Source organism: Pseudoalteromonas sp. MMG022, assembly GCF_021654245.1.
GTDB classification, from domain to species: domain Bacteria; phylum Pseudomonadota; class Gammaproteobacteria; order Enterobacterales; family Alteromonadaceae; genus Pseudoalteromonas; species Pseudoalteromonas amylolytica.
Genome location: NZ_JAKFZQ010000003.1, coordinates 115,344 through 173,014, shown reverse-complemented (window position 1 = coordinate 173,014; position 57,671 = coordinate 115,344). Strand labels below are relative to the sequence as shown.

Below are 57,671 nucleotides of genomic sequence, written 5' to 3'. Positions count from 1 at the left end.
TAGCATCGGCACCTACTTGGAAGTTAGCTGAGTAAGAGCCATCCAATAAGTTTTGACCACCAAAGGTTGTATCAGAAGCAACACGGTTTACCTCGGCTGCTAATTGGCGAATTTCTTCTTGAATTGCCAGTCTATCTTCATCCGTATTCGAACCGTTCGCAGCTTGTTGCGATAAGGTACGTATACGCTGAAACATGTTTGTGATTTCATCCATCGCACCCTCAGCGGTCTGCGCTAATGAAATACCATCGTTGGCGTTTCGGTTACCTTGGTTTAGACCATTGATCTGTGACATTAGACGGTCAGAAATTTGTAGACCCGCAGCATCATCAGCGGCGCTGTTGATACGTAAACCTGAAGATAAACGTTTGAATGACGTATCCAATTCATTGCTTGAATTAGATAGTTGTCTTTGTGCATTCAATGCACTGACATTAGTGTTAACAAATAAAGCCATAACTCATTCTCTCTTTACTAACTCGAACCAACAAATGGGTCCATAAGTTCAAATCGAATACAAGGCGGCATTTTTGTCTATCGCGTTTACTTTAGACGGGGCCAAAAATTGCCGCTTTGCGCATAGAAAAACTTCTTATGTGAGTTAAAGCAAAACATGGGCCAACTTGTTTAAGTGGCAAAATAGTTTATTCAAGGCGAGAAAAAAGGGGCTGTATAGCCCCTTTTAAAAGTTTGAGAGTGAGTGTCAATAAATTAGCATAAACATTGGCATAGCTTATGCTTATAAATACTTGTTCATTGAATTTGTGAACAAACTTGGATTTAAAGTACTCCGCTTTTTTGTCCAAACACGGTGTCCGCGTTAATACCCCATTAAGCGCGGACACCCCTTCTAATCTTTTCCCTATTATCCTAGTAGACTTAAAGCAGCCTGTGGACGTTGGTTAGCTTGGCTCAAGATTGTTTGGCTAGCTTGTTGTAAGATTTGCATCTTAGTTAGGTTTGCCGTTTCTTGTGCGAAGTCTGTATCTTTGATACGAGATTTAGCAGCCGATAAGTTCTCAGAGATATTTGACTGGTTACGAATCGTTGATTGGAAACGGTTTTGTACAGCACCTAGCTCAGCACGTTTCTTATCTACTACAGCGATTAACTGGTCCATACCTGCAAGTACTGCTTGAGCATTTGCTTGTGAAGATACAGAGATACCACCTGCTGTAAACACGTTAGAGAACTCTGCCGCATCAGCTGATTGACCAACTACATTACTGATAGTACCCGCTGTTGCACTTAATGATGCACCTGTCACAGCACTGGCAATACCTGCAATACCTGATAATGTGAAACCGTTGTTGGCAACTAGCGAGTTAGCTGTACCACCTACGTTCTGCATACTAAAACCAATGGTTTGAATCGCGTCAGCACCAACTTGGAAGTTTGCTGCATAAGAACCATCTAAAAGGTTTTGACCACCAAAGGTTGTATCAGCAGCAACACGGTTAACCTCTGAAGATAGAGAACGAATCTCTTCTTGGATTGCTAAACGGTCTTCATCAGTGTTTGAACCATTCGCCGCTTGTTGTGAAAGTGTACGAATACGTTGGAACATTGATGTAACTTCGTCCATCGCACCTTCAGCAGTTTGTGCTAGTGAGATACCGTCGTTTGCGTTACGGTTACCTTGGTTAAGACCATTTATCTGTGAAGTCAAACGGTCAGCGATTTGTAGACCTGCTGCATCATCAGCTGCGCTGTTGATACGAAAGCCTGAAGATAGACGCTTAAATGATGTATCTAAAGCGTTACCTGAATTGTTTAATTGTCTTTGTGCGTTCAACGAACTTACGTTAGTATTTACATAAAGTGCCATGATAGTTCTCCCAATGTAAACTTTCGGTTTACTCTCAAACTTATAACTTTAAGCCTTCAATTTAATTTTTAATCTCTGGCTCGGTTACTTAAGTTATCGGAAGCCAAAAAAAATCCTTTAGTATTTTTTTAAAAAAAATAATAACCAACTGAATTTAAATAGAAAATAACCAGTAGTGTGAATTAATTGGTAGAAATGGAATTTGTAGCTTAACTGTGAGATACAGAATTATTAATAAATAAAAAACAAACAGTTATAGGTTTAAAGCGGGGAAAACAACGTGAAAGAATAAGAAGCTGCCAAAGTTTTGGCAGCCTCAATTTAACGAATATAGTCTAATAAGGATAGATTGGATAAGCGGCCAAATGTTGCCTGTGATGCTTGAAGTGCGGTTTCGTGTTTAGTTAACTCAGTGATTGCTTCGGCCATATCTAGTTCAACCAAGTTTGCTTTAGACAATTTATTGTTAATGTCTAGATCCGAATTTGCAGCTTCAATTCGCTTCGTTGTGTTTAAACGCCCCCCCAATACGGATTGTGTTTGCGACACTAAATTTTTAGCGTTATCCAAGCCCACCGTCGCATCAGCCAAAGCTTGCTTATATTGCTCTTGGTCCAAGCTGGTATCCGTTAAGGTGTTGACCAAATCATCAAGCGTATTTAACACATTTTGTTTTTGCGGTGCTTCTAGATCAAAGTCAATACTCGCAGGTGCCCCCGTAAATGTGACTTCAAAGCCATTAATGGAGACTTTATTGCCAGAGAAAGTACCTGAATCAATCGTTGTTCCACCAACTTGTAAATCAAACGTCGTGGCCGATGTAAAGTTGATGGTTACCGTGTTGGCATTCGCTGGTGCAGTTGGATCCGCGTTATAGTTAGTTCGGTGAAAAGTATCAAACGCCCCTTGCTCCTGAACATAAACGGTGCTTGTTGCTGGCACAATCGTTGTTTGGTCCACATCAAGGCGCTTGCTTGCCTTTTCAAACACATCAAAACCATTGTCACTGGATTTAATGCTAACTCCTTCTGCTACTTTAATACTGTGTTGACCTTGATCGCCTTGATACTCGTAACGTCCGGTACCACTGTTGTAAACATATGCCTGCTTGCTATCTTGATAACCGGCAAATATAAACCCACCATCTTCGGATTTCGCATTCATCAACTCAAAAATTGACTCTTTTAGAGAGCTAATCTCCGCAGCGACCCCTTCTCTATCAGCATCAGACAGCGCACCGTTACCTGCTTGCACAGTCAACGTTTGCGCTTTCGCAATCGCGCCTTTGATATTTTCTAAGACACTTTCTTCCATTTCTAGACGACTACTTAGCATGGAAGAGCTTTTTGCAAATTGCTCATTAGACTGGATCTTATCTGTGTATAACATTGAGCTGGCAATCGCTGAGGGGTCATCCGAAGCTGTGAGTACCCGCTTTTGTGTATTAACTTGCTGCTGCGCTCTGTTCACTTCCTGCTGATTGTTCAAAATCGTGTTCAGGTTATTTCTGAACATTAAATTGTTAGATAAACGCATGATTAATTACCTCGCCGCACTGAGTAGCGTATCAAATATGGTACGCGCCGCAGATATTATCTGCGCTGATGCTGAATAAGATTGTTGGAAGCGCAGTAAATTGGCAGCTTCCTCATCTAGGTTTACACCCGATATGGACTCAAACCAGGTCTCGGATTGCGTTGCTAGCGCATCAAATGCAGCACCATTGGTTTTAGCTTGATTAGCAATCACTCCGATTTCCGTCACCAAACCTGCGTATGACTCATTAAATGTTTTCAAATTATCTGCACTGGCTATCACGCCTTGGCGAACTAGCTCTGTATCTTTCAACTGACTCAAAGCCAAGCCATTTCGGTTATCATCAAAGCCATCGGTATTTACATCAATGATAAATTCATCACCTGTATCTGGCTGCCCTGAAATATCAAAGTCAAAGCCATAACTATCATAGGGTGCGCCAGCTTGGTTGAGGACACCATTGCCCGGTGGCGTAATGGTAATTAAGTTCGTACCATTACCGTCGTTTATTTGATACTGGTTTGCCACTGCCGTTTTGGTAATGGTGATCTGGCCTTGTGTCAATGATATAGGCGGGCTCGAAAAGTTACTCGTCGCGCCAGTGTCTGTTACCGTGCCAGCAGAAATACTTGCTGTACTAATATTACTCGCGCTCACTTGTGTTCTGATTGGCGAAGCTAGCGCCAAATGCTCTGGTCGCTGTGTCGCCATATCAAGCGAACCCGCAGCAATTGAGTTGAGTTTAACCACATAACTGTCGCCCGCTGCTGGCGCGCCGGTGACTGTCATATCTAAGCCGAAAGATTCACCAGAAGTAATAGTACCCGAGTTAATTGCCCCTGCTGTTACATTCGCAGTTGAAGGCGTCCCAATGACGTTACCCTTACTATCTATCGCTGCAATTTCAACGGTCGTTGCCGTTAAAAACGTTACTTGAAAGTCAGTTGCAGGTAGAGAGCTACCCAACCCAGACTCTAACGTCGCATTCACTACACCTGTACCGGTATTATCAGAAAACGCGTAACCTTGGACTGTCGGGATATTAAAAATATCACCGCCAAAGTTACCATCTAAGTCCATACCTAGGGCATTTTGCTGATTAAACGCATCTGCTATTGAAATACCAATTTGACCCAACTGGTTTTGTGCCGGTTGTAGGATTTCATCACGAAATGCCAATAAGCCGCCAATTTTTCCTTTCAACGAGCTAAGGTCTACATCCAGCGCTACAGCTGTACCGCCATTGACGTCTAATTTCAAATCTTTCACGTTTGGATCTGGATCACCGTCAAGTGCAAACGCATTAAATGTGCCGTTTTCCATTACAAGAGACTGGCCGGAACCCAAAAAGATAAGTTTTTCACCATTTGGACCATCCAAAGTTTCAATATCAACTAACCCAGATAAATCGCGAATCGCCTGATCTCGCTCATTTAAGACAGAAAGAGCGACAGTGCGGTCATCACTGGTATGCGTTGAGGCTACTTTATTATTTAGCTCACTGATTTTTTCGATCAAACTGTTCGCTTCATCTGTGTACAAACTAAGTTGCTCATTGACGACGCTCTTTTGGTCAAACACGATGTTCGATAAGCGATGCATTTGCTGAACGAGTCCCTCTGCCGAGTTCATGAATAAAGAACGAGACACAGTCGATGCAGGCTGGTTCATAGATTCTTGCAAGCTATTAAACATATTATTTATGCTTGTACTGAGGCTGTTTGACTCCTCAGCGAACAAGGTGTCTATGCGAGAAGACTCAGTTACAAATTGATCATAATAAGCTTTGTTTGAGGTATCACGGTTAAGTTGTTTAACCGCAAACTCATTGATCAACCTTACGGTTTCACCACGCCCAACCAAATTACCCACGGTTGTCGCATGCTCTGTGCGTTCGCGAATATAACCTTTCGTATTAAGGTTTGAGATGTTTCTACTGGTGGTTTGCAGTAACTCCGTGCTGGCACGAACGCCGCTGGTACCAATATGCATTAGATCGAATGACATCTTAGTTTACTCCTTGACGAATAAGCGATGTCAGCATTTGCTTAAACTCGCCACGCTGTAACACACTTTTAATTTTTTGCGCATAATTCGGATCTGTCGCGTACCCTGCTTGCTGCAACGCATCCAAGTACTGAGCTGGTTGTTTCACTTTCTTCAGTGCCTCTTCATAACGAGGGTTACTTTGTAAAAACTCGATGTAATCATTAATACTCTCTTTAACAGAATCATACGCTCTGAAGTTTGCTTGTTTTTGCACTGGCAAACCTTGTTCAAATTCCAAAGTCAACTTTCTGGCGCTTTCGCCCTGCCAGGACTTATCGGACTTGATGTTGAATAAATTAAAACTGCTAGAGCCATCTTGTTTGGCTATCACGTGCTTGCCCCAACCAGTTTCAAGCGCAGCTTGAGCGATCATAACCGCTGGATTTAGACCTATTTTTTGTGCAGCTTCTTTTGCATGGTCCCACATTGCGGTAATAAACGATGCGGGATCATCAAAGCTATCTTGTGGCGTGTCTTGCCCGGTTTTATTACTCTTTTCAACAGCATCTGTAGTCACACTCAATGGAGCTTGACCACTTGCGATTTTGTCACTTTGCAACTCAGCATTTGTACGTAATACAGAAGCAGGGGTATAGCCTTCACTATTTGGCGATAGTTGTTGCACTATCAAGTCTGCCAAACCAAGGCTGCCATTGCCTGAGAGCTCAATTGATAGTTGCTGGTCATGCATTTCTTCAAAGAACTTCACGCTGCTTGAATTAAATGGACTGTCTTTGTCTTCTAATACTTCGTTGGCTTTACGCATACTCTTTAGCAGCATCTGCGTAAAAATGGATTCAAACTGTTGGGCAGCCTTTTTTAACGCTTCATTCGATGCCTTTTGATCTGAAGCACTTTTTAAAGCATCCTGACGTAGAGAATCTAGGTTCCCCAAATCAAAAAAGTTCTGCTTGTCTAACTGATTGGTATTCATCTGCTCAACGACACAAAATAAAAATTCATAGTTAAACAAATGCAAAAAGCGAGCCAAAAAAAAGCCTCGATATTTCGAGGCTAACTGTTTGATTAAAAATAAAACTTTATATGACGACTAATTGACCATTAATTGCACCGGCTTCTTTAAGTGCTTCTAAAATCGCCATTAAGTCGCCAGGTGCAGCTCCAACCTGATTTATTGCCCGCACCAAATCATCGAGGCTCACACCTGGGTCAAAAACAAATGCTCTAGAATCGTCAGAATCGATATCGATGATGCTCTGCTGAGTAACAGCGGTTTCACCTTCAGACAACGCTTGGGGTTGAGACACATTTTGCTGCTCAGCAATGGTTACTGTTAATCCACCATGAGTGATCGCCGCTGGTTGTAGCTTGACATTTTTGCCTATCACTATGGTACCTGTGCGCGAGTTAACAATGATTTTGGCATTGGTGTCAGCAGGTTTGAACTCTAAGTTTTCCAAGGTCGATAAATAGGCTACACGCTGTGAAGGATCACGAGGTGCGATTACTCTTACAGATGCTGCATCCATAGGTTTAGCACTATTAGGGCCTACTAATTCATTAATCGTATCCGCTAAACGCTTGGCGGTTGTGAAATCTGGGCTATTTAGATTAAAAGTAATATGGTCACCTTGTGTAAAGGGACTCTTTACTGCGCGCTCTACCGTTGCGCCATTTGGTACTCTGCCAACCGTTGGGGTATTGATTACAACACGACTACCATCTAGACCTTCAGCGCCAAGGCCTCCGACTATCAAGCTACCTTGAGCAATGGCATATACATTACCATCAACACCTTTTAAGAAGGTTTGTAACAGTGTGCCACCGCGTAGGCTTCCTGCACTACCTATTGATGAAACTGTCACGTCAATTTGCTGGCCCGGTTTTACAAACGCTGGTAAGTCTGCGTGCACCGCCACCGCTGCGACATTCTTAATTTTCGGTTTTAGACTCGCAGGCATGGTGATACCAAAGCTGCTCAACATGGCTTTAAAACTTTGTTCTGTAAAACGGCTTTGTTCACCCGTACCAGGCAGACCAACAACCAAACCATAACCGACCAATTGGTTGGCCCTAACACCTTCGACCATGCTGACATCTTTTATACGCTCAGCATATGTGTCCTGAGCGAACAAACTGCCAAACAAAACGCATATTACAAGAAACAATCTCATCGTCTTTACCCCTAAAATGGCATTAATGTGCTCATGAAGAAGCGCGCCAACCACCCGGGACTTTGCGTTTCTTGCTGTTGACCTTTGCCTGAATACTGGATTCTGGCATTGGCGATACGATTCGACTCGACAGTGTTATCCGCTTTAACATCTGCGGCTCTAACTAAGCCTTCAAGGCGAATAAACTCTTCTCCAGTGTTAAGTGTTAACCACTTCTCACCACGGATCACTAAATTCCCGTTTGGCAATACGCGCATCACATTCACTGATATATTACCGAATAAGCTGTTAGATTGATTGGCTTGACTGTCACCCTGAAATGAAGACTCTGACTCCATTCCAAACTGAATGCTTTCTCTGCCAATATTCACTGCAGCCCCACCTAGCCCAATAATAGGGTCCAGCTCTATCTCTGATTCTTTATCCATTTGGCTGTTTGCCGCTTTTGACGCTTGCGTAGACTCTCGCAGCACAACCGTAATAATGTCACCGGTTCTCAATGCTTTTTTGTCAGAGTACAGATCATTGGCACGATGCTGATTAAACAAAGAGCCCGTTGCAACGATAGGCTCCGCATCCTGCTCAGGATACATAGGTGCATAATATGGGTCATCTCTTACCACATCACTATTTTGTGTTGATACACACCCTGAAAGTAAAGCAGTCGCTATAATAAATAAGCTAAGATCACGCATACAGCCCCCTAATGCTTATAACTGTTGATTGATGTAACTAAGCATTTCATCAACTGACTTAATTACTTTCGAGTTCATTTCATATACCCGTTGAGTTTCGATAAGGTTTACTAGCTCTTCGGTAACGTTTACGTTGGATGTCTCTAACGCACCTTGTACTATCGTACCTAACCCATCAACACCTGGATTGCCTTGTACAGGAGCACCACTTACCGCAGTCTCTGTATACAGGTTTTGCCCCATAGGCTCTAAACCAGACGGATTGATAAAATCACTTATCACTAATTGACCAATCACCACGTTCTCGGCTTGTCCGGAAATGGCTACCGAAACCTCTCCATCTTGAGACACCGTTATTGATTGCGCATCGTCGGGTACGTTCATTTCTGGCTGCACAGGAAAACCTGCCCCCGATGTTACAACACGACCTTCTTCATCCGTCGTAAACTGACCATTACGTGAATAGGCGGTTGTACCATCTGGCAATTGAATTTCGAAAAAGCCTGGGCCCTGTATCATCCAATCCAATGAATTTTCAGTGCTCAGTAGATTACCCTGAGAGAAATTCTTTTGGTTCGCGACAACCTTCGAACCGGCACCTAACATCAAACCTGAGGGTAACTCAGTATCTTGTGACGAGCGACCACCTGGTTGATTGATATTTTGATAAAGTAAATCTTCAAAAATAGCGCGGCTTTTTTTGTATCCAACCGTACTGGCGTTTGCAAGGTTGTTGGAAATAACGGCGATGTCTGTCTGCTGTGCATCTAAGCCTGTTTTACTGATCCATAATGCTGGGTTCATAATATCTACCTCACTTGGTTAGACTATACGCAACAGAGAAACATGGCGTTCATCCATCTCTTCTGCGGTTTTCATTAGTTTCATTTGCATTTCGAATTGGCGCTGATGGTTAATCAAATCAATCATTTCATGAACTGGATTAACATTAGAGCGCTCCAATGTGCCACTCATAACGCGTGCTGTGGGTGAAATATCACAAAACCCACATAACCCATTTACGAGGGCATCTTCTTTGGGGCGAAATAGACCATCATTGCCCTTTTCAAGCTGACTGTTGTCTGCATCAATGATTTTGAGTCGATCGACCACTTCCATAAAGTTGGCAGGAGCACCTTGCGGGCGCACTTGCACAGAGCCATCGTCGCTAAAAATCACCTTATCAATAGGGATAGGCAAAATAATTGGACCGCCCTCGCCAATAACTTGACGTCCGTGACTTGTGATTAATGCACCATCGGCACGAATGTTAAGGCTGCCCACTTTGGTATAAGCCTCATTACCCGCCTCATCAACCACACTAAGCCAAGACTCCTGCGTTACAGATATGTCTAGGTCACGTGCTGTTTCAACAATAGGCCCAGACACTAAGTTTGTGCCAGGCCTTTCCTGCATCGCGAAAACTCGCGTAGGTAACCCTTCACCAAACGCTTGCATAGAACGAGCTTGCGCAAAGTCGGCCTTGAAACCTATGGTATTGGCATTGGCAAGGTTGTTTGCTTTTACAGCGACACCACGTAAGTTTTGCTTAGCGCCTGACATAGCGATATAAAGCACTTTATCCATATCACTAACCCTATTGTTAAATTCATCTGGTTAGATAAAGCAATAATGGTGCCAACAAATAAATGACAGTTATTTTGAGAAATGAGCAGTAATAAAAAAGCCGCATGTAGCGGCCTTTTCAGTAGGTTTGATATTATCGGATCTGTAGGATGGCTTGTTGTAGTGTTGAATTCACTTCTAGCGCACGCGAGTTCGCCTGAAAATTACGCTGAGCGCTGATCAAATCCACCAGCTCATTTGTTAAGTTAACGTTTGACTGCTCAAGTGACGATGAACTGATACTGCCCAAGGTTCCTGACGCAGGCTCACCCGCAATAGGCTCACCTGATGTTAAACTTTTCTTCCAAGCAGTGTTACCAACAGGTGATAAGCCTTGTGAGTTGGAAAAACGTACCATTGCCACTTGGCCTAAGTAAGTTGAATCACCGTTACTATAGGCCGCGATGATCTTACCATCAGACCCAATGTCGATACTTGATAAACGACCAACTGTTGCACCATCCTGCTCAAGTGCCTTCACTTCAAAGCGGCTTGCATATTGTGTTGGCAGCTTGTTTGTCGTGTTCGCCTCGTCTCGCCAGTTCATCGTAACGTCATTTGGGAATGTCGCACCATTTGAAAGCATACCAGAGAGGTTAGCACCTGTTAGGGTTAACGGGTCAAACGTAGAGCCTGTATTGGCAGTACCGTCTGTTGTTGATGGTAAACCACTGGCATCAAAACCAAATGTTGTGATTGGTGTGCCTGCACCCGCTGTACCCGTATTATCAAATTGCGTACCATCCAATGTCCCAAACACCTCCCACGTATTGGCAGCGGACTTTCTGAAGAACAGCTGCATGACATGTGGTTCACCCAAAGAATCATATACCGTGGTCGACGTTGACGAGTTAAACGAAGCGCCTTCCGTTGGGTCAAATGGAATCGTTGGCACTTGTTCACGAGAGTCAACATTAAATGATGAGTAAATCGTTGACGTTGCGCGTGGAGAGCCCGAAGCATCCGGGATCTGTAACGCGGTAGAGGTACTTAGACTTACTGAGGTTGTGTCACCTGTTGATGCATCAACCGGGAAACCTTGTAAAAAGTTACCCTGCGCATCAACAATGAAATTATCACGGTTTAACTTAAACGCACCTGCGCGAGTAAAAGTGTAATCCTGAGAGCCAAATTCTTCACTCATTGCAAAGTAGCCTTCACCTGTAATGGCCAAATCCAATGAATTATTGGTGAACTTCAGCGAACCTTGGTGAAACTGCTGGGCAACCATGGTTGTTTGTGCACCATCACCAGCTTTAGTCTTCGCAGAACTGAATACTGATGCGGCATATACGTCAGCAAACTCGGCTCGTGACTCTTTAAAACCTGTGGTGTTTACGTTTGCAATGTTATTTGCGGTCACATCTAAATCTTTTTGCGCGGCCGCTAAACCTGTTAATGCAATATTGAAACTCATACTCTCACCTCTTGTACTGTAAGGTTAATTCTGTGACTAACGATAGTTATGCGATTTCTGCGACATCAGTGAGTTTCACCGCGCCAGAAGACGTGTTGATTATGATGCCATTAGCACCATTCACATTTACACTATCTATGTTTTTAAATGTTGCTATCGGCAAGCTGGTAAATTGACCATTCGCTCTGCCTTCTGCTTTAACTGTGTACTCACCATCTGGCATCATAGTGCCATCTTGGTTTTTACCATCCCACTCGAACCTTAATGCTCCAGCGGTACGACTACCCATATCCATGGTTCTAACCAATTGGTTTTTCTCGTCGTAGATGCTAATGCTCAGATTTTCAACAGGTTCTGTTGTAATAACCGAGCCCTTAGCAAGTTGATCTGCGCCAATATTAATCGTATCTGATTCGAGTAATGCTTTTTTGCCAACTAGCGTCGATGCCTGTAATGCGGAGTTGGACGTCATTGACGCCGAAAGCATTTCAAACTTTGAGTTAAGATTTGAGATACCTTCTGCCATGGTAAAGTTCGTCATTTGTGCGATCATCTGATCGTTATCCGCAGGCTTACTAGGATCTTGATATGACAATTGCTGTGTTAACAAGGAGAAGAAATCTTCCTGCGTCAACGTGTCATCCTTTTCTTCTGGTCTATTTTTTTCAGACCAACGAAGCGAATCCAAATAAGAAGACGATGCGGCATTAATATCATTACTCATCAGCTATACTCCCGTTAACGCTGACCAAGTAGTAAAGTTTTGCTAAGCATTTGTTTAGCGGCGTCTGCTACTTGTACATTTGTCTGGTACGAGCGTGAAGCGGAAATCATATTGGTCATTTCTTCCACGACATTCACATTCGGTTTATAGATATAGCCATCCTTATCTGCACTTGGGTGGTTAGGGTTATACTCCACTTGTAGTGGTTTATTGCTTTCCACAATACCTAACACCTTTACACCAACTGATGCACCTAACTTAGTGGGATCTTGCACCGATGATGCTTTCGTTAACTCAGCAGCAAAAACAGGGTGTCTCGCACGATATACTTTATCTTGGCTCGAACTAATACTGTTTGCGTTTGAGATGTTACTGGCAGTGGTATTGAGGCGAATATTCTGAGCACTCATACCTGAACCTGCGATATCAAATACGTTATATAAACTCATAATAATTACCCTTGACTACCGAGGGCTTTATTTAGCCCTTTAAACTTACCAGAAAGAAACTGCAAACTTGCTTGGTACTCTAATGAGTTTTGTACATACAAGTTTCGTTCCACTTGTACATCTACCGAGTTCCCATCACCTGTATCTGCTTGATTTGGATTACGAAATAGTTCAACACCGCCGGTCATTTTAGTGCCACCATTGAGGTGATTTTCATTGGTACGGACCATAGTGTTGCCGCGCTGCTGGCTCGATTTTGCCGCCTTAAATGCCTGTGCAAAATCGATATCTTTGGCTTTATAGCCTGGGGTGTCGGCATTGGCGATATTACTTGCTAGAATTTCCGCTCGTTGAGACCGAATGAGCATTGCATGTGGATGTACGCCCAACGCCTTATCAAAACTAATTGCCATAACACAACTCCAAAAATTTGACTCTTAGGAGTTAAAGCAAAAGGTGGGCCAAAAATAATGCCGGCGGTAAAACCGCCGTATACTATTGTTTTTTCTGGTAAATAATTCCTGGGTTACAGCGGATCATATCAAATGAATCGCTTAACCCTGCCATTGATTCGGAAGCGCCAAGAAACAAATATCCCTTAGGATTTAATGCTTGGGCAAACTGTGAAATGATCTTAGCTTTGACTTGCGGAGAAAAGTATATCAGTACATTTCGGCAAAATATAACATCAAACTTTCCCATTAACGCATAGGAATCGAGCAAATTAAGGTGCCTAAAATTAACCATTTTGCGAATAGGGTCGACCACCTGAGCCATACCATTACCACTATCTTTAAAAAACTTCTTTCTACGCTCAGCCGACAACCCTCTGGCAAGAGCAAGCGCATCATATTCTGCATTTTTGCACATATCCAACATGGTATTAGAAATATCGGTGCCCGTTATTTGGACACCCATCTTTAGACCACCTGGGCTTTTGCTTTGAAATTCGCTCGCAGACATGGCAATAGAATATGGCTCTTGTCCTGATGAACTGGCCGCTGACCATATCTTAACTGGCCTTCTTAAATCGCTAAATTCAGGAAAGATCTTAGTTTTTAGTAACTCAAATGGATAGGCATCCCTAAACCATAAAGTCTCATTGGTGGTCATAGCATCGACCACCGCGGCACGTAATTGCCGCTCATGAGGGCTTAAAGTCTTACTGACCAATGCAGATAACGTATCAACACCAAATCGAGCCATCAATGGTGCCAAACGACTTTTCACTAAATAAAGTTTGTTATCGCCAAGTACGATACCACACTGCTGCTCTAGAAAAGTTCTGAATTGATCGTATTCGCTTTGTTGAAGGTGTTTATTTTCCAAAGTATTACCGCCATTCATTAGTCACAGTGAACCCACTTTTTAACGGCAGCTGCCAATTCATCCGGGTTAAACTTTGCGATAAAATCATCTGCACCGACCTTTTCGATCATGGCCTGATTAAATACCCCGCTCAAGGAAGTATGTAAGATAACGTGTAAGGGTGCCAATTTTGGATCCGCTTTTATTTCTGCTGTTAATGTATAACCATCCATTTCAGGCATTTCAACGTCAGAAATAAGTAAACCTACTCGCTCGGTAATATTATTTTGACAATCCACTTCAGCGATTTCCCGAAGCCTCAATAGCGCTTCTTTACCGTTTTTAGCAAGCTCAGTTTGTACACCTAACGGCTCAAGTGCTCGTTTTACCTGATTTCGCGCTACCGCTGAGTCATCAGCAATAAAAACAATTCGCTCACCTAAATCTTTTTGCATTTCGCCATCTGATACTATGTCTTGACTAACCTCGGTATCCACAGGACATATCTCATTGAGAATTTTCTCGACATCTAATATTTCAACTAGTTCATTTTCAATCTCAGTGACCGCGGTAAGGTATGAATAACGGCCTGCACCCGAAGGCGGTGGCATGATCTTTTCCCAGTTCATATTTACGATGCGCTCTACAGCACCAACCAAAAACCCTTGAACAGAGCGATTGTATTCGGCAATGATGATAAAGCAGTTATGGATGTCTTCAATAGGCGGGCCACCTACAGCCAAAGACATGTCTATCACCGATATGGTTTGCCCTCTAATATGTGCTACTCCCCTAACGAAAGGGTTTGACTTAGGCATGTTTGTCAATGGTGGACATTGGAGCACTTCACGTACTTTAAATACGTTAATGCCGAAACGTTGTCGACCCTTAAGCCTGAAAAGCAACAACTCTAGGCGGTTTTGCCCAACCAACTGTGTCCGTTGGTTTACTGAGTCTAAAATACCTGCCATCTCAATCTCCTACCTATAACATTGCTTAACGGAACGATACTTGCAGACGCTAATAAAGGAACTTTAACTCTTGAAGAGGTGCCACAATTAACGCAAAATCTTTATACCCTTTTTCACATGATAAGCATAGTCGAAACATCATGAGTTTGTTAAAAAAAACCAAAACCTTCGGGTTTTTTTCCACAATGGTATATATTCTACTCAGTTGTGAAGTTTATGCTCAAAATTACAACAATCAAGCACTTGAAGAAGCTGCTAGGACCTATATTGCAGACTTAATTGCAATGAAGCCTGATAGTAAACTTCAAATCAGTGCAATTCCTTTGGATGCAAGACTTCCAACCCGTTACTGCGAGCAACCAATCGATATATCTACAAATGCGTCGCCACCGTTTAATCGGCAGGTAACCGTACAACTTAAATGTGACGATTTATCTGGTTGGACACAGTACGTTCATATTCGTGTTGAGGAACTATTCCCTGTCATCGTCAGTAATGCCCTTATTTCCAAAGGCGAACTGTTGACTGAAGAGCACCTAAAATTGGAGTATAGAGCCAAGCACTTCGTCAGAGCTTCATACATAGACGATAAAAATTTACTAATCGGCAGCCGAAGTAAGCGAACTTTGCGAGAAGGTATGCCTATTGGGATGCATCAAATCTGCATGGTATGTAAAGGCGATATCGTCAGCATTTATGCCAAAACAGCAACTTTGACTATTAAAACAACGGGAATAGCTTTGCAAGATGGAAACATCGGTGAGCAAATTCAAGTTAAAAATCAAAAGTCTGGAAAAATACTTTCGGCAAGGGTAAAAGATGTTGATTCTGTTGAGGTCAATATCTAAAATTTTTGCTAAAGTTATACAAGTAGCAGCCGATATTCTAAACAAGAAAGTAATTTTTGGGTCACAATCATGGTAAATAACGTTAAAGGTCAAACGCAATCTAGCAGCGTGCTTAATAATATTAAGCAACAAAAAGCTGAGTTGCAAAAAAATGAAGCAAATGCGAGTAGCAATGCGCAAACTAAAGCGCCTGAAAAAGCCGCATCTGATTCTGTTAGCCTAACACCTCAAGCTAAGCAGTTGAAAAGCCTGCAGGACAAAGCGCAAGATGCGCCAGCATTTGACAATGAAAAGGTAGCTGAACTTAAAAAAGCTATCAGCGAAGGCAAGTATCAAATAGACGCTCAAAAGTTGGCGAAGAATATTGCTGCATTCGAGTTTGACATGTATGGATGATCAACTCTCACTTTGCATACATAAGCTAGAGAAGCAGCTCACTCATTTAACAACTCTGACCCTGTTGTTAGATAGTGAGCTTGATGCGTTGGCGGCCAAGAAAGGTGATGGACTGAAGGGTCTCGCTAAGGAAAAGTTACAGCTACTCAACACAATTCAAAAAGTTGACAAAGAACTGTCAGGCTTTGATAAGAGTTTATTTCAACAACAAGAAGCCAAAGATTACGCTTCAAAAATTGATGCACTACTGCGAGAGTGTAAGCACAAAAACGAAGTAAATGCGCATGCAGCACACTTAGCACATCTAAGTGTAAGAGAGTTAAAAGATATTTTGATAGGTGTGCCCTCTTCCGTTACCTACAGCCAAGATGGTGCTGTCGTTTCACGAAATAACGAACTCGTTAAAAATCTAAAAGCATGATCGTCAGGCTCTGTGATTAACAGAGCCTCAAGCCACATCAGTAATAAGTAACCCGCTTGATTTTTCTAGGTTTCACTTGAGTAATGTACAAATCATGTACACGCTTCATATCAAGCTCAAGTTCTGTCACATATGTGTCGCCTGCTGAATAGCTCTTCACTACTTTTGCGCCTCGAATGACACCATTCACTTGACTCTGCAATCCATCGTTTTGTGCTATCGCACCTTTTACCGTCATCGTTGACGAGATATTTTGGCCATAAACCTGCTCAGTCAGTTCACGATATGCTTCTAGTTTTGAAACCTTAACAGCCATAAGCATTTTTTGCGTGTCATTTTCTCCAGGCTGAGCACTCAATGGCGCATACCCAATTGCTTTTAACACGGGGTAATGATCTGGTTCAATGTACTCGTATTCAATATGCTTGTCGAAAACACTACTACAACCAGTTAGAATAAACAGTAAACTTGCCGTCACTATAAAATTAGCTAGATTTATCGTTCTACTGATGTCCATCTTTGCTCACCTCATAAAAATAATGCATTTCACGATGCACAATCCTTGCCAAAAATTATGGTACATGAATTGCTTTAGTTAACTATCAATCTTTCGAGGTTCTATATTATGATGAAGGCAATCACATTATTCGCACTATGTGTGATGAGCTTAGGCGTTAAGGCTGAGTGGTATGAGGTAGTTGGCTATGCTAGCACCCAAGGGCGTGATGTATCTCAAGCTCGTCAAGCAGCCGTAAAAGATGCTATCACACAAGCACTTATATTCTCAGGAGCAACCGTGACTAGCGTGCAAAGCGTTGCTGATGGGGTCTTGGCTCAAGATGATTTGAAAATAAAATCTCATGGTGAAATTCAACAAATTAACCTCGTCAGTGAAAGTAAAGAGCAAGATCAATATACCGTCACACTACATTTAGATATTTATGCGACAAAGGGACAATGTTTAGCACAACAATTTAATAAGCAAATAGCCATCACGCAAAGTCAGCTAACTCAGCCGCACCAAGCAAGACTGGGTCAAATATTTGACATATCTAAATCGGTGTCACAAAGACTGTTTAATACTCTGAACGAGCGCACCAATGCGGTTAAGCCTATCCCTTACTTGAATACCGCAATAAACGTGCAAGAGTATTTTACGCAACAGTTTGACTACAATCACTTGCTTGTTGAAACGATTGCCATGAATAGTAACAGCCAATATGTACTACTAAGTCAAATCACAGATGTAGCTGGGTTGGATAAACTCAATAACGACTACGCGTTCTGGCAAGATGATGAATACCTGAGAAGTTTTAAGATAGATTTTGCGCTTTATGATGCCATGACCTTTGAAAAAGTATGGTACCAACACTATACAACTCAAGGGATTTGGCCTTTCGAAAAGACTGAATTAATTGATGTATACAGCGAAAAATTTTGGCGCTCTCATTATGGGCAGCGCATTCAGGAAGTTTTTAATAAAGTGAGTCAAGACCTCAATACAGCTGTGTCATGCATTCCCACTAAAGGTAAAATTCTATATTTAGACAGTGAGCAGGTTGTCATCAACTTAGGTAAAGATCATGGCCTGGAACCTGGCAAGGTATTAACTATCATGCATCGCAGCGATATCATGATGGGTAATGGCAATATCATTAACTCAACGACAAAAACAATAAACCAGCTCAAAGTAGTCAATGTAAATATGCAAAGTGCAACAGCGGTAAACTTAAATACTCGCCCGCTTAGCAATGTACAACTCAATGATATTGTACAAGTACAAGTCAAAAGCGAAGAGAGTTTTGCTCTGGATAACTAGTAACTTTAATTCACTAGGTAGCGCGGTTTCTTCGCGCCACCTAGATCAACCGACTATCAATAGCTCTCAGCTCGATAAGCTACACAGCTATAACACCCAGGGCTCGCATTGTGAATGTGCACGTAATCAATTTCTGGATTAGCGAATATCTGATGTATCACTCCCTTTACCTGTTCCCCTTGTACAATAACGGCTTCCAACATGTCATGATGTGCGCTATACCCTCGCAATGACAGTAATCGCTGGCTCAGTACTTCGGGGATCTCATTCACCGATAGGTTAGCTGTTTTTGCCTGCTCTCTTACAAAGATTGGGCCAGATGAACGATAAGGAGAAGTACTATCATGATGAAAAAAGTGCACAAGCATAACTCGCTCCCCAACCTGTGCATCAACTAAAGAAACACGACATGGGAAGCCTGGCATAGAGTCCACATAAACCCACCTAGCATCGACCGCAGCTAACGCGCTCTGATCCAAAGACATCAGTGGTGTGAAAAGCTCTAAATCTAGCGCTTTAATAATAAAATCAGTGTTCATATGCCCACCCTAGTTAGAATAAAAGGCGAGTATAAGATCGATGACTTTATGGGGCTGGCTATAAATGGAACTGTCGCTATGTAAAATCTGATCTGAGATGGGTATTAAGAGCTGGCGGCCCCTGCAGGAATCGAACCTGCAACTATCCCTTAGGAGGGGACTGTTATATCCATTTAACTAAGGGGCCAAAGTGACTAAAAGTATAGCCCTTTGGCTTCTTTAATTTCAATACTTTTTTATAAAAGTCAGCAACTTAATTATGCTTTAATTGACGCTGGACAAGACGATATTTGCGCTTTGTAGCACATAATGAGGCAGCAACTTCGTACTTGTCGCAATCACTTGCTTTGAATCTATATCTATCACACGCGCATTTACCTCCACCCCCATACTGCGATATATCATCGTGCCTGAAAGTATATGACTAGCAATACGTTGATTCGTTAGTGCCTTCACCTCTCTTGAGAATGAAAAGTCGCCACTGGAGGTTACAGAAACCGAATTAGCAGTTTTAAAATCTACGACCCCATAGCCAAACTTTTGTAGTTGGTGAATAAAGGTTTCCGCTAGCTGATTTCCTAATTGATTTGTAGTACGCAAATTGTTGTCAAAATCTACAAATGATGCTACTGCAATACTAATATCTTGCTCAGAATTCATGGTATCTACCAAATCAAGCGCCATTTGTTCGACATAATTTGCTAAACGTAAGTGATGTTGAGATGGGTTAAAGCGACGTGTATTTTGTAGCGCCGAAAACTCGTCCGCTAGTTCGTCCTCAATTAACTGTTGCTTGGTTTGAGCATTGCTGGACTGGTTGTGTGCGGTACGCTCTTCTTCTACATAGATCTTAGTTGGGATCAGAAGTTGGCACCCACTAAGCGCAAGTACCAGTGTGCTCAGAAGGTAAATTCGCTGTTTCATACTATACCTCAGTTACTGGCTTTTTTTAGTAAAATACCATCCGTTCTGTAGCTATTACCTAATGCATCAACTACAGATTGGGGGATAAATCCTTGCGCAGAACCAACCACAGCTTTACTGTTTATGCCTACTATACGTGCGTTAACCAACACCCCGCCTTGGTGATTAACTAAAGTACCAGCAAGTACATATTGAAAGCTCTGTGTTTCATTCAATTCCAAATAATCTCGACTAAACACAAAATCGCCATCTGGGGTCACTCGCATATAATCTGTCGTTTTAAAATCCACTACCGCAACACCAAACTTATGTAACTCATGCATAAAGCTTTCTGACAATTGATTGCCAAGTAGTGTCGCTTGATCATAGTTATCATCTAAATAAACAAAACTAGAGACCGCCAAAGGCGTTTTTGAATTAACATATTGCAGGTTCTCGACCATATCTTGCATTATTCCACGTACATAGTGGTTAATGTTTTTGCGGCTCATACTAGCCATCTGGCTCGCCGTGTTGGGTATTGCATTACGAGACTGAAAAGCTTCTTTTGGTGCACTTGGAGCCTTTACACTGCGCTGCCCACTTTCGACAGTCTCTTGTTGCTGCGTAGGCTTCTCCCAACTGCTCATCATGTTCGCACAGCCAACACTCAACGGTAGTAGTAAAATATATAAAAAATTCTTCATCGTATGTTCCTCATCAATATTCACTACGATAGATCAAGCCATCGCGTTGCTGTACTTTTTCATCTGACCACATCACATTGATGGGGATCTCTGCTGTCGCCGCAGAGACAATTCGGCCACTTTGCATATCTATAAGTCTAGCATTAACAATATATGCATGTTGCTGCTGGGTTAATGTTCCTGCGACTATAAAGTCAATGTTCTGACGTTCACGCAAATTCTCTAGATTACGACTAAGCATACTGTCGGCATTCGCAAGCAAAGTAAGTTGGTCTTCTAAACGGTGCTCTACTGTGTGATAACCTAACTGAGTGAATTGAGTTAACAAGCTTTCTTGGATCTGCTGACTTAAACCTGAAGCTTGCTGATTTGCTAGTTTCTCACCTAAGCCATCGGCTTTAAAAAAGCTCATCACAGCGATTCTAGCATTACGCTTTCGGACACCAGAAATATTGCTTAGCTGTACACTTAAATCCCCCACATATTGGTGAACAGTATACGCAGCCATTTTCTTTTCAGGGGTGACGTACAATGTATGTTGCTTTTTGGCATCATTGGGGCTTTGACACCCAATCAAGCCGACACATAGCGCAAGTAGTAAAAACCGCATGATTATTTAACCTAAGTAAATTACTCTGCTTAGCAAATGCAAAAAGCATACCCAAATTATTGGTTCTACGAGTACTACATATTTAAACCCATATTCCTAACTTGCTTGAGCATGGTTACGCTGACCTACATAAAGTTATTATCGGCTGCCTCTTTCATAATTTTAATATGGCAATACTTTGCCGCTGTAATCACCTATACATAACAAAAAAGGCACCATATTAGGTGCCTTTCATTTACTTTGTTGATTACTTTATATAAGACCTTTTATATGGGCTTTAAGCTCTTTGGCGAACTCACTGCGCCTTAATGCGTATTCAACATTTGCTTGTAAATACCCGAGCTTGCTACCACAGTCGTGACTTTTACCCTTCATAGCGTAAGCTTGTACCTTTTCTTCATCCATCAACATCGCAATAGCATCAGTCAGCTGAATTTCTCCACCAGCACCGAGCGGAGTTTTTGAAAGTAGAGGCCAAATATCTTTACTCAATACATATCGGCCAACCACAGCCAGATTTGAAGGCGCTTCGTCTACACTCGGCTTCTCTACCAGAGTATTTAAATCTGCACTTTCACCCGCTTTAAGCTTTGTATCACCGATATCTGCGATACCGAACTTATCCACATCTTTATGGGCAACAGGCTCCACCATGATTTGGCTTTGACCGTTTTCTTTGAAGCGGCTGATCATTTGCGCTAAATTATCTTTAGATAAATCACTTGCAGCTTCGTCAATGAGTACATCTGGCAACATAATTGCAAACGGCGCGTCACCAATGATTGGGGCAGCACAATTAATCGCGTGACCTAAGCCTTTCGCTTCACCTTGACGAACATGAATAATAGTAACGCCCGCAGGACAAATTGATTGTACTTCTTCAAGTAATTGACGTTTTACACGCTTCTCTAACATAGCTTCAAGCTCAAAGCTTGTGTCAAAGTGGTTTTCAATCGAGTTTTTACTTGAATGCGTCACTAAAACAATTTCTTTAATACCGGCTGCAACCGCTTCGTTTACAACATATTGAATTAGCGGTTTATCAACAATAGGCAACATCTCTTTTGGAATTGCTTTAGTTGCGGGTAACATTCTAGTGCCTAGGCCGGCTACTGGAATAACAACTTTCATTAAATCTCCTAAATAGCAACTGGTGCTTTTATATGAGGATGAGCCTGATATCCTTCAAGCTCAAAATCTTCGTAGGTAAAAGAAAAAATATCTTTCACCTGAGGGTTAATCTTCATCGTTGGTTTGGTAAATGGTGTACGTGACAATTGTTCATCAACCTGCTCTAAGTGGTTCAAGTACAAATGAGCATCACCAAATGTGTGGATAAAATCCCCAGGTTGTAAATCACATACCTGTGCGACCATCATGGTCAACAAAGCATAGCTGGCAATATTAAAGGGTACACCCAAGAAAATATCACCGCTTCTTTGATAAAGCTGACATGACAACTTGCCATCCAACACGTAAAACTGAAATAAAGTATGGCAAGGCGGCAGTGCTTGCTTGCCCATTGCTGCGTTTTCTTTGGGCGAATACTGTGTATCAGGCAACAACGCAGGGTTCCAAGCACTCACAATTAATCTGCGAGAGTCTGGATTAGTTTTAATTTGTTGAATAAGCTCTTTGATCTGGTCCACTACTTGACCATTTTCACCCGTCCACGAGCGCCACTGTTTACCATAAACAGGCCCAAGCTCACCATCTTCGGTAGCCCATTCGTCCCAAATTTTTACACCATTCTCTTGCAAATAAGCAATGTTCGTTTCACCTTTTAAAAACCACAAAAGCTCATGAATGATTGAACGAAGGTGGCATTTTTTAGTCGTGACAAGAGGAAAGCCTTCCTGCAGATTAAAGCGCATTTGATAACCAAAAACACTGATTGTACCTGTGCCTGTTCTATCTTGTTTTATCGTGCCATGCTCTTTGACATAGCGCATTAAATCTAAATATTGTTTCATAGCGGTGATCTTCGTTATTTTTCAGAATGATTCAATACGGGCTGTGCTCTATACGCCCAAGCAATCAATGCGGCACCTGCTAGCACCATAGGTAAAGACAATATTTGCCCTTGAGAAATCATCCCTGCATATAAGCCAATATGCGCATCAGGCTCTCTGAAGTACTCGATACCAAAACGGAACACCCCATAGCCAAATAAGAACAGTCCAGCAATGCTCCCTGCTGGTCTTGGCTTTTTAGCAAACCAAACTAGCATAATAAACAAGACTAAACCTTCAAAAAACGCTTCATACAACTGTGAAGGGTGTCGTGGTAAAGGGCCTCCAGTTGGGAATACAAACGCCCAAGGCACATCCGTCGTGCGCCCCCAAAGCTCCCCATTGATAAAATTACCAATCCGTCCGGCCATTAGACCAACAGGAACTAGAGGAACAACAAAGTCACCAACCGACAAAATTGACTTCTTTGTACGCAAAGCAAAAATCACGATGGCTGCTATCACTCCAAGTGCTCCACCATGAAACGACATACCCCCCTGATCTATCCTAAGCAGATAGACTGGGTTTTCAACAAAGTATGAAAACTGGTAAAACAGCACATAGCCAATACGCCCACCTAGAATTACCCCGAGCATGCTATAAAATAACAAGTCACTAACTTGTTCTTTGCTCCACCCTGAATTCGGCTTTTCTGCTTGTCGATTTGCCATCCACATTGCAAATAAAAAGCCAATTAAATACATCACCCCGTACCAACGCACGCTGAGTGGGCCTATCGAAAAAATAATTGGGTCTATTTGTGGAAACTGCAACGCCATCGCCTTTCCTTAACTAATGATCATATTAATAGCAATTACTAGTAGCAATGCTGCGAAAATTTTCTTTATCGTCGACACAGGTAAAAACTGTGTTGACTTTGCTCCCAAAGGCGCCATAAACCATGAAGTGAGCACTATACCAAATAAAGCTGGCAGGTAGATGAACCCCGCAAAACCTTGTGAAAAAGTATAATGGGCACTACCTGCGGTAATATAACCTAGCGAACCGAACAAGGCGATCACAATGCCACAAGCTGAGGCACTACCAATGGCCTTTCTCATGTCCATAGAAAAAAAACTAAGTAGCGGTACTATCAAGGCCCCACCACCAATGCCTATCATTGCTGATAATCCACCCATCACACAGGTTAAGGCACCAAGCACCGGACCACTGGGTAAGGCACGCTGTGTGACACTTTTCTTCGAGCTACTGTATAACATTTTTATTGCGATCAAAACGACGCTTACGGCAAAAATACTTCTTATTACAGGTTCAGGTAACAAAGCCGCTAAAAAACCACTTATTAACGCACCAAATGCAACTCCCCCCATGACATAAGGAGCTATATTCCAAGGCACATTTCCATTGCGATGATGCGCCAACGCGGAAGAGGTTGACGTAAAAAGAATCGAAGCCAGCGAAGTGGCAATAGCCACCAGTACAATTTGAGACTCGGGTACAATGTTAAAGTAACGTAAAATACCAGACAGCACAGGCACAATGACTAAACCACCACCGATACCAAGCAACCCAGCAAGAAAACCAACAAAACTACCAAGCAATGCGCAGCTGACTACCAGCAAAATGGCTTCGCTCATACATTCATATCTCTCAATTATTTGAGCGCGCTATGGTAGCGCATTATGCGCGACAGTGCACCCTTGCGTGCTTTTCTATTTAGACTGATAAAACAGTTCGCTGAAATTATTCTCAATCATGAAATTGCGCATTAAACGATGAACTTGTTTAGCCGAGGATTGTGCTAAACATTCCTGTAAAAGTGACTCCATACTACTGACATGTAACCGGCGCAGCACCCATTTAACTTTGCTCAAGGAGGAAATATTCATACTCAAGCGTCGGTATCCCATAGCAACCAGAAGAATAGCGCCTTCAGGCTCTCCCCCCAACTCACCACATAAACTAAAGGGCAGTTCAAATTCTTGACAGCTACTTGCAATACTATTTAGAACACGTAAAACACTCGGATGATAAGGGTCGAATAATTCTGCTACCTGCGCGTTGTTTCTATCTACTGCTAATAGGTATTGCGTAAGGTCGTTGCTACCCACAGAGCAAAAATCAACTTTTTTAGACCACTCTGGCAGTAAAAATACACTTGATGGTACTTCCAACATCACGCCAATTTCTGGTTTATCGATCAATAAGAATTGATCCGCCCACTCTTCTTGCAATTCAAAGTACGCTTGCTCTAGCAGGGCCAGTGTTTCATCAACTTCTTCAGTATGACTCACCATAGGTAACATAATACGCAAGTTGCCCAGACCCGTATTAGCCTTAATCATAGCTTTTAATTGATCTAGAAATAACTCAGGGTGATCAAGTGAAACACGTATGCCGCGCCAGCCTAGAAATGGGTTCTCTTCTTTTATATCAAAGTAATCTAGTACTTTGTCCCCACCGATATCTAGTGTGCGCATAACCACAGGTTCAGGGTGATACCGCGTCAAAACTTCTCGATACCACTCTTCTTGTTCTCTTTGCGATGGAAATCGCCCCTTTTGCATAAACCACGCTTCGGTTCGATAAAGTCCCACCCCGTCACAATATTTAGCGGTCAGAGGCTCGGTACTTAAATCTAAACCAGCGTTGAGCAGTAAACTGATCCGTTCACCATCGAGCGTCACCGGAGGCAAAGCATGCTCTGCTTCAAACTTGTCATGCAACAAACTTTCTTGATGACGCATCTGCTCATATTCATGGCGCAATGATTGGGAGGGCGAGATATACACTCGCCCCGCATATGCATCTAGAATCATTTCCTTGCTTTCTAGCTGAAGCAACGGAATATCCTCGATACCCCAAATTGCGGGAACCCCCATAGCCCTTGTCAAAATGGAAGCATGGGAGTTTGCGGCACCATGCACGCTCACGACCCCTTTTAGTTTTTCTTTGGGTACTTCAGCTAACATACTCGGTGTCAACGTATGAGTAACAAGTATGGTATCGTTGGGATAAGACTTAACCGCATGTTCAGTACTCACTAGATGATGAAGTACACGCAAACCGATGTCTTTTACATCTACAGCGCGCTCCTTAATGTAAGGGTCTTTCATCGCGTTAAACTGATTCACCAAACTTTCAATCACATGCTTAAGCGCACTTTTGGCATTCCATCCTAAACTGAGTTGAGCATCCACTTGCTGGCCTAAGCTTTGCGCATCCAACAACTGTTGGTAAACTTCAAAAACGGCCAAGGCTTCTTTGGGGATACTATCGCTTAGCGTATTAGCTAGGATATGAAATTCTTGGCGTGTTGCTGCAACCGCTTGTAGAAACAACTGTCTTTGTTGTTCCGTATGCTCTGACTTTTGTGGCTCAATACTATCAAAATCTAGCTTTGGCAGGACCACATACCCTTCACCAATTGCAATACCGGGTGCACTAGAAACCCCTTTCAGTACTGATGTTTGATGCGTCGTTGCTTCTTGTACAAATACGGTTTGAATTTCAGCATGTGCCAACTGAGAAGCCAACTGTGCAGATAAAGTTATTAGGAAGGATTCTTCGTCATGGCTAAAAACCCGTGCCATTTTTTGCTGAACTACAATGACTCCAAGCACTTTTCGCTGGTGCACCACAGGCACAGATAGGAAGGCGTTATACCCTTCCTCATTAACTTCGGGTGATAATTTAAACCGAGGGTGAGATTGAGCATGAGCAATGTTTATCGGTTCTTCGCGTTGCGCAACTAGCCCAACTAAGCCTTCTGTAAAACCGATACGAAACTGACCGATGGCTTGTGGGTTCAAACCATCGCTGGCCATTAAGACAAAGTTGTCTTGTGTATAATCAGCAAAGTAGATAGAGCAACATTCAGTGTTCATGGCCTCTTTGACCAAACTCACAAATTGCGTCAGCGCATCCTCCAAATTGGCTTGCTGTGAAACCGACTCTACTATCGACCGCAACGTTGCTAACACTGTTCACTCCTTTATCGGCGTTGTCGCCAATTGGTGTCTCGGCCCTGTTGCTCTCTCTTATTGAATGGCATCGCAAATGGCGCAAACTCTTTCATTACGCGCCGATACACATCTCTTTTAAATGAGACAACTTGCCTAACTGGATACCAATAACTTACCCAGCGCCAATCATCAAACTCAGGATGATGAGTATGTAGCAAGTCTACATCTTCATCTTTACATCTAAGTTTAAGTAAAAACCATTTTTGCTTTTGGCCAATACAAACCGGACTTGAATCTCTGCGGATCAAGCGTTTTGGTAATTTGTAACGTAACCAGTGCTTCGAACTGGCTACTATCTCCACATCCTCAGGTTTTAAGCCAACTTCTTCATGTAATTCACGATACATGGTTTGTTCAGGGGTCTCCCCTTCATCCACACCACCTTGGGGAAACTGCCATGAATGCTGACCAAAACGCCGAGCCCAAAATACTTGCCCTTGGTTATTACAGATAACAATTCCGACATTGGCACGAAAACCTTCGGCATCAATCACCTTAGTGCCTCTTTTATAAGTCGATTTTTAATGATTGTTCCACAACTTCTTACACACAGCAAATATTATTCCTGCTTTTACTCAAGTTACTCACAGGTTGTGCATAAAACCCCGTAAACATGCTTAATTAACAAACAAATCCACAATTAACTCGTTTATACAGTACTTTCTCCACAGAAACTGTGGATAATTGTGTTTATATAGTTGTATTTATCCAAAACCTGTTATCTCTAACAGGTTGTAGATTGTAAACAGAAGACAAAAAACCATTTACTTTCAATAAGCTAAAATAAAACACTGGATATTTATGCGGGGAATAAACAACCAAAAAAAGAATAGTTCAAAAATCAACCACTTACTTTATCAACATTTCTTTATTATGGACTCTTTCGCTACAATACGGGCCATTGTTATCTTCATAAGCTGCTCATCATGAACAAACCACAGCCGCCGGAGTCCATCACACACCTGATGCAACGCGTCGATGCAATCGCAGGGCTTACACTCGGTGAGTTAGCCCAGCAATACCAATTTAAAAGCCCTGAACACTTGCTGCGCGAAAAGGGCTGGCCTGGGCAACTGCTTGAATATGTGCTGGGCGCCAGCGCGGGTTCAAAGCCGGTTCCCGACTTTGAGCACTTGGGCATAGAGCTAAAGTCACTTCCGATTGACTATCAAGGCAGACCTCTAGAAACCACGTATGTTTCGGTGGTGCCTTTAACGGGTTTAACTGGAGCAACTTGGGAAGACAGTACTGTAAGAAAGAAACTCAATCATGTTTTATGGCTTCCCGTGCTCGCTGAGCGAGACATACAACCTGTTAATCGCACCATAGGTCACGGTTTTTTATGGCAGCCCACAGAGCAACAAAATGCGTTACTAAAAAGAGATTGGGAAGAACAGATTGAGTTGATTGCCCTTGGTCGAGTAGAAGAAATATCAGGCCATTTGGGACAAGTGATGCAAATAAGACCAAAAGCGGCCAATAGCCGTGTAACAACCGATGCAATTGGGCCCAATGGCAAGCTCATTAAAACCTTGCCTCGCGGGTTTTACCTTAAAACCAATTTCACCCATGACATTTTATACAACCAATTCAAAGCATAAAAAATGCCGCTAATTAGCGGCATTTTTCAAATTAGTAACCACTCGAGGTTATTGGCCTTTAATTTCGCTACGACCTTTATAGGTAGCTTTTTCACCTAGCGCTTCTTCAATACGAAGTAACTGGTTGTATTTAGCTACACGGTCTGAGCGACACAGTGAACCGGTCTTAATTTGACCTGCCGCAGTACCTACCGCTAGGTCGGCAATCGTTGCGTCTTCCGTTTCACCAGAACGGTGAGAAATAACAGCTGTAAAGCCTGCATCTTGCGCCATCTTGATTGCATCAAGCGTTTCTGACAGTGAACCAATTTGGTTAAACTTGATAAGGATAGAGTTACCAATGTTCTCATCAATACCGCGCTTAAGGATCTTAGTATTGGTTACAAATAAATCGTCTCCCACTAACTGAACTTTACTACCGATTTTATCAGTCAGTACTTTCCAGCCAGCCCAGTCACTTTCATCTAAACCATCTTCAATTGAAACGATAGGGTAACGTGCAGCAAGATCAGCTAAGAAATCAGCAAAACCTGCTGAGTCAAATGCTTTACCTTCACCTTTAAGGTCGTATTTGCCATCAACGTAGAACTCAGACGCAGCACAGTCTAGTGCTAACGTGATGTCTTTATTCAACTCGTAACCTGCGTCACTCACCGCTTGTGCAATCACTTCTAGCGCTTCTTCGTTTGATTTTAAATCTGGTGCAAAACCACCTTCATCACCAACAGCGGTGTTCAAGCCACGTGCGTTTAGTACTTTTTTCAAACTATGGAAAATTTCAGCACCCATACGAAGTGCTTCGCGGAAGCTCTTTGCGCCAACAGGCTGGATCATGAACTCTTGAATATCTACGTTATTATCCGCGTGCTCACCACCGTTGATGATGTTCATCATCGGCACTGGCATTGAGTACTGACCTGAAGTGCCGTTGATGTCAGCAATATGCTCGTATAGAGCTACGCCCTTTTCCTGAGCTGCCGCTTTAGCATTGGCTAGAGATACCGCCAAAATCGCATTTGCACCTAATTTTTCTTTGTTCTCAGTGCCATCTAAATCGATCATGATCTGGTCAATCGCGCGCTGTTCCAACGCATCTTTACCTTCTAGCGCCTGAGCGATGTCTACATTGATGTAGTTAACAGCCGTTAAAACGCCTTTGCCTAAGTAACGAGCTTTATCACCATCGCGTAGCTCTAGCGCTTCACGTGTACCTGTTGATGCACCTGATGGTGCACAAGCACGACCCCATGCGCCTGAAGCTAAGTGAACATCAGCTTCAACCGTCGGGTTACCACGTGAGTCCATAACTTCACGGCCAATCACTTTTACGATTTTTGACATCTTGATTCCTCTTATTCCCAAAGTGGTGAGTGTAATGTGTATGTAACTTATAAAATAAGCACTGGTTTGAACTTATAGTTTAAACTCAAAGCAACACTTACTTTTGCATAAAAAAGCCGTGCATAAGCACGGCTTTAAATACGTTAAGATTCTGCTTTTTGGTGGCTGTATGCCGCCGCAACAAAACCTTCAAATAGTGGGTGTCCATCACGCGGAGTCGACGTAAACTCAGGATGGAACTGAGCTGCAATAAACCAAGGGTGATCTTTATTTTCAATGATCTCCACCAGTTTTTTATCCTCAGACAGCCCTGTAAATTGCAAGCCCGCCTTTTCAAGACGCTCTACATAGTGATTGTTCACTTCATAGCGATGGCGATGACGCTCTACAATTTCATCACTGCCATACACGTCATGAACTTTTGAACCTTTCTTCAGATGACATTTCTGTGCACCTAGGCGCATTGTTCCACCTAAATCAGACTGCTCATCGCGCACTTCTACATTGCCTTCGGCATCTAACCACTCAGTGATCAAACCAACTACAGGATGCGCTGATTTAGAATCAAATTCGGTTGAGTTTGCCCCTTCAAGGCCAGCTACGTTGCGTGCATATTCGATAAGCGCAACCTGCATCCCCAAACAAATGCCTAAATAAGGCACTTTGTTTTCACGTGCATATTTAGCCGCAAGAATTTTACCTTCAACGCCACGATGGCCAAATCCACCAGGTACCAAGATAGCATCTAAGTGTGCAAGTCTCTCAACACCTTTGCTTTCAATATCTTGTGAATCAACATATTCAATGTTTACGGTTAAACGGTTTTTAAGTCCCGCATGTTTTAGGGCTTCGTTTACCGACTTATACGCATCAGGTAGCTCGATATATTTACCAACCATACCAATTGTCACTTCACCCGTCGGGTTAGACTCTTGATATAACACCTGTTCCCACTCAGAAAGATCCGCCTCTGGTGCTTCTAAATAGAAACGACGACAAACAAGGTTATCTAAATCCTGAGATTTAAGTAGTGCTGGGATTTTGTAAATGCTATCTACGTCAGGCAGTGAAATAACCGCTTTTTCTTCTACATTGGTAAACAGTGCAATTTTAGCGCGCTCATTGGCTGGTAATTTACAGCTTGAACGGCAAACAAGAATATCAGGTTGAATACCGATTGAGCGTAACTCTTTCACAGAATGCTGTGTTGGCTTAGTTTTTACTTCACCTGCAGTACCAAGGAATGGTACCAGCGTTAAATGCATGAATAGCGCGTGTTCACGGCCTAGCTCAGTACCTAACTGACGCAACGCCTCAAGGAAAGGTTGTGATTCGATATCACCTACAGTGCCGCCTACTTCAACAATAGCAATATCATAGCCGTCAGCGCCTTCAAGCACACGACGTTTAATATCATTGGTGATGTGGGGAATGACCTGAATCGTTGCACCTAAGTACTCGCCTCTACGTTCACGACGTAATACATCTTCAAAAACACGACCTTGTGTGAAGTTGTTACGACTGGTCATTTTGGTGCGAATAAAACGTTCGTAGTGACCTAAGTCTAAGTCGGTCTCTGCACCGTCCTCGGTTACAAATACCTCACCGTGTTGAATTGGGCTCATGGTGCCCGGATCAACATTGATATAAGGATCCAGCTTAAGAATAGTTACATTCAAGCCACGTGCTTCTAAAATAGCGGCCAAAGATGCAGCTGCAATACCTTTACCCAAGGAGGAAACAACTCCGCCCGTTACGAAGATAAATTTTGTACTCATGCGAACCCTAGAATATCAGGAAAAATGGAATTTAAATAAGAATCAAGACGGGGCGATAGTATAGCAAAGAGCCATAAATCAATCCAGCTAAATATTCACACCAGCAAATCTATTATCGCCTACTTTGTTGTTTTTTAACTTGCTCCCAAGCTAGGTCCATTTCTTCTAAAGTTGCATCTTCTAGGCTTAGCCCTAGTTGATTGAGCGTACTGTCTACCTGTTCAAAACGACGTACAAACTTATCACATGCTAGGCGCAATATTTGCTCAGGATCGTGCCTAGCGTGGCGCGCTACATTGACCGTAGCAAACAAAAGGTCTCCTAACTCTTCTGCACTGTGCGCTGAATGAGGGTCAACCGATAATGCTTCACTCACTTCTTGCACTTCCTCAGCTACCTTATCCAATGCACCGTGATAGTCGGGCCAATCAAACCCTAAAGCAGAGGCACGCTTTTGGATTTTTTGCGCCCGTGACAACGCAGGCAACATTCTGGGAATATCATGCCAAAGTGGCTCACTGGTTGTAACGCTCCCCTTTTGCGCGCGCTCCTGTGCTTTTATCGCTTGCCACTGGGCCTCTAGCTGCGTATCTGATAGCTGCTCTTGCTTCTCAAATACATGAGGGTGTCTACGGATGAGCTTGTCATTTAACCCCGAGACAATATCAGCAAAATCAAAAGCACCTCGCTCTTTTGCCATCTGAGCATAAAACACAACTTGGAATAATAGGTCGCCCAGTTCATCCTTAAGTGCAGCCATATCATTGCGCTCAATGGCGTCAGCCACTTCATAGGCTTCTTCCAGTGTATGCGGAACGATAGACTCGAACGTCTGCTTTTTATCCCAATCACAGCCCAGCTCAGGGTCTCGTAATGTAGACATTATCGATAAAAGCGCTTGCAGCTCTCCACCCATGTAAGTACTCACTTTCTTTAATGCTGGCGTTTGGCTTCAAACACACCTTCAATCTGGTGTAATTTGGTCAATAAACGATTCATAGCTGACAAATCCGAAACTTCTATCTTCATTTCAAAGATAGCCACGGCCCTTTCATCATTAGTCTGCACATTCATACTCAGCACATTCACTTTTTCATTGGCAAGTACTGAACTGATGTCTCGGATCAAGCCTTGTCTATCATGTGCTTCAATGCGTACCGTAATAGCGTAAGCGGCTTGAATTTCTTCGGACCAACTCACAGCGATTTCCCGTTCAGGGTGACGTTCACATATATGTGCAAAAGCGTCACAGTCCGTTCTGTGCACCGCAATCCCTCTGCCTTGTGTGATATAACCGACGATTTCATCTCCAGGTACAGGCTGGCAACATTTGGCAACATGACTCATTAAACTACCAACACCATCAACCACAATGCCATTTTTATCACCCCGCTTTTTACGAGGCGTGCCAATTTTCAGCTTAGGCAGTTCTTCTGGTTTGTCCTGAACAAAGTTCAAAAACTGATTAAGACGAATATCTCCAGCACCTATCGCCACCATCAAATCATCAATTTCTTTGAAGTTGAACCGCGCAATAGCGGGTTCTAGTTGTTTGTAGGTTAAATCCAACTTTGCAAGCTGCGCATCCAGTATCTCCTTACCAGCTTGTAAATTTTTGTCTCTGTCTTGTTGTTTAAACCAATGATGGATTTTACTTCTTGCCCGCGATGAGTGGATATAACCCAACGAAGGGTTCAACCAATCTCGGCTCGGTGAAGCATTCTTTTGGGTTAATATTTCAACTTGATCGCCGGTTGACAGCTTATAGGTAAACGGCACAATTTTGCCAAAAACCTTAGCTCCAATACAGCGGTGGCCCACGTTAGAGTGAATGTAGTAAGCAAAATCCAGCGGTGTTGCGCCCAAAGGCAAATCGAAAATATCTCCTTTAGGTGTAAATACATAAACGCGGTCTTCAACAACTTGGTTTTTTAGTTCATCTGCCAAGTCGCTGCCATCAACCACTTCCTCTTGCCATTGTAAGAGTTTGCGCAGCCAACTAATTTTTTGCTCGTAACCTGAGCCTCTTCCCGGCAGGGCCCCTTCTTTATACATCCAGTGTGCAGCAACACCAAGTTCAGCATCTTGATGCATTTCTTCTGTGCGAATTTGTATTTCAACCGTTTTACCTTCAGGGCCGAACACTACGGTATGAATTGACTGGTAACCGTTTTGTTTTGGTGTTGCAACATAATCATCGAACTCTTTTGGCAAATGTCGCCAACTCGTGTGTACGATACCTAGCGCAGCATAACAATCCTGAATTTCGTCTACCACGATACGCATAGCACGAATGTCAAATAACTGATCAAACTCGTAGTTTTTCTGCGACATCTTTTTGTAGATGGAATAGATGTGTTTGGGTCGTCCATACACTTGCGCATTAATTCCGGCTGCGCTTAGCTTATCACTGACCAACGCAACCATATTTTCCATATAAGCTTCTCGGTCAAGGCGCTTGTCAGCAAGCTGTTTGGCTATTTTTTTATAGGTTTGAGGGTGTAAGTAGCGAAATGATAGATCTTCTAGCTCCCACTTTAATTGACCAATGCCAAGACGATTAGCCAAGGGCGCAAAAATATTCGCTGTGGCTTTAGCTGCGATGACCCGCTCATCTTCATCGGCATTTTTTACGGCTCTCAAATGGCAAATCTGCTCGGCGAGTTTTATTACAACAGCACGTACATCTTCCACCATCGCTAATAACATGCGACGAATATTATCTATTTGCACATTACCCTTACCTTGATGGGCCAGAGTGCTAATGGTAGCCATCTGTTCAACACCGCTTAGTAACAGTGCAATATTGTCTCCCAGCTCACTTTTAACCTTATCGATATCAATCAAACCAGCAAGATAATAAGGAGTTAAATAGGCGGTTGCTAAAGACTCTGCGTCAAGGTTTAAATCGGCTAGTATCTCTACCATTTCAATAGCATTGTTAAGCATTTCCGAATCCGGCTCTGCAGGACACAAACCATGTGCTTGCTGCAGACGCATCAGCTTCTCATCCGACAATGCTAATAATGAAAGCCTCGCTGAAAAGTCAGCGGGAAGCTGCTGTTGATGCGATTGGCGAGTTGCAACCATTCCTATTACCTCCTTTGGAACAACGCCATAGTTTCAATATGCCCAGTATGTGGAAACATATTCATAAGGCCAATTTTTTGGACTTCAAAACCGGCTTGAAGTAGCAATGCGCTGTCACGGGCTAAAGTCACAGGGTCACACGAAACATACAACACCTTTTCAAACTGCTTCAGTGGCATTTGCGCTAAAATCTCATGTGCTCCCGTTCTTGATGGATCCAGCAGTAAAATATTCAACTCATTCGAAAACCACTGAGCGCCAGCCAAAGGTGCTGTTAAGTCAGAGCAAAAAAATTGCACATTGCTGATTTGATTAGTGTGCGCATTTTGTTTAGCCATTGCAACCGAAGACTCTGAGCCTTCGACCCCTATGACACTGTTTGCTCGTTTTGCCATCAATAATGAAAAATTACCGATACCACAAAATAGATCTAGCACTTGATCATCTTCTTCGAGTTCCAACCACGCCTGAGCCTGAAGTAACATTTTTTCATTCACGGCTTTGTTAACTTGTATAAAGTTGCTCAGTTTAAATTCAAATGTTAAATCAGCCACGCAATAGTTTGGTAACCGCTCATAATCGATGTTCTGTTCACCATCATCCCAAAGTAATAACCAGCTTTGCTCATCTAAAAGCGCCGCAAGTTTTTCTTTATTTTGCGCATTAATATGCTTTGTATGGCGCAACAGTAAATATTGCCCGTTATCAGCATCACAGAGCTGTATATGACTGACACTGGCAAACGCTTTGTCGCTATTTAGCGCCACGCGTAGCTTTTCAAGACAATGAGCGAATGGTGTCGATAAGACATCACAGCTTTTTATATCAACGATGTGTTTGCTTTTGGCACTACGAAATCCAACTTTAAGTCGCTGGCTTTGCCTGTCATAAAAGCAAGCAATGCGTGCAGCCCTGCGATAATGCATCGGGTCACTTTCAATGCTTGGCTGCCATGGTAATTGCTCAGTTTTAGCAAACTTAGCAAACAACTTGCTCAATGCTTGCTGCTTTACATCGAGTTGTTCTGTATGCGCCAAGTGCTGCAACTGACAACCACCACATTCATTATAGTGCGCACAAAAGGGACTCACTCGGTGCTCACTGCTTTGCTGTAACTTAACTACTTTAGCAATCGTAAGCTTAGATTTATCCTGTTGAATTTGTGCTTTCACACGCTCGCCTGTCAACGCGCCATCAACAAAACAGACTTTGCCCTGATGTTTGGCTACTCCGCGCCCTTGGTGATCCATCGACTCAACAGCAAGCTCTATGGTTTTGCCCTTAGCTGATGATGCCTTAGCACGAAAAAACTGCGCCATACTCTACCCCTTAAACATTGCTAATCAGCGCCTAACTAGATAATCTATTGAAAAATAAACGACCTTGCTCACTGCCCAACATGACTAAACTTAGCCTTCGTGACAGCATTCTTGCATTAACTATAATTCCTACAGTGCTGATAGGCTTAATACTTGGTGGCTATTTTACAGTAAATCGTTACGTTGAGCTTGAAGAAATTCTTTATCAGCAAGGCAGTAGTATTTCTGAGCCCTTAGCCATCGCCGCTGAACAGGCCGTGTTAAAGCAAGATAGGGCCGCATTACACCAGATCATTAGTACCGCGCATAACAAACACTCTCCTTTGATTAAAAGTATTGCGTTATTCGACCAAGATAATCAGCTGTTATTGACCAGTAACTATCACGAACAATTTGAACAACTCTACTTCTTTGGTGATGTTTCTCAGTTACATAAAACAGAGTTAGTTAAACTCAACGACTCATTTGTATTTTTCACCCCCATCAAACATTTTTCAAAGCAGTCAGACCGATGGCACACCACACACCCAAAAACACTGGCAATTTTGGCAATAGAAGTGAGCCAGAATCAGGCCTTGATCTCGCAACAAAAGGCGCTTATTTGGAGTAGCAGCATTATTTTATTTGCGCTGTTTCTTGCTGCGTTTTTATCATTTCGGATCAGTAAAATGTTCACCCAGCCCCTGTCTGCGCTGTTGCTTGCCACTGACAAGCTAGTTGAAGGTAAACGAGATATTGATATTGAGCATGAGATGGTTGGGGAGTTCGAGCTATTGCGTCAGGGTCTCAATACCATTAATGAGAAGATGATCAGTCAACGTGACGAAATGCAAAAGCATATAGATCAAGCTACCAGTGATTATAAAGAGACCCTAGAGCAATACGAAACACAAAATATTCAACTTAATATTGCCAAACGCGAGGCGCAGGATGCCAACCGAGTAAAGTCTGACTTTCTTGCCAAAATGAGTCACGAACTACGGACTCCGCTCAACGGTGTTATTGGTTTTACTCGCCAGCTTTACAAAACACCACTGAATAAACATCAAAAAGATTACTTAGACACCATAGAGTTATCAGCGAACAGTCTACTGACAATTATCAGTGATATTTTGGACTTTTCTAAGCTCGAAGCAGGTGCGATGGACTTAGAAAGTATTCAATTTCAACTGCGTGATGCTGTCAATGAAGTCATGACCCTACTCGCCCCCAGCGCACACGAGAAAAACTTGGAGTTGTCTATTGCTATCAATCGTCAAGTACCCGATAACTTGGTAGGCGACCCTACTCGCTTTAAACAAGTACTCATTAACCTTGTGAGTAATGCGATTAAGTTCACAGAAAAAGGCTCAGTAAAAATAGATGTTTCATACCGTTTGCTAGATGACTCTCATGCTTCACTACTGGTATCTGTTAGCGATACGGGTGTTGGTATTGCAATGGATAAACAAGATGCTCTGTTCACACCATTCGCACAGGCCGACTCAAGCATTACACGCAAGTTTGGTGGCACGGGTCTTGGGTTGATCATCACTAAACATATTGTTGAAGCCATGAAGGGTAGGATCACCCTCAACTCAGCGCCAGGTAGTGGTACTTGCTTTACGTTTAATGCAATTTTTGAACTGCCTAACCGTATTTACAACGACGACTTGCCTAATAGCTCCTTGGCAAATAAACGTATCCTCTATTTCGAGCCTCAAAGTCATACTCATGCAGCCGTAGTCTCTCAACTAGAAGAGTGGGATATGCAAGTCACTTCATGTGAAGATGAAAAGTCATTTTTTGATGCATTAGAGAAAGAGTTTAGTTTCGACATCTGTCTCATTGGCAATATGGCAAGTGTTGAGCATATGCAATTGGTGAAAAGCTATATTGCTAAAGCTCGAGGGGCTGCCGATTATCTCTATTTGATGCTTAATACCATCTCGCATAACATGCGAGAATCTCTTATTGGCAGCGGAGCAGACGCCTGTTTGAGTAAACCGCTTAACCACCGTAAATTATGCGAAGTTCTGGCAGCACCTTACCGACTTGATCACCCAAGTATCGCCATCGAAGAAAGTGATACTCAAATACTGCCTATGAAAGTCCTTATTGCTGATGACAACGACGCTAACTTAAAGCTACTGTCAACATTACTTGAAGAGCAAGTGGAGTTAATTGATACCGCTCATAATGGCGCCCAAGCGGTTGGTTTATGTAAGACCCATAAATATGATCTGATTTTTATGGATATACAAATGCCGATCATGGACGGGATCACTGCCTGCAAAACCATCTTAGAGTCCTCACTAAACGAAGATACTCCCATAATTGCCGTGACTGCTCATGCGTTATCGGGTGAAAAAGAGCAATTGTTAAAGGATGGCTTTAAAGGTTACTTAACCAAACCTATCGACGAAGATATGTTAAGGCAAACAATCAGTGACCACAGTTCAACTTTGCCAGTCAGTAAGCAAAAAAGTAAAGTGGTGAATGAGCATAGCGTTGCGCCTTTTGAAAGTTCATTACTCGACTGGCAACTCGCCTTGCAGCATGCTGGCGGTAAGCCTGACCTTGCGCTGGAGATGTTAAATATGCTGTTAGATGGTTTAACTCCCCTGCTGGAAACTATCGAAGCCGCTTATGAACAACAGGATACAGAAACTCTACTGAGTGCGATTCATAAGTTTCATGGCGCTTGTTGTTACACTGGGGTGCCTAAACTCAAAAGTTTAGCAGAAGTGTTAGAAACAGCACTGAAGCAATCTCAACCCATTGCTCAGTTTGAACCCGAGTTGCTAGAACTCATCGATGAATTGTCAAACCTTCGCCGCGACGCACAAGCATAGAACACACCTTTCGTCATCACTACTTGCCGTTGCGCACTTTAGTCGCAACTGAGCGGCTTGAGTACCATGACTCGAACGCGTAGCTTTGCCATTCTTTTATGCAAGGTTTTTAGACCTCAACATCAATTGATAAAAATTCAATAAATTATCAGTAAATCTCTGCTATTTTACTGCCATTTAAAGATCTCTAATCTATATTTGTTAAGACAATACAACGATTTGTTATGTGAGGTACGTTTGAGCGAACAATACCCAACTATGTCTCTCGTTAGAAGGTTAACTCAACTTAACATGTCTGTAATGGCCGCGAGTATGATATTGGTCTTCACCTTAACAACAATATTGCTGTGGTTTGTTGTAAGAGACCGTCACGCCGAAACGGCACAACTGAACCTCGCACAGCTCTCCCACAATATTGTACCTATGCTAGTATTTGACGATGTGGACACCGCTGAACGTGAGTTGGCTCTTGTTGGCGCACAAAAAGACGTGCTTTTTATTGCATTGCGTAAGAACAACAAAAGTGTTTTTAGCGAATACAGTGCTCCCAGCTTCATTCCGCCCGCGGAAATTTATCAACAGAGCATAGAACAACCAAATATCGTGTATTCGGGTGTAAAAATGATGCTATATCACCCTGTTACCTTCAAAGGTCAGGTGGAAGGCGACCTAATCATGGTGATTGATCTGACCAATATGCTGTATTGGTTTGTCAGGCTCATTTTAATGCTAGCAATGCTCATTGGTGTTTTGTTCACTATCTCTGCTTTACTCATATCTCAGGTACAACGAACTGCGCTTAGACCATTATTGTCTTTATCTGAGCTAGCTCAGAAAGTATCAAAAGAACATGATTTCCAATTACGTGCAAAAGTGGTTCGCAACGATGAAATTGGCATTCTCACTCGTAGCTTCAATGAGCTGTTAAAACGTGTTGATATTTCTCAAGCCGAATTGCGTCAACAACTGGAACAGGAACAACTGCAAGGGCTACAGCTCAAACAAATGGTCAAAACTGACCCACTTACAAACCTGCCGAACCGCTTAGCGCTTAACGCTATGCTCAAAGAGATCACTAAAGAGTCTAGTAAATCCACACCACTGAGCTGTTTGATGTTTATTGATTTAGATAACTTTAAATTTGTTAATGATAATTTTGGCCATGACGCAGGAGATGAAACGCTTATTGAGGTGGGCAACCGCATTGGTGCTATCATACGTAGTGATGACTTATTATGTCGCTTGGGTGGCGACGAGTTTGCACTGTTACTACCAAATATTGAGTCCACTGATAACGCAGAACGACTTGCCGAACGTATTGTCACTAGTATCAACCGACCTATTGTAATAAAAGACACCATCATGCCCATCGGCATTAGTATCGGATTAGCCTATACGCCCCTCGATACCTGCTCCCCCATGGAGCTACTCAATTGCGCCGATGATGCGATGTATGAGGCCAAGCGTGCCGGAAAAAATAATTTTCAGGTGTACAACAAAAAGGCGTCAGCATGAATAATGCTCTGTTTGTTTTATTATTTATCTGGTGCTCTACTTGCACAGCACAAAACACAGATGCGCCCCCTGATGCACCTGACACGCCTAAGAGTGAGGCTAGCAGTGAAGCACTGCCTGAATTAGAAGATTTACTACATCAGCAATTGCGCCACTTACCTACCAATACTGAAATATCAGCAGCCTCTCGCGTTACGCGTTCCAGCAGCGATAGTATGGCAGTCACACATGTCATTAACGATAAAGATATTAAACAGTTTAACTTACGCTCCGTTGCCGACATTTTAGCCCAATTTGTAGGAATAACGACCCGAGAAGATAGTTCTTTTACTTACATAGGTGCAAGAGGTATTGGACGTCCAGGGGACTTTAACTCGCGATTTTTATTTTTGTTGGACGGCACGCGTATTAATGAAAGCTTGTTGGATGCAGGGCTAGTTGGACATGAGTTTTTCGTTGATGTCGAGCTTATCGAACGGGTTGAGTACACACCTGGCGCTTCTGCTGCACTGTATGGTAACAATGCTTTGCTCGGTGTTATTAATATCGTAACCAAAACGTCCTCAAAATTGCGCGGCATAAACACTTCAGTGTCGATTGCCAACAACAACGCCAAACACGCAAGAATCACAGGAGGAATGCGCGCTGATTCAGGTTCTGATAGCTGGCTGTCTTTGAGTCAAACCAAGTTAGACAACATCCAATATCCGCTTGTTAATATTCCTCCCCATTTGGCAAGGTGGCAACACTTAAATGAGGAGAAAAGCACTCGGCTGATGTTTAATCATCAACACGGGGCTTTGAAAGTTCAGGCTGCAGGTTCTAAGCGTAAACGGCACTATCCTGATCTGTTTGCGTTTGACCCCAATATCCCACCTCTTAATGCTGAAGTAGACAATGAAGCATATTTGGTGAGTGTCGCCTATGATGATCGAATATCTGATGACATTGAGCTGTATCTACATGCATCAACTCACGGTAACGATTTTACTCGTCGACTTCCCGTTGTGTTACAAAATGGTAAGCTGTCACATGAGCAACGGCTTAATTCTGGTCGCTGGAGTAACTTCGACAGTCGCCTCATTTTTCTCGGCTTATCAGATCACGAATTTATGCTTGGCTTTGATTATCAGCGGGACCATAGGCAAAAATTCATAGCTCAGTACCTCATTCCTGAGCCCATTGAGCGAAAATTTCTCGGTGATGAATCACGTTACGGTCTGTATATTCAAGATCTCTGGCGATTGAGCGACAAGCTGCAACTACAATGGGCACTACGTTATGATGACTCAGATTCCAGTACAGCACGTTGGTCACCAAGCTATACGGTGAAGTACAACTGGTCACCTCAACATAAACTCTTGCTGCGTCATAGCCGAGCATTCAGAGTTGCCAACTTTCTAGAGCATTTTACAAATACATCGTTTGGTTTCCCAACGCCTGAGAATGAATCTACCCATTACAACGAAATCAGTCTTTTGCAAAATTGGTCGCCTTCATTATCTACATTTGTCATTGCATATCAGGCCACTGTAGAGAATTTGATTAGTCAGGCGCTCATTGCGCCTATATACGCCAATACTATTCCACTGAAAAGTAAAGGGCTGGAAATTGGTGTTGATAAACGTTGGCAAAACGGAATTTCTCTAGTAGCAAGCACAGCCTTTCAAAAGTCTGAGTTCAGTGGCGGCATTAAAGTGGCAAACTCTCCACAGTTTATTGGTCAACTTCGCTTTAGCGCGCCTATTGGCTCTTCTGGCGTGCTATTTAGCATGAATTCACATGTGGTTAGTGAACGCAGGGTGCTTTTTAAAACCCTACCTAGTTTCGCAAGTCATGATGTAAATATTAGCTGGCAATCTTGGGACAACACCTCAATTGCTCTAGGAGTACGCAACATCACAGATAAAGAAATTGTTGAGATCGTTGATGATAGCCTAATTCCCTATGTACAGCAGCGGCGACAAGTTCATCTGTCCATCAACTGGAGTTGGGGACAATGATCAAAATCTGTTTATGTTTATTGTTGTTTTTATCTATGTTTCAAACCCACGGGCAAAGCCTTAGTGAGAACGAACTCAAAGCTGCCTTTTTATACCGTTTTAGCCAGTTTAGTAAATGGCCACCGCCTCCTCCTAATGCGCTACGCTTTTGCGTAGTGGGCAACCATGAACTATTCAAAGCAGTCTCTGCACTATTACATACGCAAAACCTGCAACAAACTAGTACCGCCATAGAGATTCCAAATCATGACCAAGTAACACAATGTGATGTGTTGTTTTTAAGCCAACAAAACCGTCAGCAAACAAAGTTTTGGCTAAGCCAAATAGACCAATCACCAGTGCTGATTGTCGCCGACACCAGTGAAGGGTTTCGTCAAGGGGCTATGATTGGAATAATTGCCGATGCTAATAACTTGAGCTTTAGAGTTAATTTAACTGGCGCCAAACGACGAGGATTGAGCTTTAGTGCTCACTTGTTAAAGCTGGCTTCAGAAGTAAGGTAAAGATTGCTATATAGTGAAAATAAAAAAGGCGCCAATCAGCGCCTTTTTTATTTTCACAATTGAAGGTTAATTTTCTTCTGTGACGTTGATTTTAGGACGTTTCACTTCAGCTTGTGCCTCTAGTGCACCAACAAATGCATTGTAGTTTTGATTGATTTGCGCCATCGAAATACTTTGCTTTTGCTGTGCGTCAATATCATCACTAACTTCAGGTGTTGTCACTGAGTTAAGCTTAAGCAATGCCGCATCACCATTGTTTAACTCAACCATAGCGAACTGAGGCTGACCTTCAACTGGATGTGGTAGCTGGAATGCTTTGCTAACAATGGCAGGAGAAAGGCTATACGACTGACGGTTTAAAGCCTTATCTGATTGTACTTCCAACTCTTCACCCGCAGCGATTTCCTCAAGTGACTTACCATCTTGTAACTGAGCGAATAAAGCTTGTGTGTGCTCTTTGATAAGTGAAGACGCTTTATCATTTACAAGCTTGGTTTTGATCTGGGCACTCACTTCTTCTAACGGCTTCGGCGCGGCGGCTTGATAATCTTGCACTCTAACAACCACAATATGCTCATTACCTACCTCAAGCACTCCCGAGTTTACACGGTCTTCTAGCACTTCAGGTGTAAAAATGGCACTGCTAACAGCTGGTGTGTTTAAAGGCGCTGGTAACGCATTGCGCGCTAGTAACTCAGTAGACTTCAATTCAACACCCGCCGCAATCGCCGCATCTTCTAAACTATCTGCAATTTCAAAAGCAAGCTCTGTTACTTCAGTCTGCTTCTGATAGAAAGCATCAACTTTTTCAGCTCTTTCAAGCTCAGCGCGAAGCTCATCTTTAACATCGTCATATGCTTTAACTTGCTGACGTTGAATATCTGTTAATTTGATAACATGAAGGCCGAATTCTGATGCAACTACATCAGTAATATCACCCACGTTTTCAAGTGCAAATGCTGCAGCCTCAAATTCTGGGTCCATCATGTCACGCTCAATCCAGTCTAGATCACCACCGATTTCAGCACTTACTACATCATCAGACTTTTCTTGCGCTAGCTCAGCAAAGTCAGCACCGCCTTTTAGTTCTTCTAAAATAGCTTGTGCCTTTTGCTGTACTTCAGCATCTTCGGCGCTGCCTTCCACTAAAATGTGCGCTACTCGACGTTTCTCTGGCTCGGTGTACTGATTTTTACTTTCTTCGTAATAAGCCAGTACATCGTCCTCAGAGATCTCTTTTGTAGGCGTAACATCGCTTGCTTTTAATTCTAGGTACTGAACAGCTACACGCTCAGGAGATTGGAACTGGCTTTGGTTAAGCTGGTAATAATCTTTTATTTCCTGCTCTGAAACCTCAACTTGGTCAGCAAGCTTGCCTTTATTTAGTACTAAGTAGTCTAGGTCACGTGTTTGTTGTTGCAGAGCAATCGCACTTTTCAGTTCAGATGTCAGCATGAAATCTGACCCAGCCACTGCGGTCACTAATTGATTTCTCGTCATCTCTTCACGTAAGTACTCACGGAAAGTATCTGGTTGGAAGTTCATTTGGCGAATCAGCTGTAAATAACGATCGTTGCTAAACTGACCACCAAGTTGAAAATACGGCATTTCTAAAATCGCATTTTTAACTTGCTCATCACTTACACGAAGCCCTAACTCTAGAGCCAACTGATTTTGTAATTCTTGCTGTACCAGCCTGTCCACCACACCTTCGCGAATGCGCGCCATGTATGCAGGATCTGCTGAAATTTGTGCGAAGTACTCACCAAATTGTTGCTCTAATCTTGCTCTTTCATTTTGGTATGCACGCGCAAACTCAGTTTGGCTGATTTTTGCTCCATTGACCTCTGCTACAGGTTGCTCTGTGGTTTGACCTAGGTAACCACCAATCCCTGCTAACGCAAAAGACAAGATGACTACGCCAAGTATAATTTTGGCTGCTGGGCCTTGAGACCCTTCTCTGATCTTTTCAAGCATTTGTTCTTCTCTTATCTAAGCCAAAGCACATGCTGCGCTTTGAAATTAATCGCTAATGTAAAAAAAGCGTATCTTATCAGATACGCTTTTTTTCTTGAAGCTGTTCACGGCTTTTACAATTTAAAAGTTGTGAAGCAACGTAAAGCCGCGTTTGCAATAGCGAGGCGGAATTAGTTAACAGCGTCTTTTAATGCTTTACCCGCTTTAAAAGATGGGATATTAGCTGCAGCAATCTGAATTGTCTCGCCAGTTTGTGGGTTACGGCCTGAACGAGCAGCACGCTCACGTACTGAAAATGTACCAAAGCCAACAAGTGCCACTGAATCGCCGTCTTTTAGTGCGCCAGTTACTGACTCGATGAATGAATCTAGAGCACGACCAGCAGCCGCTTTAGAAATATCAGCATCAGCTGCGATTTGATCGATTAATTGAGATTTATTCACAATATCATCCTCTTACATTGTTATTATCAAAAATGGTCTGACTATATAAAAGAATACCACTTTTGCTGTTAATTTAGAGACATCACAGCGACTCTCTAATTCGGAAATCTTTATCAAGCCTAGGCTACATAAGGGCTAGGCTTGAAACTAGTGCTTAAGTTAACATACCTTTTCGATTTGAAAAGCCCTTTCATGCACTTTTTTAGACTTTTTCTTCATTTTTGCTACTTTGAACAGCAAAACTCTCGATCGGATTCGCCAAAGCCAGTGATAATACTTCGTCAATCCAAGTAACAGGGTGAATTTCCAAACCTTCCAATACGTTCTGTGGTATCTCTTTTAAGTCCCTTTCATTAATTTTTGGGATCACGACCGTTTTAATGCCACCACGGTGCGCAGCAAGAAGCTTCTCTTTAAGTCCACCAATGGGCAGTACTTCACCTCTTAACGTGATTTCGCCCGTCATCGCCACATCTGAACGAACAGGGTTGCCCGTCAGGCTCGATACTAAGCCCGTCACCATCGCAATACCTGCACTTGGCCCATCTTTTGGTGTAGCACCTTCTGGTACGTGAACGTGGATATCACGTTTCTCGTAGAAGTCACTATTAATTCGCAGCTTATCGGCACGATTTCGTACGACGGTCATCGCCGCTTGAATTGACTCTTGCATTACATCGCCAAGTGAACCTGTATGCGTCAGCTTGCCCTTTCCTGGCACTGCTGCGCATTCAATTGTTAGCAAATCACCACCGACTTCAGTCCATGCAAGGCCTGTCACCTGGCCGATTCGATCACCATCTTCTGCTTTACCATAGTCAAAGCGCTGCACACCTAAGAATGATTCAAGGTTGTCTTGGTTGATCACAACCTGTTTGATGCCTTTATCTAACAAAATATTCTTGACAGCTTTACGGCACAGTTTAGAAATTTCACGCTCTAGATTACGTACCCCGGCCTCACGTGTGTAGTAGCGAATAATGCCAATAATAGCACTATCTTCAATCACTACTTCTTCTTCTTTCAATCCATTGCGCTTAATTTGTTTAGGGATCAAATGCTGTTTAGAGATATTCAGCTTTTCATCTTCCGTGTATCCAGAAAGGCGTATTACTTCCATACGATCAAGTAACGGACCTGGGATATTGAAACTGTTAGAAGTCGCAACGAACATCACATCCGACAAATCATAGTCCACTTCTAGGTAATGGTCCGCAAACGTACTATTTTGCTCTGGATCAAGTACCTCTAATAGGGCTGACGCTGGATCTCCACGCATATCCGATGACATCTTATCAATCTCATCTAACAAGAATAATGGGTTTTTCACTCCCACCTTGCTCATGCTTTGAATTAACTTACCTGGCATTGAACCGATATAAGTACGCCTGTGACCACGGATTTCTGCTTCATCACGCACACCACCTAAGGCCATGCGAACATACTTTCGGCCCGTAGAGCGCGCAATTGATTGACCCAAGCTTGTTTTACCTACCCCTGGCGGTCCAACTAGGCAAAGAATCGGCCCTTTAAGTTTATTTGTACGCTGTTGAACGGCTAGATATTCGATAATCCTATCTTTAACCTTTTCTAGGCCATAGTGATCAGCATCCAATATCTTTTGTGCGCCGGCTAAATCTTTTTTCACTTTAGAGCGTTTCTTCCATGGCACACCTATCATCGTATCTATATACGAACGCACCACGGTAGCTTCTGCCGACATAGGCGACATCATTTTTAACTTGTTAAGTTCTGACAGCGCTTTTTCTTCAGCTTCTTTTGGCATGTGTGCTTCACTAATGCGTTTTTTCAAAGCTTCAAATTCATCTGGCACATCATCCAGCTCACCGAGTTCTTTTTGAATGGCTTTCATCTGTTCATTCAAGTAGTACTCACGCTGAGATTTTTCCATTTGTTTTTTTACACGCGAACGGATTTTCTTTTCAACTTGTAGCAGGTCAATCTCACCTTCCATAAGCGCCATTAAATATTCTAAACGCTCAGTTACACTACTTAGTTCAAGTACTTTTTGTTTTTCAGGTACTTTGATAGGCATATGTGCAGCCATCGTATCGGCAAGACGAGATGCCTCATCAATGCCAGATACTGAGGTTAACACCTCTGGTGGGATTTTTTTATTCAGCTTTACGTAGCCTTCAAACTGACTCACCGCGCTGCGAATAAATATATCTTGCTCTTGTTCTTCAATATCTTGAGATTCAAGGAACTGTGCTTGTGCTAAGAAATAATCGTCTGTGACCAAAAACTCCTCAATTTTCGCACGCTGGGTGCCCTCAACGAGTACTTTAACTGTGCCATCAGGCAGCTTGAGCAACTGTAATACCGTTGCAATTGTGCCTACATCGTATATTTCATCAGTTTTAGGGTCATCAATCGTTGCGTCTTTTTGCGCAACTAAAAAGATTTGCTTGTCATTTTCCATCGCCGCTTCTAGGCATTTTATCGATTTTTCTCGACCTACAAAAAGCGGGATCACCATGTGTGGGTACACGACTACATCGCGCAGTGCCAACACAGGAATTTCAACTCGATCCGTTCTCTCAAGCGCCATTATATTCTCTTCACACTTCGTTAATTTTTATTTATATCGGATTATATGGGGATAGTGATTTAAAAGTTCAACTCATTTATAAAAAAAGGAGCCCTTGGCTCCTTTTTACACTATTCACATGCTCACTCAGATACCGCTTTGTCCTGAGAGCTATTTTCGTAAATTAGAATAGGATCAGACTCGCCTTTGATAACAGTTTCATCCACAACTACTTTACTAACGTTATCAATAGAAGGTAACTCGTACATTGTATCAAGTAACACTCCCTCTACAATTGAACGAAGACCACGCGCACCCGTTTTTCTTTCCATCGCTTTACGGGCGATTGCTTTTAATGCATCTTCGCGGAACTCTAGTTCAACATCTTCCATCTTAAACAATGCAGAAAATTGCTTAGTTAGCGCATTCTTTGGCTCATTTAAGATTTGGATCAATGCATCTTCATCAAGCTCAGTTAACGTCGCCACCACTGGTAAGCGGCCGATAAATTCAGGGATCAAGCCGTATTTTACTAAATCTTCTGGCTCAACATCTTTAAAAGTTTCACTCAAAGAACGCGAAGCATCTGATGACTTAACATTTGCTCCAAACCCAATACCTGTATTTTTATGGCTGCGTTGCTCAATTACTTTATCTAAACCTGCAAATGCACCACCACAGATAAACAAGATTTTTGATGTATCAACTTGCAAAAACTCTTGCTGAGGGTGCTTGCGACCACCTTGTGGTGGCACTGAAGCGACTGTACCTTCAATCAATTTAAGTAACGCTTGCTGTACCCCTTCACCAGATACATCACGGGTAATAGATGGGTTATCTGATTTACGAGAAATCTTATCGATTTCATCAATGTATACAATACCACGCTGGGCTTTTTCTACATCGTAATCACATTTTTGCAGCAGCTTTTGAATGATATTTTCAACATCTTCGCCAACGTAGCCTGCCTCGGTCAACGTTGTTGCATCAGCCATAGTAAATGGCACATCAAGTAGTCTTGCTAAGGTTTCTGCAAGTAATGTTTTACCACTACCTGTAGGACCTATTAGCAAAATGTTACTCTTGCTTAGCTCAACATCGTTCTTTGAACCTTGGCTACGTAGCCTTTTGTAATGATTGTATACCGCTACAGACAACACCTTCTTAGCATGTTCCTGACCGATAACATAATCGTCCAAGTGATTTCTAATCTCTTTTGGAACAGGAAGTTTGTCACCCGTATCATGTTTGGGTGCAATGTCCTTTATCTCTTCCCTAATGATGTCGTTACACAGTTCGACGCATTCATCGCAAATATATACCGAAGGGCCGGCAATCAACTTGCGTACTTCGTGCTGACTCTTACCACAGAAAGAGCAGTACAAGAGCTTATTACTTTTGTCGCCGTCTGTTGGAGTATCTGACATTCAGCTACCTCTTATTTTCGTTGTTACCTAAGAATATGGTAACCATATACATGATTTTAACTATACCAAATAAAGTTCACTTTAGCATAGTTGCAGGATGAGGTTTCTTACCTCACCTGTAAGATTTACTTGATTTCTCTGCGTGTATGAACAGCATCTACGAGTCCATATTCAACCGCTTCCTGAGCACTCATGAAGTTATCTCTATCGGTGTCACGAGATACAACATCAAATGGCTGACCGGTATGCTCCGCCATTAAGCGGTTAAGCTTCTCCTTGATCGACAAGATTTCTTTCGCATGGATCTCGAAATCTGATGCTTGACCTTGGAACCCGCCCAGAGGCTGATGGATCATCACTCTTGAGTTCGGTAAACAATAACGCTTACCTTTGGCACCACCAGATAATAAAAATGCGCCCATACTTGCAGCTTGACCAACACACACGGTACTCACGTCTGGTTTGATAAAGTTCATTGTGTCATAGATAGACATACCAGCTGTTACCGAGCCACCCGGAGAATTAATATAAAGGAAAATATCTTTCTCAGGGCTTTCTGATTCTAAAAACAGCATTTGTGCTACGATCAAATTTGCCATTTGGTCTTCAACTTGACCGGTAAGAAAAATAATACGCTCTTTTAAAAGACGCGAATAAATATCGTAAGAGCGCTCACCTTTAGCTGTTTGTTCAACAACCATAGGTACTAATGCATTTAGAGGATCGATCATACCGTCATTCATATTTTTTATTCCTTAATCCGCAGCTTTCTAAACGGCTGCGTCTAGTTGGTATTTTGTGCCTACAAACAAAAATGGCTCGGATAGACTACAAACCATTGTAGAACATCTCGAGCCATTAAATCGTTAGCTTAGCTTTAAGTCAATGACTTATTAAGCACCTTGCTGCGGATTCATGATTTCATCAAATGCTTTAGCAACGTCTGAAACGCTTGCTGCTGCTAGAATTGCTTCAACTGCTTGCTCTTCCATCGCAACATTGCGCATTTGCTGCATCATTTGTTCGTTGCTCTTATAGTAAGCAACAACTTCTGTTGGATCTTCGTAAGCAGATGCTACAGTTTCGATTAGCTCGTCAACTTTCGCTTCATCAACTTTGATGTCGTTTGCTTTGATCACTTCACCAAGTAGTAAGCCCGTCTTAACGCGTGTTACTGCTTGCTCGTGGAATAACTCAGCTGGAAGCTCTGGCATGTTTTGCGCATTGCCACCAAAACGTTGTGCCGCTTGTTGACGTAATGCATCGATTTCTTGATCGATTAACGCTTTAGGAACTTCAGTTTCGTTGTGCTCTAGAAGACCTTTGATAGCTTGATCTTTAACGTTTGCTTTAACTGCTTGAGTAAGCTCACGTGTCATGTTCTTTTTAACTTCTTCTTTAAGGCCTTCAACACCGCCTTCAGCAACACCGAATTTAGTTGCGAATTCGTCGCTTAGCTCTGGAAGCTCTTGAACTTCAACTTTCTTCACTGTGATTGTGAATTGTGCAGGTTTACCTTTTAGGTTCTCTGCGTGGTATTCTTCAGGGAAAGTTACATCAGCAACAACTTCTTCACCTGCTTTTTTGCCTACGATACCCTCTTCAAAACCTGGGATCATGCGGCCTTGGCCTAGCTCAAGAGGGAAGTCTTCTGCTTTGCCGCCTTCAAACTCTTCACCGTCAACAGTACCTACGAAATCGATAGTAACTCTATCTTTCTCGCCTGCTGCTGCGTCACTTTCTACCCAAGTAGCGTGCTGCTTGCGAAGCGTTTCTAGCATGTTTGCTAAATCTTCATCAGTTACTTCTACAACTGGCTTTTCAACAGTGATTTTATCAAGGTCTTTTAATTCAACTTCTGGATATACTTCAAAAGTTGCATCGAATTCTAAATCTTTACCTGCTTCTAAAGATTTTGGTGCAAAAGAAGGCGCACCTGCAGGGTTGATTTTCTCAGCTACGATCGCCTCGATGTAGTTACGTTGCATTAATTCGCCCGCCACTTCTTGACGAACAGCTGCACCGAAACGCTTTGCGATAACAGACACTGGCACTTTACCAACACGGAAACCATCTATACGCTGAGTTTTAGACAGTTGTTGTAAGCGTTTTTTAACTTCAGTCTCAACGTTCTCTGCAGGAACGGTGATAGTCAGACGGCGCTCAAGGCCTTGAGTCGTCTCAACAGAAACTTGCATGATTTACCTCAATCTTCAATTTTGGCGACAACGCGCCTTCCTTACAAACAAGTTGCACATCATGCCGTAATCAGCCTAACAACGGAAGCCCGTTTTGAGCACTAATTGCATGTGTTGTTCTTGTTGCCTGCCCTTCATGGGCGCTATGTTAAACAATAGACGCGGCATTATAACCTATAAAACCGTTTAGTCGAGCTATCAGGATAAATTTATGAAGATTTAAGGCTTGAATGGTTAAAAGTTGGTTAATTAAATTAAGAAAAGGAGTACTAATGATTTCAAGAAAGTGGTCGGCGATGCAGGATTTGAACCTGCGACCCCTTGGACCCAAACCAAGTGCGCTACCAAACTGCGCTAATCGCCGATGCAGATAAAATGTATTCTTTTTGAAGAAGTGGTCGGCGATGCAGGATTTGAACCTGCGACCCCTTGGACCCAAACCAAGTGCGCTACCAAACTGCGCTAATCGCCGACGGAGTATGTAGATGGGGCGACTGATGGGACTTGAACCCACGACAACCGGAATCACAATCCAGGGCTCTACCAACTGAGCTACAGCCGCCACTACATAGGGACTAAAATAAGAATGGCGCACCCTGAAGGATTCGAACCTTCGACCGACGCCTTAGAAGGGCGTTGCTCTATCCAGCTGAGCTAAGGGCGCATACGAACATCTTCATGTTGCTATTCTTATTTTAAAGTGGTCGGCGATGCAGGATTTGAACCTGCGACCCCTTGGACCCAAACCAAGTGCGCTACCAAACTGCGCTAATCGCCGATACCATTGTGTTGTTTTCGAGTGACCTCGTTGACAACGGGGTGCATAATAGTGATTTGGCCGAACTAGGTCAAACACTTTTTCAAAAAATCGTTCCAACTGACTACTTTTACTACAAAATGCTCAAGAAGTAGATCACTTTGCTGAAAATTAAACAATTTTGCTGTCCAAAGTATCGCTGATAAGCATATATTATTAGCTAAAACGGCATATCAGCTTGGCGCTTGCACTGTTTTCTGAGAAAATAGCGAAATGATGCTACCTAACATTGTGAAGTAGCAATTTGAGCATAACCCCTATACGCTCACTATCGTTCAAGTTTTTAATCCCAAGAAAGGTCACCCATGACGGCAAACATCATAGATGGTAAGGCAATCGCCAAACAAGTACGCACAACAGTAACTAAACGTGTTGCCGAGCGCGTTGAGCAAGGTCTTCGCGCCCCAGGACTCGCAGTTGTATTAGTAGGACAAGATCCCGCTAGTCAGGTTTATGTCGGTTCAAAACGTAAAGCATGTGAAGAAGTCGGGTTTGTTTCAAAATCTTTTGACCTCCCAGGGGACACTAGCGAGCAGCAATTACTGGAGTTAGTTGATACTTTAAATAACGACTCTGAAGTAGACGGCATTTTGGTTCAATTACCCCTACCTAAAGGGTTAGATGCTGAAAAAATACTTGAGCGCATTCATCCGCATAAAGATGTCGATGGTTTTCACCCATATAATATAGGTCGCCTTGCTCAGAGAATGCCAGCGCTTAGACCCTGTACACCTAAAGGTATTATGACGTTACTTGATTCAACCGGTGTGCGTTATAAAGGAATGCACGCTGTTGTTGTGGGCGCTTCTAATATTGTGGGTCGTCCTATGTCGTTAGAACTTTTATTGGCAGGTTGTACAACGACCGTATGCCATAAGTTTACTCAAGATTTAGAAGCACATGTTAGACGAGCAGATTTATTAGTTGTTGCGGTTGGTAAGCCTGAATTCATTCCAGGTGATTGGGTTAAAGAGGGTGCTATCGTAATTGATGTTGGTATTAACCGCTTGGACTCAGGCAAGCTAGTAGGTGATGTGCAATACAGCGTTGCCGAACAAAACGCTAGCTTTATCACTCCCGTACCTGGCGGAGTTGGCCCGATGACAGTCGCGAGCTTAATTGAAAATACATTAGAGGCTTGTGAGAAATACCATAGCTAAACGCCCTTTTTAACTTGTACAAAACAAAAAGCCACACAGCGTGTGGCTTTTTGTTTTCACTAGCAACCCATCAAACTTGTGGAAATGGATACATATTGATGTACTGCACAATTCTTGGCAGTTCAGCTAGATTGGGGCGACTACCATGTGGTAAGAACTGATGCCAAATGACCATGTCTCCTGCATTGGCACCGATAGCCTTAGAACCAAATTGATGGAAGTCTATCTCGTGCTGTTTGCCTTTATATTTTTCCACTTGCTTGGCTAACTGGTGGTGAAAGCCTGGCACAACTGTTAACGCCCCCTGCTCTGGTGCAGTATCGGTCAAATACACTATGCCTTGTGTGCCAAACTTTAGCGGTTTGGAGAAGTTTAAATCCCAATGCAAGTCTGGGCCTGAAAATGGGTGGGTTGGAGTTTGTGGCGGATTGAAACCGCACCTATCAGAAGACACTATCAGATCCTCAGTATTCCACAATTGGCTATAGGCTTTATGAATTCGTTTTATGTTACGCGCTTGTGTTAGCGCAGGATGTTGAATCAAATCAACCATGATACCCGCACTCACCTTTAACTCGTACCACTGAGACGCCTGACTAAGATCTGCATTTAAGAAACCAGCTATCGCTTTGATAACTGCATCGCACTGCTTTAGATCCAATGCCTGCTTTACTACCACGTAGCCCTCTTCCTGCCATTGTTGTAGGTCTTGCTCGGTTAATACATCTGGCATCGCAGCTATTTCGTCAAACAACTGCCGCATTGCAGTTGGCTGAGACTTTCCCGTCAGATAAGCATTCACACGCTCCAAATTCAATTCTTTTATGCAATTGAACTGGGCTATGTGAGTTAAAAAGCCTTCAAACGATGTAGTATTTGCATATACTGCGGATATGCCCTGATGTTGGCTAACCCCCAGTAAATCAAATACGGCACGGTCGACTTCACTATCTAACGTACGCTCTGAGGTTGTTGCATTAAGCAACTGGGTATGCTGCCACCAAGTATTTTCTAGAGCCGATGTCAGGCCAAGCCGCTGCAAGGTGTTTTCCAATAATGTCATTAATATTCCTTCATGTTCGCGGTAATGCACAAAAGCCACTTAGAAGAGCGCTAGTCGCTTGAAATTTTGCTTATTATCAATCACCGCTGGGTGATGAAGTCAAACTATGATAGAACAGTTTAGTCACCCTTTGTTGAGGCAACCAATCTGAATAGCTCAGCTCTAACTCAGCTAATGGCTCTGCCGCTATCACAGCATCTAAGCTTTGGTGCTTGTCTATCGCAACAAGCATAATGCGTTTAGCCCGTTCAAGAAGCGCTTTATATGCCAACAAACCGCTTTTATTCGTTACTGGACCGTGGCCTGGAATGACGGTGGTATTGTCATCAATATGCTCAAGTATATCCGCAACCGCTGCGATAACGCCGTCCAATGAACCACCGCTGTTCACATCCACATACGGCAAACTGTTCAGATTGAAGAAAATATCGCCCGTGTGTACCACATTTGCACGCTCATAAAAAATCACCGCGTCACCATCTGTATGGGCATTTTCATAATGCCAAATTTTGGCATTCTCACCATTAAAATGCAGCGTCATATCTTGACCAAAACTGATCACGGGCAAAAATTTCGAGCCCTCACCATGTTTATCTTTTAATCGGCGGTATACATTATTGTGTGCAATCACATGGCTACCCGCCTTGGCAAAATTCTCATTCCCGCCGGTGTGGTCACCATGGTAGTGCGTATTGATCACAAACTCTGGCACGCCCGGCTTCAGCTTACTCACTTGTGCCCTGATTTCTTCACTCAATTTTGCAAATTGATCATCCACAAGATAGATCCCGTCTTCACCAACGCTAATGGCTATATTTCCTCCTTGACCATAGAGTACGTGAAGATCCGGTGATAGCTGTCGCAATTTAAACTCTACAGTCGCATTTGCCGGGTGTGTGACACTCAATATCAACGGTAAAAAAAGTGTTTGCAAGATACGCTTCATAATCAAATCCATAACAAATATATTGGAAGGCGATTTATTTCAACCTGTTGATTAATAAGGTAGCTTATTTTTATATTGGAGGAAAGACTTCCCCTAATTCAGGGACTCTTAGAGTGGCTATGTTAACGATAGTAACTGGTTTTCATCGTTCGATAGAGCATGAAAACCAGTTACTAGGCGGGTTATTCTCTACTGGCTTTGATAGGGCCATGCGTTAGCTGCACATCAGGGTTTTGGCCTCGCTGGCGCAGCAAGTGATCCATCAAAGTAATCGCCATCATCGCCTCTGCGATAGGTATAGCGCGAATTCCCACACATGGGTCGTGACGTCCTTTGGTGATCATTTCTACCGCTTCATTTGCAGTGTTAATACTTTGTCCGGGGATGGTAATGCTAGATGTCGGCTTGAGCGCAATTGAGGCAATAATGTCTTGCCCTGTTGAAATGCCCGCCAAAACTCCGCCTGCATGATTGCTGGTAAAGCCCTCAGGTGTTAACTCATCACGATGCTCTGAGCCTTTTTGCTCAACAACCGCAAATCCGTCCCCTATCTCAACCCCTTTTACCGCATTAATACTCATTAATGAATGGGCTATTTCTGCGTCTAAACGATCGAAAACTGGCTCACCTAAACCGACGGGTACGTTTTTAGCCACTACCATGACTTTTGCACCGACCGAATCGCCTGACTTTTTAAGCGCTCTCATATACTCATCAAGTTCATCTAACTTACGCTCATCAGGGAAGAAAAATGGATTTTGTTCAACAAGCTGCCAGTTAAACTGCTCAGCCTTGATTGGCCCTAATTGCGACAAACAAGCAGTGATCTCAATACCGTGTACTTGGCGGAGATACTTCTTTGCGATACCACCTGCCGCTACCCTAATTGCGGTTTCTCTAGCAGAAGAACGACCGCCGCCACGATAATCACGATGGCCGTATTTATGCCAATAAGTGTAATCACCATGGCCCGGGCGAAACACATCCGCTATCTTGCTGTAATCCTGAGAGCGCTGATCTGTATTTTCAATCAGTAAGCCAATGCTAGTGCCTGTTGTCTTACCTTCAAATACGCCAGAAAGAATCTTTATCTCATCCCCTTCTCTGCGCTGCGTAGTGTAGCGGCTTTGTCCGGGCTTTCGTCTGTCTAAATCAATTTGTAAATCAGCTTCACAAAGCTCAAGCCCTGCCGGTACACCGTCAACCACACCGCCTAAGGCAGGGCCGTGACTTTCTCCGAAGGTACTCACTTTAAAAAGTTGACCTATGCTATTACCTGCCATTATTTATCCTCATTCCAAATGACACCCTAAACTACTGAGTTGACTTATAAAGCATCCAACTCAGTCATTAAAATATTCGATTAATTGCTGTTTTGAAACCACGAACACTCCAAGACCACCATGCTCAAATTCAACCCATTCAAACGGTGCCCCCGGATACAGTGCTTCCATATGTACCATAGAGTTGCCTACTTCTACAAATAACCACCCATCGTCAGTTAAGTGTTCAGCTGCCTGCTGTAAAATTGCACGTGTTACATCTAAACCATCGTCACCTGAGGCCAAACCAAGTTCAGGCTCATGATGAAACTCATGAGGTAAGTCCGCCATATCTTCAGCATCAACATAAGGTGGGTTAGCCACGATTAAGTCATACTTTTGACCTTCAATACCGCTAAATACATCTGACTGAATCGCAAACACCTGATCTTGAAGCATGTAATCATCAATATTGATGTTTGCCACCTCTAACGCATCATATGAGATGTCAACTGCATCTACCTGTGCATCAGCAAAGGCTTGCGCGAGTGCTATCGCAATACAACCTGAGCCAGTACACATATCTAAGATTCGCGTAATAGGCTGTTCTTCTTTCAACCAAGGTGCAAACTTTTTATTGATGAGTTCCGCAAAGGGTGAGCGAGGCACCAATACTCTTTCATCTACATAAAAAGGCATCCCAGCAAACCATGCTTGATTCGTTAAATAAGCAACAGGAGTACGCTCTACAATGCGAGTTTCGATATAACTCAACAAACGTAATTTTTCGGTGCGAGTCAGCCGTGAGTTCATCAACTCTGCGGGTGTATCCAAAGGCAGGTTTAAAATAGGTAACACAAGGCT

At 42.8% G+C, this 57,671-nt stretch carries 51 protein-coding genes and 6 tRNA genes (2 of these 57 cut by a window edge); 10 read left to right on the top strand and 47 right to left on the bottom strand.

Annotation, left to right across the window (positions count from 1 at the left end; genetic code table 11):
* The 15 genes from L1070_RS03985 to L1070_RS03915 all read right to left on the bottom strand — a co-directional run.
* On the bottom strand, positions 1 to 457 hold the start of the coding sequence (locus L1070_RS03985; protein ID WP_070984434.1) for a flagellin. 509 nt of this gene lie to the left of the window's left edge; 457 of the gene's 966 nt are visible here — the first part of the coding sequence; it begins with the start codon at positions 455 to 457; its stop codon lies off the left edge, out of view.
* A 408-nt stretch (positions 458 to 865) separates the two neighbouring features.
* The gene (locus L1070_RS03980) at positions 866 to 1,828 is read right to left on the bottom strand and encodes a flagellin (RefSeq protein ID WP_237124574.1); all 963 of its coding nucleotides are present in this window, start codon (positions 1,826 to 1,828) and stop codon (positions 866 to 868) included.
* A 321-nt stretch (positions 1,829 to 2,149) separates the two neighbouring features.
* Complete coding sequence (flgL, locus tag L1070_RS03975) at positions 2,150 to 3,364, bottom strand: flagellar hook-associated protein FlgL (protein WP_237124573.1); 1,215 nt, start codon at positions 3,362 to 3,364, stop codon at positions 2,150 to 2,152.
* A gap of 6 nt (positions 3,365 to 3,370) precedes the next feature.
* Positions 3,371 to 5,371 (bottom strand): flagellar hook-associated protein FlgK, encoded by a 2,001-nt coding sequence (gene flgK, locus L1070_RS03970; protein WP_237124572.1) that lies wholly within the window; start codon positions 5,369 to 5,371, stop codon positions 3,371 to 3,373.
* A gap of 1 nt (position 5,372) precedes the next feature.
* Positions 5,373 to 6,347 carry a flagellar assembly peptidoglycan hydrolase FlgJ gene (gene flgJ / locus L1070_RS03965; RefSeq protein WP_237124667.1) on the bottom strand — a complete coding sequence of 325 codons (975 nt, stop codon included), beginning with the start codon at positions 6,345 to 6,347 and terminating at the stop codon, positions 5,373 to 5,375.
* Positions 6,348 to 6,453: 106 nt separating this feature from the next.
* Positions 6,454 to 7,548, bottom strand: coding sequence for a flagellar basal body P-ring protein FlgI (locus L1070_RS03960; protein WP_237124571.1), 1,095 nt, complete (start codon positions 7,546 to 7,548; stop codon positions 6,454 to 6,456).
* Positions 7,549 to 7,559: 11 nt separating this feature from the next.
* Positions 7,560 to 8,243: a flagellar basal body L-ring protein FlgH gene (flgH, locus tag L1070_RS03955; protein WP_237124570.1), complete on the bottom strand. Its 684-nt coding sequence runs from the start codon at positions 8,241 to 8,243 to the stop codon at positions 7,560 to 7,562.
* Between the two features lie 15 nt (positions 8,244 to 8,258).
* Positions 8,259 to 9,047 carry a flagellar basal-body rod protein FlgG gene (flgG, locus tag L1070_RS03950; protein ID WP_070984421.1) on the bottom strand — a complete coding sequence of 263 codons (789 nt, stop codon included), beginning with the start codon at positions 9,045 to 9,047 and terminating at the stop codon, positions 8,259 to 8,261.
* An 18-nt stretch (positions 9,048 to 9,065) separates the two neighbouring features.
* Positions 9,066 to 9,830: a flagellar basal body rod protein FlgF gene (locus tag L1070_RS03945; protein ID WP_070984418.1), complete on the bottom strand. Its 765-nt coding sequence runs from the start codon at positions 9,828 to 9,830 to the stop codon at positions 9,066 to 9,068.
* 133 nt (positions 9,831 to 9,963) lie between these two features.
* Positions 9,964 to 11,286 carry a flagellar hook protein FlgE gene (gene flgE, locus L1070_RS03940; protein ID WP_070984415.1) on the bottom strand — a complete coding sequence of 441 codons (1,323 nt, stop codon included), beginning with the start codon at positions 11,284 to 11,286 and terminating at the stop codon, positions 9,964 to 9,966.
* Positions 11,287 to 11,332: 46 nt separating this feature from the next.
* Positions 11,333 to 12,010 (bottom strand): flagellar hook assembly protein FlgD, encoded by a 678-nt coding sequence (locus L1070_RS03935; protein ID WP_237124569.1) that lies wholly within the window; start codon positions 12,008 to 12,010, stop codon positions 11,333 to 11,335.
* Positions 12,011 to 12,024: 14 nt separating this feature from the next.
* Positions 12,025 to 12,459, bottom strand: coding sequence for a flagellar basal body rod protein FlgC (gene flgC / locus L1070_RS03930; protein WP_070984410.1), 435 nt, complete (start codon positions 12,457 to 12,459; stop codon positions 12,025 to 12,027).
* A gap of 5 nt (positions 12,460 to 12,464) precedes the next feature.
* A complete protein-coding gene (gene flgB, locus L1070_RS03925) occupies positions 12,465 to 12,872 on the bottom strand; it encodes a flagellar basal body rod protein FlgB (protein WP_070984408.1) in 408 nt (135 codons plus the stop codon).
* 82 nt (positions 12,873 to 12,954) lie between these two features.
* Positions 12,955 to 13,788 (bottom strand): protein-glutamate O-methyltransferase CheR, encoded by an 834-nt coding sequence (locus L1070_RS03920; protein ID WP_070985570.1) that lies wholly within the window; start codon positions 13,786 to 13,788, stop codon positions 12,955 to 12,957.
* 17 nt (positions 13,789 to 13,805) lie between these two features.
* Entirely contained in the window at positions 13,806 to 14,738 is a 933-nt protein-coding gene (locus L1070_RS03915) for a chemotaxis protein CheV (RefSeq protein ID WP_070984406.1), read from the bottom strand.
* Positions 14,739 to 14,878: 140 nt separating this feature from the next.
* Between L1070_RS03915 and flgA the strand changes: the two genes are divergently transcribed.
* From flgA to flgN, 3 genes are all read left to right on the top strand, one after another.
* Positions 14,879 to 15,586 carry a flagellar basal body P-ring formation chaperone FlgA gene (flgA, locus tag L1070_RS03910; RefSeq protein ID WP_237124568.1) on the top strand — a complete coding sequence of 236 codons (708 nt, stop codon included), beginning with the start codon at positions 14,879 to 14,881 and terminating at the stop codon, positions 15,584 to 15,586.
* A 69-nt stretch (positions 15,587 to 15,655) separates the two neighbouring features.
* Positions 15,656 to 15,982, top strand: a complete 327-nt coding sequence (gene flgM / locus L1070_RS03905) for a flagellar biosynthesis anti-sigma factor FlgM (RefSeq protein WP_070984402.1) — start codon at positions 15,656 to 15,658, stop codon at positions 15,980 to 15,982.
* A complete protein-coding gene (flgN, locus tag L1070_RS03900) occupies positions 15,975 to 16,403 on the top strand; it encodes a flagellar export chaperone FlgN (protein ID WP_237124567.1) in 429 nt (142 codons plus the stop codon). The genes flgM and flgN overlap by 8 nt, the downstream gene beginning before the upstream one ends.
* A gap of 37 nt (positions 16,404 to 16,440) precedes the next feature.
* Here flgN and L1070_RS03895 read toward each other — a convergent pair whose 3' ends face one another.
* Complete coding sequence (locus L1070_RS03895) at positions 16,441 to 16,920, bottom strand: LPP20 family lipoprotein (RefSeq protein ID WP_083330462.1); 480 nt, start codon at positions 16,918 to 16,920, stop codon at positions 16,441 to 16,443.
* A gap of 108 nt (positions 16,921 to 17,028) precedes the next feature.
* Here L1070_RS03895 and L1070_RS03890 point away from each other — a divergent pair, with 108 nt between their 5' ends.
* The gene (locus L1070_RS03890; protein ID WP_070984398.1) at positions 17,029 to 18,222 is read left to right on the top strand and encodes a flagellar assembly protein T N-terminal domain-containing protein; all 1,194 of its coding nucleotides are present in this window, start codon (positions 17,029 to 17,031) and stop codon (positions 18,220 to 18,222) included.
* A gap of 56 nt (positions 18,223 to 18,278) precedes the next feature.
* On the opposite strand, the gene L1070_RS03885 is transcribed toward L1070_RS03890, so the two are convergent.
* The 11 genes from L1070_RS03885 to rppH all read right to left on the bottom strand — a co-directional run bounded on the left by L1070_RS03885 (position 18,279) and on the right by rppH (position 27,473).
* A complete protein-coding gene (locus L1070_RS03885; RefSeq protein ID WP_237124566.1) occupies positions 18,279 to 18,761 on the bottom strand; it encodes a DUF1203 domain-containing protein in 483 nt (160 codons plus the stop codon).
* Between the two features lie 112 nt (positions 18,762 to 18,873).
* Positions 18,874 to 18,948: transfer RNA gene (locus L1070_RS03880), tRNA-Arg, on the bottom strand.
* Between the two features lie 77 nt (positions 18,949 to 19,025).
* On the bottom strand, positions 19,026 to 19,685 hold the full coding sequence (locus tag L1070_RS03875) for a FlgO family outer membrane protein (RefSeq protein WP_070984393.1): 660 nt from the start codon (positions 19,683 to 19,685) through the stop codon (positions 19,026 to 19,028).
* Positions 19,686 to 19,693: 8 nt separating this feature from the next.
* Positions 19,694 to 20,371 carry a FlgO family outer membrane protein gene (locus L1070_RS03870; RefSeq protein WP_070984391.1) on the bottom strand — a complete coding sequence of 226 codons (678 nt, stop codon included), beginning with the start codon at positions 20,369 to 20,371 and terminating at the stop codon, positions 19,694 to 19,696.
* 13 nt (positions 20,372 to 20,384) lie between these two features.
* Positions 20,385 to 20,981 (bottom strand): FlgO family outer membrane protein, encoded by a 597-nt coding sequence (locus L1070_RS03865; protein ID WP_070984388.1) that lies wholly within the window; start codon positions 20,979 to 20,981, stop codon positions 20,385 to 20,387.
* 252 nt (positions 20,982 to 21,233) lie between these two features.
* Positions 21,234 to 22,112, bottom strand: a complete 879-nt coding sequence (galU, locus tag L1070_RS03860) for a UTP--glucose-1-phosphate uridylyltransferase GalU (RefSeq protein WP_237124565.1) — start codon at positions 22,110 to 22,112, stop codon at positions 21,234 to 21,236.
* Positions 22,113 to 22,120: 8 nt separating this feature from the next.
* Positions 22,121 to 22,954 (bottom strand): thymidylate synthase, encoded by an 834-nt coding sequence (locus L1070_RS03855; protein WP_237124564.1) that lies wholly within the window; start codon positions 22,952 to 22,954, stop codon positions 22,121 to 22,123.
* A gap of 14 nt (positions 22,955 to 22,968) precedes the next feature.
* Positions 22,969 to 23,772: a prolipoprotein diacylglyceryl transferase gene (gene lgt, locus L1070_RS03850; protein WP_237124563.1), complete on the bottom strand. Its 804-nt coding sequence runs from the start codon at positions 23,770 to 23,772 to the stop codon at positions 22,969 to 22,971.
* A gap of 9 nt (positions 23,773 to 23,781) precedes the next feature.
* A complete protein-coding gene (locus L1070_RS03845; RefSeq protein WP_070984380.1) occupies positions 23,782 to 24,591 on the bottom strand; it encodes a sulfite exporter TauE/SafE family protein in 810 nt (269 codons plus the stop codon).
* A 75-nt stretch (positions 24,592 to 24,666) separates the two neighbouring features.
* Positions 24,667 to 26,937, bottom strand: coding sequence for a phosphoenolpyruvate--protein phosphotransferase (ptsP, locus tag L1070_RS03840; RefSeq protein ID WP_237124562.1), 2,271 nt, complete (start codon positions 26,935 to 26,937; stop codon positions 24,667 to 24,669).
* 11 nt (positions 26,938 to 26,948) lie between these two features.
* The gene (gene rppH / locus L1070_RS03835; RefSeq protein ID WP_070984375.1) at positions 26,949 to 27,473 is read right to left on the bottom strand and encodes an RNA pyrophosphohydrolase; all 525 of its coding nucleotides are present in this window, start codon (positions 27,471 to 27,473) and stop codon (positions 26,949 to 26,951) included.
* Positions 27,474 to 27,905: 432 nt separating this feature from the next.
* Between rppH and mutH the strand changes: the two genes are divergently transcribed.
* Positions 27,906 to 28,580, top strand: coding sequence for a DNA mismatch repair endonuclease MutH (gene mutH / locus L1070_RS03830; protein ID WP_237124561.1), 675 nt, complete (start codon positions 27,906 to 27,908; stop codon positions 28,578 to 28,580).
* A gap of 48 nt (positions 28,581 to 28,628) precedes the next feature.
* Here the strand turns inward: mutH and eno are convergent, their stop codons facing one another.
* From eno to rlmD, 5 genes are all read right to left on the bottom strand, one after another.
* The gene (eno, locus tag L1070_RS03825; RefSeq protein ID WP_237124560.1) at positions 28,629 to 29,921 is read right to left on the bottom strand and encodes a phosphopyruvate hydratase; all 1,293 of its coding nucleotides are present in this window, start codon (positions 29,919 to 29,921) and stop codon (positions 28,629 to 28,631) included.
* A 143-nt stretch (positions 29,922 to 30,064) separates the two neighbouring features.
* Positions 30,065 to 31,699, bottom strand: a complete 1,635-nt coding sequence (locus tag L1070_RS03820) for a CTP synthase (protein ID WP_070984368.1) — start codon at positions 31,697 to 31,699, stop codon at positions 30,065 to 30,067.
* A 112-nt stretch (positions 31,700 to 31,811) separates the two neighbouring features.
* Positions 31,812 to 32,615 (bottom strand): nucleoside triphosphate pyrophosphohydrolase, encoded by an 804-nt coding sequence (mazG, locus tag L1070_RS03815; protein ID WP_237124666.1) that lies wholly within the window; start codon positions 32,613 to 32,615, stop codon positions 31,812 to 31,814.
* A 17-nt stretch (positions 32,616 to 32,632) separates the two neighbouring features.
* Positions 32,633 to 34,789 carry a GTP diphosphokinase gene (gene relA, locus L1070_RS03810; protein WP_237124559.1) on the bottom strand — a complete coding sequence of 719 codons (2,157 nt, stop codon included), beginning with the start codon at positions 34,787 to 34,789 and terminating at the stop codon, positions 32,633 to 32,635.
* Positions 34,790 to 34,794: 5 nt separating this feature from the next.
* Positions 34,795 to 36,108, bottom strand: a complete 1,314-nt coding sequence (rlmD, locus tag L1070_RS03805) for a 23S rRNA (uracil(1939)-C(5))-methyltransferase RlmD (protein ID WP_237124558.1) — start codon at positions 36,106 to 36,108, stop codon at positions 34,795 to 34,797.
* Between the two features lie 80 nt (positions 36,109 to 36,188).
* Here rlmD and barA point away from each other — a divergent pair, with 80 nt between their 5' ends.
* The 4 genes from barA (at position 36,189) to L1070_RS03785 (ending at position 42,963) form a co-directional block, all read left to right on the top strand.
* Positions 36,189 to 38,942: a two-component sensor histidine kinase BarA gene (gene barA / locus L1070_RS03800; protein ID WP_237124557.1), complete on the top strand. Its 2,754-nt coding sequence runs from the start codon at positions 36,189 to 36,191 to the stop codon at positions 38,940 to 38,942.
* A gap of 291 nt (positions 38,943 to 39,233) precedes the next feature.
* A complete protein-coding gene (locus L1070_RS03795; protein ID WP_237124556.1) occupies positions 39,234 to 40,457 on the top strand; it encodes a sensor domain-containing diguanylate cyclase in 1,224 nt (407 codons plus the stop codon).
* On the top strand, positions 40,454 to 42,460 hold the full coding sequence (locus L1070_RS03790; RefSeq protein WP_237124555.1) for a TonB-dependent receptor: 2,007 nt from the start codon (positions 40,454 to 40,456) through the stop codon (positions 42,458 to 42,460). Before L1070_RS03795 ends, L1070_RS03790 begins: the two co-directional genes overlap by 4 nt.
* Positions 42,457 to 42,963 carry a YfiR family protein gene (locus L1070_RS03785; RefSeq protein WP_237124554.1) on the top strand — a complete coding sequence of 169 codons (507 nt, stop codon included), beginning with the start codon at positions 42,457 to 42,459 and terminating at the stop codon, positions 42,961 to 42,963. The genes L1070_RS03790 and L1070_RS03785 overlap by 4 nt, the downstream gene beginning before the upstream one ends.
* A gap of 66 nt (positions 42,964 to 43,029) precedes the next feature.
* On the opposite strand, the gene ppiD is transcribed toward L1070_RS03785, so the two are convergent.
* The 11 genes from ppiD to L1070_RS03730 all read right to left on the bottom strand — a co-directional run bounded on the left by ppiD (position 43,030) and on the right by L1070_RS03730 (position 52,337).
* The gene (gene ppiD, locus L1070_RS03780; protein WP_237124553.1) at positions 43,030 to 44,940 is read right to left on the bottom strand and encodes a peptidylprolyl isomerase; all 1,911 of its coding nucleotides are present in this window, start codon (positions 44,938 to 44,940) and stop codon (positions 43,030 to 43,032) included.
* 170 nt (positions 44,941 to 45,110) lie between these two features.
* The gene (hupB, locus tag L1070_RS03775) at positions 45,111 to 45,383 is read right to left on the bottom strand and encodes a nucleoid-associated protein HU-beta (protein ID WP_010371157.1); all 273 of its coding nucleotides are present in this window, start codon (positions 45,381 to 45,383) and stop codon (positions 45,111 to 45,113) included.
* Between the two features lie 202 nt (positions 45,384 to 45,585).
* Complete coding sequence (gene lon, locus L1070_RS03770; protein ID WP_070984348.1) at positions 45,586 to 47,955, bottom strand: endopeptidase La; 2,370 nt, start codon at positions 47,953 to 47,955, stop codon at positions 45,586 to 45,588.
* A 122-nt stretch (positions 47,956 to 48,077) separates the two neighbouring features.
* Positions 48,078 to 49,361 carry an ATP-dependent protease ATP-binding subunit ClpX gene (gene clpX / locus L1070_RS03765; RefSeq protein ID WP_237124552.1) on the bottom strand — a complete coding sequence of 428 codons (1,284 nt, stop codon included), beginning with the start codon at positions 49,359 to 49,361 and terminating at the stop codon, positions 48,078 to 48,080.
* A 125-nt stretch (positions 49,362 to 49,486) separates the two neighbouring features.
* Positions 49,487 to 50,104 (bottom strand): ATP-dependent Clp endopeptidase proteolytic subunit ClpP, encoded by a 618-nt coding sequence (gene clpP, locus L1070_RS03760; RefSeq protein WP_237124551.1) that lies wholly within the window; start codon positions 50,102 to 50,104, stop codon positions 49,487 to 49,489.
* A 150-nt stretch (positions 50,105 to 50,254) separates the two neighbouring features.
* Positions 50,255 to 51,559: a trigger factor gene (tig, locus tag L1070_RS03755; RefSeq protein ID WP_070984341.1), complete on the bottom strand. Its 1,305-nt coding sequence runs from the start codon at positions 51,557 to 51,559 to the stop codon at positions 50,255 to 50,257.
* A gap of 287 nt (positions 51,560 to 51,846) precedes the next feature.
* Positions 51,847 to 51,923: transfer RNA gene (locus L1070_RS03750), tRNA-Pro, on the bottom strand.
* Positions 51,924 to 51,954: 31 nt separating this feature from the next.
* Positions 51,955 to 52,031 (bottom strand) — tRNA-Pro (locus tag L1070_RS03745).
* A gap of 14 nt (positions 52,032 to 52,045) precedes the next feature.
* Positions 52,046 to 52,121: transfer RNA gene (locus tag L1070_RS03740), tRNA-His, on the bottom strand.
* 25 nt (positions 52,122 to 52,146) lie between these two features.
* Positions 52,147 to 52,223, bottom strand: a tRNA-Arg gene (locus L1070_RS03735).
* 37 nt (positions 52,224 to 52,260) lie between these two features.
* Positions 52,261 to 52,337 (bottom strand) — tRNA-Pro (locus L1070_RS03730).
* 344 nt (positions 52,338 to 52,681) lie between these two features.
* On the opposite strand from L1070_RS03730, the gene folD reads away from it, so the two are divergent.
* Positions 52,682 to 53,536: a bifunctional methylenetetrahydrofolate dehydrogenase/methenyltetrahydrofolate cyclohydrolase FolD gene (gene folD / locus L1070_RS03725; RefSeq protein ID WP_070984338.1), complete on the top strand. Its 855-nt coding sequence runs from the start codon at positions 52,682 to 52,684 to the stop codon at positions 53,534 to 53,536.
* A gap of 70 nt (positions 53,537 to 53,606) precedes the next feature.
* On the opposite strand, the gene L1070_RS03720 is transcribed toward folD, so the two are convergent.
* The 4 genes from L1070_RS03720 to prmB all read right to left on the bottom strand — a co-directional run.
* Positions 53,607 to 54,599 carry a phytanoyl-CoA dioxygenase family protein gene (locus L1070_RS03720; RefSeq protein WP_237124550.1) on the bottom strand — a complete coding sequence of 331 codons (993 nt, stop codon included), beginning with the start codon at positions 54,597 to 54,599 and terminating at the stop codon, positions 53,607 to 53,609.
* 76 nt (positions 54,600 to 54,675) lie between these two features.
* Complete coding sequence (locus L1070_RS03715) at positions 54,676 to 55,545, bottom strand: MBL fold metallo-hydrolase (RefSeq protein ID WP_237124549.1); 870 nt, start codon at positions 55,543 to 55,545, stop codon at positions 54,676 to 54,678.
* Positions 55,546 to 55,727: 182 nt separating this feature from the next.
* Positions 55,728 to 56,828, bottom strand: a complete 1,101-nt coding sequence (gene aroC / locus L1070_RS03710) for a chorismate synthase (protein ID WP_070984331.1) — start codon at positions 56,826 to 56,828, stop codon at positions 55,728 to 55,730.
* Positions 56,829 to 56,888: 60 nt separating this feature from the next.
* Positions 56,889 to 57,671 carry the 3' portion of a 50S ribosomal protein L3 N(5)-glutamine methyltransferase gene (gene prmB, locus L1070_RS03705; RefSeq protein ID WP_237124548.1) on the bottom strand. 153 nt of this gene lie beyond the right edge of the window, so the window shows 783 of its 936 coding nt (coding positions 154–936); its start codon lies off the right edge, out of view; it ends in the stop codon at positions 56,889 to 56,891.

Excerpts from the sequence above, each read along its gene's own strand:
- L1070_RS03915 (WP_070984406.1), bottom strand. The coding sequence starts at position 14,738 with ATGGCAGGTATTTTAGACTCAGTAAACCAACGGACACAGTTGGTTGGG.
- galU (WP_237124565.1), bottom strand. The coding sequence starts at position 22,112 with ATGAAAGTTGTTATTCCAGTAGCCGGCCTAGGCACTAGAATGTTACCC.
- L1070_RS03935 (WP_237124569.1), bottom strand. The coding sequence starts at position 12,010 with ATGAGTAATGATATTAATGCCGCATCGTCTTCTTATTTGGATTCGCTT.
- L1070_RS03790 (WP_237124555.1), top strand. The coding sequence starts at position 40,454 with ATGAATAATGCTCTGTTTGTTTTATTATTTATCTGGTGCTCTACTTGC.
- flgN (WP_237124567.1), top strand. The coding sequence starts at position 15,975 with ATGGATGATCAACTCTCACTTTGCATACATAAGCTAGAGAAGCAGCTC.
- L1070_RS03875 (WP_070984393.1), bottom strand. The coding sequence starts at position 19,685 with ATGAAACAGCGAATTTACCTTCTGAGCACACTGGTACTTGCGCTTAGT.
- folD (WP_070984338.1), top strand. The coding sequence starts at position 52,682 with ATGACGGCAAACATCATAGATGGTAAGGCAATCGCCAAACAAGTACGC.
- L1070_RS03885 (WP_237124566.1), bottom strand. The coding sequence starts at position 18,761 with ATGAACACTGATTTTATTATTAAAGCGCTAGATTTAGAGCTTTTCACA.
- L1070_RS03865 (WP_070984388.1), bottom strand. The coding sequence starts at position 20,981 with ATGCGGTTTTTACTACTTGCGCTATGTGTCGGCTTGATTGGGTGTCAA.
- flgC (WP_070984410.1), bottom strand. The coding sequence starts at position 12,459 with ATGAGTTTATATAACGTATTTGATATCGCAGGTTCAGGTATGAGTGCT.
- flgH (WP_237124570.1), bottom strand. The coding sequence starts at position 8,243 with ATGCGTGATCTTAGCTTATTTATTATAGCGACTGCTTTACTTTCAGGG.
- flgG (WP_070984421.1), bottom strand. The coding sequence starts at position 9,047 with ATGAACCCAGCATTATGGATCAGTAAAACAGGCTTAGATGCACAGCAG.
- L1070_RS03870 (WP_070984391.1), bottom strand. The coding sequence starts at position 20,371 with ATGAAGAATTTTTTATATATTTTACTACTACCGTTGAGTGTTGGCTGT.
- ppiD (WP_237124553.1), bottom strand. The coding sequence starts at position 44,940 with ATGCTTGAAAAGATCAGAGAAGGGTCTCAAGGCCCAGCAGCCAAAATT.
- L1070_RS03855 (WP_237124564.1), bottom strand. The coding sequence starts at position 22,954 with ATGAAACAATATTTAGATTTAATGCGCTATGTCAAAGAGCATGGCACG.
- L1070_RS03845 (WP_070984380.1), bottom strand. The coding sequence starts at position 24,591 with ATGAGCGAAGCCATTTTGCTGGTAGTCAGCTGCGCATTGCTTGGTAGT.
- flgE (WP_070984415.1), bottom strand. The coding sequence starts at position 11,286 with ATGAGTTTCAATATTGCATTAACAGGTTTAGCGGCCGCGCAAAAAGAT.
- flgA (WP_237124568.1), top strand. The coding sequence starts at position 14,879 with ATGAGTTTGTTAAAAAAAACCAAAACCTTCGGGTTTTTTTCCACAATG.
- tig (WP_070984341.1), bottom strand. The coding sequence starts at position 51,559 with ATGCAAGTTTCTGTTGAGACGACTCAAGGCCTTGAGCGCCGTCTGACT.
- flgM (WP_070984402.1), top strand. The coding sequence starts at position 15,656 with ATGGTAAATAACGTTAAAGGTCAAACGCAATCTAGCAGCGTGCTTAAT.
- flgK (WP_237124572.1), bottom strand. The coding sequence starts at position 5,371 with ATGTCATTCGATCTAATGCATATTGGTACCAGCGGCGTTCGTGCCAGC.
- flgJ (WP_237124667.1), bottom strand. The coding sequence starts at position 6,347 with ATGAATACCAATCAGTTAGACAAGCAGAACTTTTTTGATTTGGGGAAC.
- L1070_RS03715 (WP_237124549.1), bottom strand. The coding sequence starts at position 55,545 with ATGAAGCGTATCTTGCAAACACTTTTTTTACCGTTGATATTGAGTGTC.
- L1070_RS03720 (WP_237124550.1), bottom strand. The coding sequence starts at position 54,599 with ATGACATTATTGGAAAACACCTTGCAGCGGCTTGGCCTGACATCGGCT.
- clpX (WP_237124552.1), bottom strand. The coding sequence starts at position 49,361 with ATGTCAGATACTCCAACAGACGGCGACAAAAGTAATAAGCTCTTGTAC.
- relA (WP_237124559.1), bottom strand. The coding sequence starts at position 34,789 with ATGGTTGCAACTCGCCAATCGCATCAACAGCAGCTTCCCGCTGACTTT.
- lon (WP_070984348.1), bottom strand. The coding sequence starts at position 47,955 with ATGGCGCTTGAGAGAACGGATCGAGTTGAAATTCCTGTGTTGGCACTG.
- mutH (WP_237124561.1), top strand. The coding sequence starts at position 27,906 with ATGAACAAACCACAGCCGCCGGAGTCCATCACACACCTGATGCAACGC.
- L1070_RS03785 (WP_237124554.1), top strand. The coding sequence starts at position 42,457 with ATGATCAAAATCTGTTTATGTTTATTGTTGTTTTTATCTATGTTTCAA.
- L1070_RS03945 (WP_070984418.1), bottom strand. The coding sequence starts at position 9,830 with ATGGATAAAGTGCTTTATATCGCTATGTCAGGCGCTAAGCAAAACTTA.
- flgB (WP_070984408.1), bottom strand. The coding sequence starts at position 12,872 with ATGGCAATTAGTTTTGATAAGGCGTTGGGCGTACATCCACATGCAATG.
- L1070_RS03960 (WP_237124571.1), bottom strand. The coding sequence starts at position 7,548 with ATGAGATTGTTTCTTGTAATATGCGTTTTGTTTGGCAGTTTGTTCGCT.
- flgL (WP_237124573.1), bottom strand. The coding sequence starts at position 3,364 with ATGCGTTTATCTAACAATTTAATGTTCAGAAATAACCTGAACACGATT.
- eno (WP_237124560.1), bottom strand. The coding sequence starts at position 29,921 with ATGTCAAAAATCGTAAAAGTGATTGGCCGTGAAGTTATGGACTCACGT.
- rlmD (WP_237124558.1), bottom strand. The coding sequence starts at position 36,108 with ATGGCGCAGTTTTTTCGTGCTAAGGCATCATCAGCTAAGGGCAAAACC.
- L1070_RS03895 (WP_083330462.1), bottom strand. The coding sequence starts at position 16,920 with ATGGACATCAGTAGAACGATAAATCTAGCTAATTTTATAGTGACGGCA.
- L1070_RS03980 (WP_237124574.1), bottom strand. The coding sequence starts at position 1,828 with ATGGCACTTTATGTAAATACTAACGTAAGTTCGTTGAACGCACAAAGA.
- L1070_RS03890 (WP_070984398.1), top strand. The coding sequence starts at position 17,029 with ATGATGAAGGCAATCACATTATTCGCACTATGTGTGATGAGCTTAGGC.
- aroC (WP_070984331.1), bottom strand. The coding sequence starts at position 56,828 with ATGGCAGGTAATAGCATAGGTCAACTTTTTAAAGTGAGTACCTTCGGA.
- mazG (WP_237124666.1), bottom strand. The coding sequence starts at position 32,615 with ATGGGTGGAGAGCTGCAAGCGCTTTTATCGATAATGTCTACATTACGA.
- lgt (WP_237124563.1), bottom strand. The coding sequence starts at position 23,772 with ATGGCGTTGCAGTTTCCACAAATAGACCCAATTATTTTTTCGATAGGC.
- barA (WP_237124557.1), top strand. The coding sequence starts at position 36,189 with ATGACTAAACTTAGCCTTCGTGACAGCATTCTTGCATTAACTATAATT.
- L1070_RS03820 (WP_070984368.1), bottom strand. The coding sequence starts at position 31,699 with ATGAGTACAAAATTTATCTTCGTAACGGGCGGAGTTGTTTCCTCCTTG.
- L1070_RS03795 (WP_237124556.1), top strand. The coding sequence starts at position 39,234 with ATGTCTGTAATGGCCGCGAGTATGATATTGGTCTTCACCTTAACAACA.
- clpP (WP_237124551.1), bottom strand. The coding sequence starts at position 50,104 with ATGAATGACGGTATGATCGATCCTCTAAATGCATTAGTACCTATGGTT.